Source organism: Pectobacterium brasiliense (assembly GCF_013449685.1).
GTDB classification, from domain to species: Bacteria; Pseudomonadota; Gammaproteobacteria; order Enterobacterales; family Enterobacteriaceae; genus Pectobacterium; species Pectobacterium brasiliense_A.
Map to the genome: position 1 here is coordinate 1 of NZ_JACDSF010000017.1, position 57,671 is coordinate 57,671.

The 57,671-nt window shown below is 51.2% G+C and carries 48 protein-coding genes and 4 pseudogenes (1 of these 52 running past the window's edge); 31 read left to right on the plus strand and 21 right to left on the minus strand.

Going from position 1 to position 57,671, the window contains the following annotated elements; translation table 11 throughout:
- Positions 1–383: 383 nt before the first annotated feature.
- The 4 genes and pseudogenes from H0248_RS07795 to H0248_RS07810 all read left to right on the plus strand — a co-directional run bounded on the left by H0248_RS07795 (position 384) and on the right by H0248_RS07810 (position 3,573).
- Positions 384–536 (plus strand): hypothetical protein, encoded by a 153-nt coding sequence (locus tag H0248_RS07795; RefSeq protein ID WP_180785406.1) that lies wholly within the window; start codon positions 384–386, stop codon positions 534–536.
- A gap of 13 nt (positions 537–549) precedes the next feature.
- Positions 550–2,422: pseudogene (locus tag H0248_RS07800) on the plus strand (type IV secretory system conjugative DNA transfer family protein).
- A 10-nt stretch (positions 2,423–2,432) separates the two neighbouring features.
- The gene (mobC, locus tag H0248_RS07805) at positions 2,433–3,179 is read left to right on the plus strand and encodes a MobC family replication-relaxation protein (protein WP_180785407.1); all 747 of its coding nucleotides are present in this window, start codon (positions 2,433–2,435) and stop codon (positions 3,177–3,179) included.
- Between the two features lie 106 nt (positions 3,180–3,285).
- Positions 3,286–3,573: a hypothetical protein gene (locus H0248_RS07810; protein ID WP_180785408.1), complete on the plus strand. Its 288-nt coding sequence runs from the start codon at positions 3,286–3,288 to the stop codon at positions 3,571–3,573.
- 162 nt (positions 3,574–3,735) lie between these two features.
- Here the strand turns inward: H0248_RS07810 and H0248_RS07815 are convergent, their stop codons facing one another.
- Complete coding sequence (locus H0248_RS07815) at positions 3,736–4,680, minus strand: ArdC family protein (protein ID WP_180785409.1); 945 nt, start codon at positions 4,678–4,680, stop codon at positions 3,736–3,738.
- Positions 4,681–5,070: 390 nt separating this feature from the next.
- Between H0248_RS07815 and H0248_RS07820 the strand changes: the two genes are divergently transcribed.
- The 3 genes from H0248_RS07820 to H0248_RS07830 are packed head-to-tail and all read left to right on the plus strand — an operon-like array spanning position 5,071 to position 8,758.
- On the plus strand, positions 5,071–6,279 hold the full coding sequence (locus H0248_RS07820) for an ABC-three component system protein (protein ID WP_180785410.1): 1,209 nt from the start codon (positions 5,071–5,073) through the stop codon (positions 6,277–6,279).
- Entirely contained in the window at positions 6,276–6,782 is a 507-nt protein-coding gene (locus H0248_RS07825) for an ABC-three component system middle component 4 (RefSeq protein ID WP_180785411.1), read from the plus strand. The genes H0248_RS07820 and H0248_RS07825 overlap by 4 nt, the downstream gene beginning before the upstream one ends.
- The gene (locus H0248_RS07830) at positions 6,779–8,758 is read left to right on the plus strand and encodes an AAA family ATPase (protein WP_180785412.1); all 1,980 of its coding nucleotides are present in this window, start codon (positions 6,779–6,781) and stop codon (positions 8,756–8,758) included. The genes H0248_RS07825 and H0248_RS07830 overlap by 4 nt, the downstream gene beginning before the upstream one ends.
- An 816-nt stretch (positions 8,759–9,574) precedes the next feature.
- On the opposite strand, the gene H0248_RS07835 is transcribed toward H0248_RS07830, so the two are convergent.
- Positions 9,575–10,996 (minus strand): hypothetical protein, encoded by a 1,422-nt coding sequence (locus H0248_RS07835; protein ID WP_180785413.1) that lies wholly within the window; start codon positions 10,994–10,996, stop codon positions 9,575–9,577.
- 49 nt (positions 10,997–11,045) lie between these two features.
- Positions 11,046–12,710, minus strand: coding sequence for a hypothetical protein (locus H0248_RS07840; protein ID WP_257981542.1), 1,665 nt, complete (start codon positions 12,708–12,710; stop codon positions 11,046–11,048).
- A gap of 322 nt (positions 12,711–13,032) precedes the next feature.
- Between H0248_RS07840 and H0248_RS07845 the strand changes: the two genes are divergently transcribed.
- The 3 genes and pseudogenes from H0248_RS07845 to H0248_RS07855 all read left to right on the plus strand — a co-directional run.
- Positions 13,033–15,054: an ATP-dependent nuclease gene (locus H0248_RS07845; protein WP_180785415.1), complete on the plus strand. Its 2,022-nt coding sequence runs from the start codon at positions 13,033–13,035 to the stop codon at positions 15,052–15,054.
- Positions 15,055–15,059: 5 nt separating this feature from the next.
- Entirely contained in the window at positions 15,060–17,054 is a 1,995-nt protein-coding gene (locus H0248_RS07850; protein WP_180785416.1) for a UvrD-helicase domain-containing protein, read from the plus strand.
- 427 nt (positions 17,055–17,481) lie between these two features.
- A pseudogene (locus H0248_RS07855) lies at positions 17,482–17,682 on the plus strand (Arm DNA-binding domain-containing protein); the annotation flags it as partial.
- A 401-nt stretch (positions 17,683–18,083) separates the two neighbouring features.
- On the opposite strand, the gene H0248_RS07860 reads toward H0248_RS07855, so the two are convergent.
- The 6 genes and pseudogenes from H0248_RS07860 to H0248_RS07880 all read right to left on the minus strand — a co-directional run bounded on the left by H0248_RS07860 (position 18,084) and on the right by H0248_RS07880 (position 25,783).
- Positions 18,084–18,653 carry a phosphoglycerate mutase family protein gene (locus tag H0248_RS07860; RefSeq protein WP_180785417.1) on the minus strand — a complete coding sequence of 190 codons (570 nt, stop codon included), beginning with the start codon at positions 18,651–18,653 and terminating at the stop codon, positions 18,084–18,086.
- Positions 18,654–19,115: 462 nt separating this feature from the next.
- Positions 19,116–19,366 (minus strand): annotated as a pseudogene (locus H0248_RS22100) (hypothetical protein); the annotation flags it as partial.
- A 197-nt stretch (positions 19,367–19,563) separates the two neighbouring features.
- Entirely contained in the window at positions 19,564–20,781 is a 1,218-nt protein-coding gene (locus H0248_RS07865) for a multidrug effflux MFS transporter (RefSeq protein ID WP_180785418.1), read from the minus strand.
- Positions 20,782–20,896: 115 nt separating this feature from the next.
- Entirely contained in the window at positions 20,897–23,986 is a 3,090-nt protein-coding gene (locus H0248_RS07870) for an efflux RND transporter permease subunit (RefSeq protein ID WP_180785419.1), read from the minus strand.
- Positions 23,983–25,092 (minus strand): efflux RND transporter periplasmic adaptor subunit, encoded by a 1,110-nt coding sequence (locus tag H0248_RS07875; protein WP_180785420.1) that lies wholly within the window; start codon positions 25,090–25,092, stop codon positions 23,983–23,985. Before H0248_RS07875 ends, H0248_RS07870 begins: the two co-directional genes overlap by 4 nt.
- A gap of 76 nt (positions 25,093–25,168) precedes the next feature.
- Positions 25,169–25,783, minus strand: a complete 615-nt coding sequence (locus H0248_RS07880; RefSeq protein ID WP_180785421.1) for a TetR/AcrR family transcriptional regulator — start codon at positions 25,781–25,783, stop codon at positions 25,169–25,171.
- Between the two features lie 87 nt (positions 25,784–25,870).
- Here H0248_RS07880 and H0248_RS07885 point away from each other — a divergent pair, with 87 nt between their 5' ends.
- From H0248_RS07885 to H0248_RS07900, 4 genes are all read left to right on the plus strand, one after another.
- Positions 25,871–27,340: an efflux transporter outer membrane subunit gene (locus tag H0248_RS07885; RefSeq protein WP_180785422.1), complete on the plus strand. Its 1,470-nt coding sequence runs from the start codon at positions 25,871–25,873 to the stop codon at positions 27,338–27,340.
- A gap of 68 nt (positions 27,341–27,408) precedes the next feature.
- Entirely contained in the window at positions 27,409–28,194 is a 786-nt protein-coding gene (locus tag H0248_RS07890) for an SDR family NAD(P)-dependent oxidoreductase (RefSeq protein WP_180785423.1), read from the plus strand.
- Positions 28,195–28,466: 272 nt separating this feature from the next.
- A complete protein-coding gene (locus tag H0248_RS07895) occupies positions 28,467–29,966 on the plus strand; it encodes a SulP family inorganic anion transporter (RefSeq protein ID WP_180785424.1) in 1,500 nt (499 codons plus the stop codon).
- A gap of 461 nt (positions 29,967–30,427) precedes the next feature.
- Positions 30,428–31,261, plus strand: a complete 834-nt coding sequence (locus H0248_RS07900) for a transporter substrate-binding domain-containing protein (protein WP_180785425.1) — start codon at positions 30,428–30,430, stop codon at positions 31,259–31,261.
- Between the two features lie 234 nt (positions 31,262–31,495).
- Here H0248_RS07900 and H0248_RS07905 read toward each other — a convergent pair whose 3' ends face one another.
- Positions 31,496–31,684 carry an MmgE/PrpD family protein gene (locus H0248_RS07905; RefSeq protein WP_240345942.1) on the minus strand — a complete coding sequence of 63 codons (189 nt, stop codon included), beginning with the start codon at positions 31,682–31,684 and terminating at the stop codon, positions 31,496–31,498.
- 238 nt (positions 31,685–31,922) lie between these two features.
- Between H0248_RS07905 and H0248_RS07910 the strand changes: the two genes are divergently transcribed.
- The 4 genes from H0248_RS07910 to H0248_RS07925 are packed head-to-tail and all read left to right on the plus strand — an operon-like array spanning position 31,923 to position 35,065.
- Positions 31,923–32,600 carry an amino acid ABC transporter permease gene (locus H0248_RS07910; RefSeq protein ID WP_039360114.1) on the plus strand — a complete coding sequence of 226 codons (678 nt, stop codon included), beginning with the start codon at positions 31,923–31,925 and terminating at the stop codon, positions 32,598–32,600.
- Between the two features lie 8 nt (positions 32,601–32,608).
- Positions 32,609–33,274, plus strand: coding sequence for an amino acid ABC transporter permease (locus H0248_RS07915; RefSeq protein WP_180785426.1), 666 nt, complete (start codon positions 32,609–32,611; stop codon positions 33,272–33,274).
- A gap of 35 nt (positions 33,275–33,309) precedes the next feature.
- Positions 33,310–34,128, plus strand: a complete 819-nt coding sequence (locus H0248_RS07920; RefSeq protein ID WP_180785749.1) for an amino acid ABC transporter ATP-binding protein — start codon at positions 33,310–33,312, stop codon at positions 34,126–34,128.
- Between the two features lie 22 nt (positions 34,129–34,150).
- Complete coding sequence (locus tag H0248_RS07925) at positions 34,151–35,065, plus strand: aminotransferase class IV (protein ID WP_180785427.1); 915 nt, start codon at positions 34,151–34,153, stop codon at positions 35,063–35,065.
- Between the two features lie 211 nt (positions 35,066–35,276).
- Here the strand turns inward: H0248_RS07925 and H0248_RS07930 are convergent, their stop codons facing one another.
- The 3 genes from H0248_RS07930 to H0248_RS07940 form a co-directional block, all read right to left on the minus strand.
- Positions 35,277–36,278, minus strand: coding sequence for an NADP-dependent oxidoreductase (locus H0248_RS07930; RefSeq protein WP_180785429.1), 1,002 nt, complete (start codon positions 36,276–36,278; stop codon positions 35,277–35,279).
- A 186-nt stretch (positions 36,279–36,464) separates the two neighbouring features.
- Positions 36,465–37,457 (minus strand): acrylyl-CoA reductase (NADPH), encoded by a 993-nt coding sequence (acuI, locus tag H0248_RS07935; RefSeq protein ID WP_180785431.1) that lies wholly within the window; start codon positions 37,455–37,457, stop codon positions 36,465–36,467.
- A gap of 165 nt (positions 37,458–37,622) precedes the next feature.
- Positions 37,623–38,435 carry an oxidoreductase gene (locus tag H0248_RS07940; protein WP_180785434.1) on the minus strand — a complete coding sequence of 271 codons (813 nt, stop codon included), beginning with the start codon at positions 38,433–38,435 and terminating at the stop codon, positions 37,623–37,625.
- Between the two features lie 419 nt (positions 38,436–38,854).
- On the opposite strand from H0248_RS07940, the gene H0248_RS07945 reads away from it, so the two are divergent.
- The 4 genes and pseudogenes from H0248_RS07945 to H0248_RS22105 form a co-directional block, all read left to right on the plus strand.
- Positions 38,855–39,463 (plus strand): TetR/AcrR family transcriptional regulator, encoded by a 609-nt coding sequence (locus H0248_RS07945; RefSeq protein ID WP_180785435.1) that lies wholly within the window; start codon positions 38,855–38,857, stop codon positions 39,461–39,463.
- A 58-nt stretch (positions 39,464–39,521) separates the two neighbouring features.
- Positions 39,522–40,526: an aldo/keto reductase gene (locus H0248_RS07950; RefSeq protein WP_180785437.1), complete on the plus strand. Its 1,005-nt coding sequence runs from the start codon at positions 39,522–39,524 to the stop codon at positions 40,524–40,526.
- 164 nt (positions 40,527–40,690) lie between these two features.
- Complete coding sequence (locus H0248_RS07955; RefSeq protein ID WP_180785440.1) at positions 40,691–41,962, plus strand: MFS transporter; 1,272 nt, start codon at positions 40,691–40,693, stop codon at positions 41,960–41,962.
- Between the two features lie 2 nt (positions 41,963–41,964).
- Positions 41,965–42,123, plus strand: a pseudogene (locus H0248_RS22105) (amidohydrolase family protein); the annotation flags it as partial.
- A gap of 342 nt (positions 42,124–42,465) precedes the next feature.
- Here H0248_RS22105 and H0248_RS07960 read toward each other — a convergent pair.
- Positions 42,466–43,854 carry a sensor histidine kinase gene (locus H0248_RS07960; RefSeq protein WP_180785442.1) on the minus strand — a complete coding sequence of 463 codons (1,389 nt, stop codon included), beginning with the start codon at positions 43,852–43,854 and terminating at the stop codon, positions 42,466–42,468.
- On the minus strand, positions 43,854–44,531 hold the full coding sequence (locus H0248_RS07965; RefSeq protein ID WP_180785444.1) for a response regulator: 678 nt from the start codon (positions 44,529–44,531) through the stop codon (positions 43,854–43,856). Before H0248_RS07965 ends, H0248_RS07960 begins: the two co-directional genes overlap by 1 nt.
- A 203-nt stretch (positions 44,532–44,734) precedes the next feature.
- On the opposite strand from H0248_RS07965, the gene H0248_RS07970 reads away from it, so the two are divergent.
- Positions 44,735–45,571: a MipA/OmpV family protein gene (locus H0248_RS07970; protein ID WP_180785447.1), complete on the plus strand. Its 837-nt coding sequence runs from the start codon at positions 44,735–44,737 to the stop codon at positions 45,569–45,571.
- Between the two features lie 495 nt (positions 45,572–46,066).
- Here the strand turns inward: H0248_RS07970 and H0248_RS07975 are convergent, their stop codons facing one another.
- Genes H0248_RS07975 through H0248_RS07995 form a run of 5 tightly spaced genes read right to left on the minus strand, consistent with a single transcriptional unit; the run spans position 46,067 to position 49,855 of the window.
- Positions 46,067–47,272 (minus strand): MFS transporter, encoded by a 1,206-nt coding sequence (locus H0248_RS07975; protein WP_180785449.1) that lies wholly within the window; start codon positions 47,270–47,272, stop codon positions 46,067–46,069.
- Between the two features lie 4 nt (positions 47,273–47,276).
- Complete coding sequence (locus tag H0248_RS07980) at positions 47,277–48,305, minus strand: alcohol dehydrogenase catalytic domain-containing protein (protein ID WP_180785451.1); 1,029 nt, start codon at positions 48,303–48,305, stop codon at positions 47,277–47,279.
- Positions 48,306–48,332: 27 nt separating this feature from the next.
- On the minus strand, positions 48,333–48,518 hold the full coding sequence (locus tag H0248_RS07985; RefSeq protein WP_240345943.1) for a hypothetical protein: 186 nt from the start codon (positions 48,516–48,518) through the stop codon (positions 48,333–48,335).
- Positions 48,519–48,550: 32 nt separating this feature from the next.
- Positions 48,551–49,033: an OsmC family protein gene (locus tag H0248_RS07990; protein ID WP_180785453.1), complete on the minus strand. Its 483-nt coding sequence runs from the start codon at positions 49,031–49,033 to the stop codon at positions 48,551–48,553.
- A gap of 45 nt (positions 49,034–49,078) precedes the next feature.
- Positions 49,079–49,855: an SDR family NAD(P)-dependent oxidoreductase gene (locus H0248_RS07995; protein WP_180785454.1), complete on the minus strand. Its 777-nt coding sequence runs from the start codon at positions 49,853–49,855 to the stop codon at positions 49,079–49,081.
- A gap of 176 nt (positions 49,856–50,031) precedes the next feature.
- Between H0248_RS07995 and H0248_RS08000 the strand changes: the two genes are divergently transcribed.
- The 5 genes from H0248_RS08000 (at position 50,032) to H0248_RS08020 (ending at position 53,641) form a co-directional block, all read left to right on the plus strand.
- Positions 50,032–50,946, plus strand: coding sequence for a LysR substrate-binding domain-containing protein (locus H0248_RS08000; protein WP_180785456.1), 915 nt, complete (start codon positions 50,032–50,034; stop codon positions 50,944–50,946).
- Between the two features lie 216 nt (positions 50,947–51,162).
- A complete protein-coding gene (locus tag H0248_RS08005; RefSeq protein ID WP_180785458.1) occupies positions 51,163–51,444 on the plus strand; it encodes a hypothetical protein in 282 nt (93 codons plus the stop codon).
- A gap of 36 nt (positions 51,445–51,480) precedes the next feature.
- Positions 51,481–51,825, plus strand: a complete 345-nt coding sequence (locus H0248_RS08010; protein WP_180785460.1) for a carboxymuconolactone decarboxylase family protein — start codon at positions 51,481–51,483, stop codon at positions 51,823–51,825.
- Positions 51,826–51,860: 35 nt separating this feature from the next.
- The gene (locus H0248_RS08015; RefSeq protein WP_240345944.1) at positions 51,861–52,550 is read left to right on the plus strand and encodes a cupin domain-containing protein; all 690 of its coding nucleotides are present in this window, start codon (positions 51,861–51,863) and stop codon (positions 52,548–52,550) included.
- Positions 52,547–53,641, plus strand: coding sequence for a flavin monoamine oxidase family protein (locus H0248_RS08020; RefSeq protein WP_180785462.1), 1,095 nt, complete (start codon positions 52,547–52,549; stop codon positions 53,639–53,641). The genes H0248_RS08015 and H0248_RS08020 overlap by 4 nt, the downstream gene beginning before the upstream one ends.
- Before the next feature lie 205 nt (positions 53,642–53,846).
- On the opposite strand, the gene H0248_RS08025 is transcribed toward H0248_RS08020, so the two are convergent.
- On the minus strand, positions 53,847–54,935 hold the full coding sequence (locus tag H0248_RS08025; protein ID WP_180785464.1) for an NADH:flavin oxidoreductase/NADH oxidase: 1,089 nt from the start codon (positions 54,933–54,935) through the stop codon (positions 53,847–53,849).
- A gap of 87 nt (positions 54,936–55,022) precedes the next feature.
- Here H0248_RS08025 and H0248_RS08030 point away from each other — a divergent pair, with 87 nt between their 5' ends.
- From H0248_RS08030 to H0248_RS08040, 3 genes are all read left to right on the plus strand, one after another.
- A complete protein-coding gene (locus H0248_RS08030) occupies positions 55,023–55,328 on the plus strand; it encodes an ArsR/SmtB family transcription factor (RefSeq protein ID WP_010278714.1) in 306 nt (101 codons plus the stop codon).
- Positions 55,329–55,496: 168 nt separating this feature from the next.
- A complete protein-coding gene (locus tag H0248_RS08035; RefSeq protein WP_180785466.1) occupies positions 55,497–57,044 on the plus strand; it encodes an FGGY-family carbohydrate kinase in 1,548 nt (515 codons plus the stop codon).
- Positions 57,041–57,671, plus strand: partial view of a 2-hydroxyacid dehydrogenase gene (locus H0248_RS08040; RefSeq protein ID WP_180785468.1) — the 5' portion only. Its footprint extends 398 nt past the window's final position; 631 of the gene's 1,029 nt are visible here — the first part of the coding sequence; the start codon lies at positions 57,041–57,043; its stop codon lies beyond the right edge, outside the window. Before H0248_RS08035 ends, H0248_RS08040 begins: the two co-directional genes overlap by 4 nt.

A 57,671-nucleotide genomic window follows, 5' to 3' on the forward strand; every position in this document is an offset into this window, starting at 1 on the left:
CCGCGCCTCACCGGCAAACAGCCGCGCCCACGCGGATTTTGCCGGCCGGGGGGAGCCGAATAAATTTCGCCGCCCCAGCGAGCGAAAAGCTGTCGCCCACGACAGCGGTTTATTTGGGGGGCATAGCCCCGCACACCGTCGCGGCTAAGTCTCCGGCCAAAAGCCGGTAGCGTGGCGCGACCACCCTCTTTAAAGGTCAGCTTCCCTTTTATTCCCGCTGCGAGGAACGAGCAAAGGGAAGAAAAAGGCGAAAGTGACCGTCTTAAAGGGGGTGGTCGCGCGTAGCGGGCGACGGTGTGCCGCCGTTGACGTTGGGGGTTTTGGCACGGCGTCCAGCCGCGACATTACCCCCATGTGACATTACATAAGGGCGTCCAGCCCGCATGAACTGGCGCACGCCGTTTGGTGCAGGCAAGCATGCTTTCCTGCACATGGTCGCACAGCGGCCACCTTCTTCGTCCCTGATGGTCGCCCCGCCTTTTCGCCCGACACCGTGGGGCGAATTGATGGGGCGATGTCATGGGGCGAACTGCTGACAAAGGAGGCATCGTGATTTTGAATAAGCTGGCCGTTTCACTGTCGCCGATAGTGAATGGCGCGCTGAGCTTAATTGCTTTTATGCAACAGCATCAGCTGATGCTGGCGCTGTTATCGGGGCTGACGATGCCGTTTTTCGCGTCGATGAAAAGCGATGAACGGCAAAAAGCCCCGTTGTGGCAAAAGCTGATTATGGCTTTTTCCATACTGTGTTTTCTTTCCGGTACGATGGGGCCGGTACTTATCTGGATTTTCCGGTGGATTTATAAAGGCCGTGTAGTCACCAGCATTCCCGTTCTGGCATGGCCGGTGCTGATTGCCTTTACCGTAACGGGTTTTATTTTGCATATTCTGCTGCGCAGAGTATTAACCCCTGAATTAGACAAAATAAAGAAACGCCTCGTCAGGAAAACCACGCTTGAACGGGAATTACGCACCGATGTCCGTACGGTGAAATCACTGCTGCCGGAAACACTGCATTATGACCCGCTGGATTATATCGACCTGAACAAAGGGTTATTTATCGGCATTGACCGCGATATTCAGCCGATGTACCTGCCGTTAAAAGACTGGCAAAAACAACACGCGGATATTATCGGCACCACCGGTGCTGGTAAGGGCGTTGCCACCGGCATATTACTATATCAAAGTGTTCTGGCCGGCGAAGGCGTATTTGTGATGGACCCCAAGGATGATGAATGGGCCCCCCACCTTTACCGCAAAGCCTGTGAAGATGCCGGGAAAACCCTTTGCCTTAATTGACCTGCGAAAACAGCAATACCAGTTAAACCTGATTGAAAATATTACTGCCGATGAACTGGAAGAATTGTTTGTTGCCGGTTTCAGCCTGGCGGAAAAAGGGCAGGAATCGGACTTCTATCGCATTGACGACCGGAAAGCCGCCCGGATAGCCGCGCAGTTTGTCACCCGTAATACTGCCTCAACCATTCGAGATGTGTATAACGGTGACTACGTTCAGGGTATTGCAGATAAGATAAAAGCCTTTTTCGGAAAGATTGAAGAACTGGCCTTACTCAATGCCATTAATGCCCCCACCGGATTTTCGCTTAATACAATATTTGGGGAAGGCGGTTGCTGTTATGTGATTGGCTCAATGCGCAACAGCAAAATCATTACCGCTCAGCGCATGCTGCTGGTTCGCCTGTACCAGTTGGCAGAAAGGCGCGAGCGAGTGAAAGACGTGCCCCGCCCCATTGCTATTTATCTTTCCGAACTGAAATACCATTTATCCAGGCCCGCGCTGGAAGGTTTAGGCGCAGCGCGGGATAAAGGTGTTCACATTATTATGGACCACCAATCTATTGCCGATTTAAAAGACTGCCCGGCAGATTTGAAAGGTGACGCAGTTGTCGGCGCTGTCGTTGAGAACGCCAAATTCAAACTGGTTTATCGTGTCATGGACCCGGATACCGCTGAATGGGTGGCGAGGATGTCAGGCACTATATTAGTCGATGATGAGGTCCGCAAAGCAAAAACCGATGCCGTGCTGACAGAGACTATCGACAGTGAACGCACCATCAGGCAGGCCGAGCGTTTCTTTACTGACAGCAATATGATCCTGAATCTACCCGATTTTGTCAGCTTCATTTTTACGACAAAAACACTCCCCTCTGCTTCGCTGATTTCGCCCATCAGGGTGAAGAAACGCGAACTTGTGATCTGCGCCGTGTCCCCCGCGATTGCCGCCACCGCCGCAACAGTAAACATCACCCTAGATTTTAGCGAGGAGGAAACTTCCCCTGGACCCGCATCAACATCGGATATCACAGCAACTCGATCCGATCTTTTTTTTGATACGGACGAAAAAGACACGACAACACCGAATACCAACAAAGAAGAAAATCCGTCATTGCTGGATTTTTAAAGGAGGAATGATGCTGATCACCACATATAGCGAACGCCAGACACGGCATCGCGAAAAAATACAACGACTGCTGAATTTCCTGAAAGAAGAAACGTACAGTGATTTTAAAACGCTGATGCTACTGTTTGGCTTCAGGGATCATAAATCGCTGTATTCCCTTCTTTCAAAAGTCGAGAGAATGGACTTAATAAAAAAGTATGTCCTGGTATCCCGGACGATGAAAATTTCATTGTGGGGCATAACCAGTGACGGACTGGCCGTTGTGTTAACCCCCGCCGATGCGCTTTTCCCGGCACGGTTTGAGCCGTCAAAAATCACCGGCTGGACGCTGGAGCATCACCTTGATAATCAGGCAGCCCGCATCATCCTTGAGCAAAAAGGCGCGTCAGGGTGGATAAACGGCGATCGCACAACTTTCCTCAGCCGGAATCAGGTCAGTCACCGCCCGGACGGGTTGATCACCCTGCCCGGCGGCACCGTGATCGCCATTGAGACCGAGCGCCGTCTGAAAACCAGAGCCCGTTACCAGTCGATCATCGCCAGTCATTTGCTTGCCCGAACCCGCAAAGACTGGATTTACGTTTTTTATATCGTGCCGGATCAGCAGAAAAAGCGCGGTCTTGAACGGCTGTTTGACGGCATCCGGCACGTTATCGTTAACCATCAGCACATCCCGCTGGAAACCCGCCACCGGAATGTCTTCCGCATCTACACGCTCGACGAGATGCAACAACTCGATTTAGACCGCTGCATATAGTTCTTCTGTATCACTTACAGTCCAAACCCGCCCACCAGCACCGCAATGACCTGAAATAATGCTCCTCGACATAACCACTCAACATCAGAATAGACAGGACTCCAAAATGAACATAGAAACTGACCGACTTGCTGACGTACTCACTGAAATGAGCGCAAAAGCGCTGGTGACATGGATGACGCATTCGGCATTGCACAACATACCGCGCGAAGCATTACTGGCTCGCGGCAGCGATTTTGTGTATGCCTTACAAGCAAATTTTGTGCTGCTGCGTGATGTGCTGTCAGAAACGCTGGAAGATATTGAGCAGCAGAGCCATGACCTCGAAGAAAGACTTAATAATCTGGAACAGCGGCTACTTGCGCTTCAGGCAGTTGCTGATAACCGGGAATAGCTGCCCATTCAGCCCTGTCCGCGTGATTTGCTTTATTCCACTGTAGAGACATGACTGTTCGGTGCTCGCCAGGCTGCGCTCCGCCTCACTCGTGTCTCTACAGCGTTACTGTTTTAAGCGGCCCTACACGCAAAGCCGCATTCCGTTGTGACTTCTTCCTGCTCAGATTTTATCCATCAAATAACGATGCGCTTTGGATGCCGCGCTGGCGGCCTTGAAAATATAGCGTTTGTCGTTCTTCAGTGCTTTCAGCCAGGAAGCAATATAACTTTCATGCTGAACCTCTCCGACAATCCCCAGGTCCGCCATCAGGAACGCGCTTCCAAGCTCGGCGATCAACTCCTCAAAAGCATAATCCTCACTGCCAAACTTCCCTTTCATTTCACGATTCAGCCGACTTTTGGCTCCACTCCAGTGAACCAGTTCATGCAGGCCCGTAGCGTAGAAATTGGCAGCATCGCTAAAAAGACGACGTTCCGGTAAATGGATTTCGTCGGTTGATGGTGCGAAAAAAGCGTTCTGCCCCTTCTCAATGATGGTTGCACTACTGTTACGGAAAAGCGCTTCCGCCTGCGGTAACGGCTCAAAGGTCTCTGCCGGGAAAACGGCTTCATCACTCAGAGGCAAACCGTCAATTTGCTCAACATTAAACACGGTGAAAGTCTTAAGCATCGGAATATAGTCAGTTTCTCCTTTGTCATTTTCCCTTTCCAGCATGGTATAGAAAATGGCTGTTGTGCCGTGTTCTCCCTTACGTACCTGCCCGCCTTCCGCTTTTGCCTGTTTGTAGGTCATCCAGCGTGAATCATTGAATCCCTGTTCTGACGCACTGCACCACAGCAACATGATATTCATCCCGCTGTAAGATACGCCGGTGGCGTAATTGGATGGCAAACCAGACATGCCGGATACACGCTGCCACGGGCAGGACCACGGTTTTACACCGGCTTCAAGCGCTATGATGATGCTCTCGGTAACTGTCTGATAAATATCCGTCCTGGTTTTAGAAAATTTCGTTTTTGAGGAGCCTGACTGCTCCAGCGGGGATACGCTGGTCGCCGCTGCGGTGTTAGGGGCGCTAGTCTGGGTATGCAGGGAAATAGTCATGATTTTTTCTCCGTCAGTGGTGTGATTTTCGTCTTCGTATCGCCTGACGGTTCGCTTTCCCGGCATCGTTCTGTCCTGCAAGGGCGCAGCATGCGTGCCATTTACCCTTGCGGGACGGGTTGTGTTGGGAAACGATTAACCGGAAGCCGATACGGGAACGGAAAGCACACGGGAGAAAAAACTGACCCTGCATAGCCCGGCGTAGCGCCCCTTGGGACGCAGCGGTGAAAGCCGCAAGTGTTGATATTAGGAATGCAAGCAATCAACAAACAGAGACTAACCAATTGATTAATATGCATTAAATAACCAGAAAAACTTTTAATTGATTAGATAATCAATTGGTTAGAAAATGTAAACATACGCAGAATAACCTTGTTTAAAGAGATAATAATGAGCATGCTAATTTGGAATAAGAGAAACAACTCTAAAAATATAATATTATTTATTCACGGATTAAAAGGTGGGTCTTCTACATGGTCTTTTAATGAGGGTGTATCTTTCCCCCAATTGATATCTGAAGATGATGATTTTGATGATTGTTTCGATATAGCCTGCTTTGAATACTTTACTAATTTCACAAATAGTTATGGCAAAGCCAAAAATTTATTTGCGAGATTATTTACCTCGATCACAAAAAGAGAAGTTAACCTTCCAATTGATGAACTTTCTGAACTATTGGTTGGAGAGTGCCAAATAAATCTTTCTAATTATAACAATATAATTTTTGTCGCTCATAGCATGGGTGGATTAATAGCAAAATCTTGCATAATAAAAATGAGCGAAAGAAATATTTCGCATAACATTTCTGGTTTCATTTCGCTCGCAGTCCCCCACTCGGGTTCAGAAACCGCATCATGGGGCAGTATGGTTTCCTCAAATGTTCAATTGGGCGACTTAAGTGTATTTAGCAAAGAAACTGATAATTTAAACCGCAAATGGATAAACTTGCCTAGACTTCCAGAGTTAAAATTTTTATATGGCAGCTATGATAATTTTGTTGTTAAACAAAGTGCAATTCCTATTCAAGTCCCAGCAAAGGAATCAATTGCAGTTCAAGAAGACCATATAACCATTTGCAAACCTAAAGACAGAGAGTCTAATGTATATTTAACAGTTAAAAAATTTGCATTGGAATTAAATAAAAAGATGATTCTTATTTCATCCCCAGTAGATTTTAAAGATGATAGCCAATACGACAAAGAATTTTTCTTTTTGAAAATGATAATAGCAGATGTCCATAGTGACATAGCAAAACATGCTAAAGAGTATTACTACAATGCAGAATTAGCCAGAAACGTTTTCACCAGCGATCATGATAGAGAAATATTGGGCAGCTTATATAGGAAAATCAGAGAGATATATCAAACTCAATATCACGACTCTATAGCAAATCACAATACATCAAATCAACTTTTAGCCTCAATACACAAAAAGATAGAGGATGAAGATAAGGTAAAACTTCTATCTCTTCTTAATTCTCTTGATAGCGTACATAAAAAAGGAATGCTACATCAGTTAGCTAATAAATTAGATAGAGACGTAATATGGTCTCCTGAAACATCTCTTGCCTCTTTACATGATTTAAGAGGTCAGAAATGAACACTTTGCCCTATATACCACTCGATGAAGAATTAAATTTAAACATTTGCTTGCTTGTTATTTTAATACACAGTTTAAGTAAGAATAAGAATGACACTTGGATATTAAACAAGAATAAAGCTCAAATATTTATGTATTTAATTAAGAACCCATCCAGACTTGAAGATGTCATGACTCTTACAGGCAAAAAAAATGTTTCTATCGACATGTCAGAAACTTACACAATAAAGAGCCTTTCATTAAATGTTGATATTTTATTTGAAACAGCCAAGATAAACACACTCCTAAAAAAAATAGCTTTAATGGGCGGACTCAGTGTAAAAAAAAATGATGATACAACTTATTTCAGCCTTACTGAACAGGGTGAAAAAATTTACAACGAACTTGATAGTGAATATTTTCGCTCTATAAAGAACTACACTAAATCTCTAGAAAAGATCAAGTCATTATCTTCAAGCAAACTAAACTCTATACTCAATGAAGTATTTAAGGTCTCAAAATGAAATCTTACCTTAGAATTGAACGATTAATACTTGTAGGTATTCGTAAAAACTACATTGTTAGATTTGAAGAAGGGTTAAATATTATACATGGTGATTCGGATACAGGGAAATCTAGTATTCTTGAATTCATAAATTATTTGCTAGGGGCGAGCAAAATTGAATTAGCGGATGAAATAATCACCTCGATTAGTTATGCCGCCTTAGAAATAATAATTAATGACACACCTTATACTATAGTTAGAGATATTTACAAACCGCACGATTTTATTGAGGTTTATCTGTGTTCTTTCGAAAAAAGAGAAGGTTTCATCTCCAGAAAATACGCCCCAAACTTCTCGAAAAATAATGCTCCAGATGGATTTTACTCTGATTTCTTAATGGATGCATTAAACTTTCCAAAACTTAAATTAAAAGTATCTCCGACACAATCGACCAGTCAGTTCAAAAGATTAAGTTTTAGAAATATTATTAAGTATGTTTATGTAAATCAAGATGATATGGGTAGTAAGTCTCTTTTAGGACTCACAGACTGGGCAAAATACACCTACACTAAAGAGGTATTCAAATATATATATAATGTTCTTGATACTGATATTTTAGATATGGAACAACAAATATCTGACAAACGCACTGAACTAAATAACCTGAGAAAGAAATACGAACATGTATCTGAATTCCTTAGAGAAACTGGATATGAAAGCATACCATCAATTGATGATGCTATAGAGGAATGTGAAGTAGTTTATGAATCAATCAGTGACGAACTCACAACGCTAAATGCCAATATGATGGCAAATTCAGAAAATTATAATCAACTTAAAACTTATCACGCTGAATTTAATCTTAAAATAAAAATAATCACTAAAAATGTTGATGAAATCACATCTAAGAAAGAACAGTATATTCGGCTTAAAAATGATTATGCAAATGACATAAAGAAAATAAAAGCAATACACTTGGCAAACAAAAAAATTGGTGTAGTCCAAGATATGAAATATAATTGTCCTATTTGTGATAATATTATTATTATCGAGAATGGGGATGGCGGTTTTATTAAATCCAAATCGGAATCTTTGGATGAAGAATTATTCTCTTTACTCAAAAGAGAAAAATCCATTGAAGAACTTATAATTACTCTGACCAATGAACAAAAAATTCTCTTGAGTAGTAAGATTCAACTTGAGGGCGATTTAAACAAAGTTTGTGAAATGATAGACACCGAAGCAAAGCAATTTATCACACCATTTCTAACTCAACGTGATGCCCTATTGAAGGAAATGACGTCTGCAGGCAAAAAGAGAGAAAGCCTCATTTCAAGCTTACGAGTAAGAAATCATCAAGACGAGCTTTTAACTAAGCAAAAAACCATTTCCGATAATATCGAAACTTTAATTGAAAAACTTGATGACTTGAAAGTTAAAGCTCCAGATATTGCAGGGGTACTATCGTCATTGGGTGATGATTTACTGGCTTTCTTGACTGGAGTAAAAATAAAAAACAGGACAGGAATAAGCATTAATAATAAACACTTTTCCCCAGTCGTAAGAGAAAGAGATTACTTCAACATTACATCAGGGGGATTAAGAACGGTAATCACCATAGGATATATGGCGGCAATCCTAAAAAGCTCAATTGATGCTGACATTAATCACCCGCGTCTTTTATTACTTGACACTATAGGTAAATATCTTGGTAAAAACCTAAAACCTAAGTATGCAGCGCAAACTAATATTAAAGATGATATTGATGAAGGGATTTCAGATCCTGAAAAATATGAAAATATTTACAATGAACTAATCGAAATATGTAATTATGCACAGAGAAAAAAATCGCCGTGCCAAATAATCGTGGTTGATAATGATGTGCCAGATAAGCTCTCAGAAAGACTAAAAGCTATAACAGTCGCACATTTCAGTGCAAATCGAGAAAACGGATTGCCTGTTGGATTGATTGACGACGTAATTTACAAGCATTAACACCCCAGGTTGAGGCTATATTAAAAACCATTTAATATAGCCTCAGTTATTATCAAATTTTTTATACATTCCCGCTCAATAAAAAGCATATGGCCTACTGATAATTTTAATTAACCTACAATATCAGCGAGGAAAACAACAACTTAAAAACATATAAAACGCCATGTAATACACCATCACTTTGGTTTAAACACTAACTATCATTTTAAATAATGAACGCCACACAATAAATGGGTGCATCAGCGTAAACAGAACCGAAAACAATACAAAGGAGGCATCTTCGAATAATTAAAAACCATCTCAATGGGAAGAATATTACATCAATACAAAACATCATATAATGAATATATTTTTCCAATTGACATTAAAATTGTCGGGTTAACTAAAACCCATGCCTTCTCAGCTCAGATAATAGTTTAACAACAGACTTATTATTAGCCTATTTATTATTTAATAGCCCAAGTAACATAGAGGATAATCCCCTTCCCTACCCCGTTGCAGGTTTTCCATCACATAAGCCGTGAAGTTGCTGACCTCCGTCGTGATAGCACTTTTACTCAAGAAGTAATTGGTCCAAAAGCTTTTAAACAGCTTAATATGCGTAAACTTAACGACTAAAACTCCGATGGCGGCAGTCATCGTCAGGCACTTCTTAGTAAAGCGTTCCATGCAGGTTTGACACTTGAACCTGTTCATCCGTGGCGCAATCGGTTGACCAGACCAGATTTGGATCAGCAGGATGGAACTGTGGCAGCTGTGCTTTTGCTAATCGTTTGGGGAGTGTGTGTTTAACGTCCAAGCGACTGCGATGATGAATCAGTTTTCATCCCACGTATCGGCGCTTTCATATGTGTCCTTAAACATCAAACTATCTACCGAGGGGATCGGCATGTATGAGGGTTGAATCAAAGTTTGACTCTTCAGGATGCTATGCCTGAAGTAACGTTTGCAAACAATCCCACCATCGGTCGGAAGCCAATGGGTTGCCTCAGGAAATAGCGAAGGATTGATTGGATGCAACGCGTTTGGATTGTGAAACACCTCGATTTCCGCAGTCCATGGCTCATAACCATACGGCTTCCATAAACTACGATACTCGTCGCTGTTTACGTCCATGCTGAAGGGAATACCACGCAGTGCACCAGGGGTGTCGTCAGCAAACTCACCGACTCTCACATAGCGGTAGTCTTCGCTTTTACCGCCGAAGGAAACAGGCACTCTACTCAATTTGCTCAAAGTAGCTGCGTTCGAAAAAATAATAGCCGATAGGGTTATGTTTTCGAAGGAAGAGAACAAACCGACCCGGATATTGGGATCACCAGGCAGTTTATCGAGAGCTTCGGCTACAGCCACAATTTTTCCCTCCTCCGCTACTTCTCTTACATAAAATCCGTAGAGGTAGGAAATGAGAGCCTCACGGCTCCACATCATTGACCCTGGCAAGTAAAAGTCTGCAATCGCAATGGCAAACGGTCTGCCAACGACATGAGTCATTTCAGAATAGTTCTTGCACAGTTTGTTCCGCAAAGTCCGAGCATAGCGTTCAGTTACAGTTCCGAGCACTCTTTCACGTCGATCTTGAGGAAACGGAGCTGCCACTGCAATAGCGTGGTCGTATCGCTCTGGTGGATTGACTGTCACAGCCTCCACCCAAGCATCTCCGCCCGCTTTATTCGTCACGTGAAAATCCGGAGAGGGATAATCTTGAGTCACTAACAACCCCTGCTCACGAAAGCTAGCAAGAAGCAGAGTCTCCCAGAGCCGAGTGTGAAAATTACCTGTCTGACAGTCTCTTGCCCAGTTTGGGTCTGGATTGGGCATTGCTAGATATAACTGATTGAGCATCCATGCGCCACGCTCTCTACATGATTGTCCTAGCAGCTTAAAGATGCCACTTGGCTCACATCCCTTAGTGTCCCAGAGAGGCGCGCGTCTGCGGGTTCCTGAAGGCACGGGAACACGGCAAGCAGGCTCATCGCACGCCTGACGAATGATTGTAAGGGCCTCTTCTTCGCTATAGAAATCTACTTTCCTATGCAACACTGCCCATACTTCGTCCTCTCGACGCCTCATGATGAGAACACCGTGCCTCCCGCTATGGCAGTTCTTCGTCAATGCACCTACTGTTAGATGATCACTGCCGCTCCATGCGCATAATGGAGGATCATCACCAAATCCCAAGCCTTTCGGCAGCGACAAGGCATAAACATCGAAGATAAAATGTTGAAGTGGGATCATGTTTCACGATGTCCTTCGAAGCTAGGAATTGTGTGGTAGTGAGTATTTTTTAAGCATTACCCTTGTTCTCAAAAAGTAGCTTACCAATCCACCATATGGAGCGCCCAACGTTGTGAATAAGCTGCTCCCCCTGCCGCAAAGGTGTTCGACTCTCATCAATACCAGCTAGTTGCAAGGCTTCACCAATCTTTGATCCCATTGGATGCGCATCACCAAGTCTTAACTCGTAAGCGCCGACAATTGGACCTAGTACCAATCGGGCTTTATCTTCCCCGACGTCATTGGCCAATATATCTTGAAGTAGCTTGTTAGAGCCAAGTTTATCCCTGTCCGCGTGAGTCGAGAGTTTGCGTAACTCACGAACATTTAGACGATCCGAAAACACGCGAATGATCTCCTTCGCGAGGCGCAGCAATGACGCCAAGTCTCTACAAAGGAAGCGAGTGACCTGCTGCATAACCGCTTCGTCATCTATATCGTGATTGAACAAGTTAACGTCAAACCTTTTACGAAAGCCTTGTTCGAGCATCCGCATGCTCACAAAGAGCAGCTCTTCAACAGCATGTGTAGAAGCCACTTGCGCCTTGACTTGTGACGACAGCAGTTCCACAGAAACCTTCCCGTCGGGCGCAACATTGTGAGCAGCCCAAAGGTGCTGTTCCCAAGCGGCAAGACGAGCGATGTCATACGCATAGACTGTAACTAGGTCAGCGGTATTAATACCGAAATGTGTGGCATATCCTGAGGTAGAACGAATACAACCTGTTTCCGCTGTATACCACTTTAAGACGAAACCGCGATGACTTAAAAGTTCAAGCACCACGCTTGAACGAAACCAAAGCCAGCGACCAACATCTTCATTGTTGAGCGTTGAAGATGCAGCTCTTGTTCCATCAGTTTCAACAATGAAATTCGGTAATGTTTGATCGACATCGCCTCGGATACGTATACTTAAACCTTGATGCTCAATCCATTCATTTCTCCAAAACTCCCCTTCAATACGCACCCCATTGGGACCAGTTCGAATACCTTCAGATTGCTCAAACCCTGTATTTTCATCATCTTCGGGGCCAAGAACTGGTGCATCCTCTTCTTCATCAACATCAGTTCTCCAGACGCGGAAAGATGCCCAACTACCTCCGTATACATCACTGAGGCTGCGAATTAGCAATTCGAAGCGCCCTTGCTCGCGCTCACTCTGATGATTCTCTAAGCCTTCGTAATTAGTGCCTTCAAGAGTAGAAACAATCTCTACACGTTGCCGGTAGTAAGAAAGACGCAATATGAGGCCCCTGGCGGCTAGGTAGTCAATAAGAAACGCCCGCTTGATCTCAATCAGTTGGTATTTCCCATTTTCATCAATAATTTCTCGAGCTACGACCACAAAGTCCTCTTCAGGCCTAACCCAGTTGTTCCCCTCCTTAATTAAGCCAAGAGCAACGACTAGGTCAGGGTTTAGTATCCATATAGTTCCGCCGACAACAGGTTGGTCGTGCACGAATACAAGCTCAACTCCAATTGGCTCCTTGTCGTTGTATTCGTACTCATCTATAGGCGAGTAGTGACCATCTTTGTAGGCGTATGGCCTCGCACTGTGAGCAATACCAAGATCACCCCAGCTCAATCGTTCAGCAACTTCTCGTTGCTGTGGTGGGAATGCTACCGATCCGCACCCAAAGAACTCCCCAACGAAACCAATTTCGGTATCCCGCATTATGTCGCGGGCTTGCTCCTGGGATGCCCTCAGCGGAACCCATGTTGCATTCGCGAAAGCTCGACGAGTCTCGCTGGTTTGAAGTATCCAGTCTCTATTCATTAATAGTGTCACTCAAGAGTGTGTACGTGTTAAAAAAGGATGCAAGTCGATGTAGTAGAAGTATTTCATCTTTCTCATTCTCATAAATTGCACTATGTCGCTTCTTCTCAATTGAACATCTTTTATCATAGTGGGCGCTTTGACATTTGCCCTTCCATAGGTCATTTCCGCAGCGTTGGTGACAAGAGATAATAAACAAGGGCAGAAAAGGGAACATTAAATGTACATCTCAGAAATTAGGATTGAGAACTTCCGGCTGTTCGGCTCCACTGAAAAAGCCTTTGTGCTGCCACTAAATCCCGGGCTTACAGCATTGGTTGGCGAGAATGATGCAGGAAAGACGGCTGTGATTGATGCGATCCGGCTGGTACTAGGCACACGTGACCAGGAGTTTCTACGTATTGACCCGGATGATTTTCACCAAGCCACACCGAACTCTGAACGCACGGACCAGGTAGTAATCCGGCTGACATTTAGTGGACTTACCGCGGCAGATCGTGGTGCTTTTTCAGAATTTCTGACCTATGAAATGATTGGCGAAGCAGTCGAAACTGTACTCATCATCACTTGGGTGGCAAAACGCAACACCAAAGAAGGAAGCTCACGCCGGGTGCTTCCCCCTGAATGGCGTACTGGCGCTATGGGGGACGGACCATTGCTTGATCTTGGAGCGAGATCACTATTGACCGCGACTTACCTGCGTCCCCTTCGCGATGCAGAGCGTGCGATGAGCGCAGGCCGGGGATCACGATTATCGCAAATTCTTCAGCACACAAAGGAAATACGTGATACAGGCAGCGCCTTCGACCGATATATAGATCCGCCAGTCGACCCTAAAACGTTGAGTGTTCTCGGGCTCGGAGATTATGCCAGCTATTTATTTGGTGAGAGCGAAGGTATTCAACAAGCACGCAAGCGTCTCAATGAAGAATATCTCGCTCCACTGTCATTCGCCAACGATAAGCTGTCAGCAGAGATAGGCGTCGCCGGTACACTGGAAGACAATTTCAGACTACGCCAACTACTGGAAAAACTTGAGCTTACCTTGACTGGTTCGGCCGAAGCCGATAGCCATATTAGTCGAGGACTTGGTTCAAACAATCTATTATTCATGGCCTGCGAGTTACTACTGCTCGCAGCCGAAAGCGACGGCTTTCCATTATTATTAATTGAAGAGCCTGAGGCTCATCTCCATCCTCAGCGCCAACTTCGCCTCATGTCATTCTTGCAAGAACAAGCAAAAAAAGAACGTGCGGACCATCAATGCATCCAGATCATCCTCACAACACATAGCCCTAACCTCGCCTCTGACCTGCACCTTGACAATATAGCCTTAATTGAAGGTGGCCGAGCCTTTCCTCTATGCAAAGGCAAAACTAAGCTTAGCCCGTCAGACTATCGCTTCCTTGAACGCTTCCTAGACGTGACCAAGGCTAATCTATTATTTGCTCGGGCTGTAATGATTGTTGAGGGCGATGCCGAAAATATTCTATTGCCAGTGTTAGCAAGACTGCTCGACCGCGATTTCCATCATCACGGGGTGTCAGTGGTTAATGTTGGCGGCCTCGGTCTTGGCCGCTATGCGCGAATCTTCATGCGCCAGGATCCCGAGAGGGATGGAGTGATTAACATTCCGGTTGCGTGCATCACTGACATGGACGTAATGCCTGATTTAGCGCCATGGATCGTCGGCAAACTCGAGGCGGGCCAACCAGTGCCGGTTATGCCGCCATCGAAACGACAATGGCGAATCAAGGCAGATTTTCCCGGTAATGCATTAGAGGTGCGCCGCATTAATCGACGAGCTAAAGCTTCGGGTCAAAAGGTCGAGACCTTCGTGGCGGACGAATGGACGCTAGAATATGATCTCGCTTATCACGGCCTCGGAAAGCAAATGTATAGGGCTGCATCGCTTGCACTCGCTGACGACCGGCTCAATGTTGGTACGGCCATCAAAGCCGACATCATCAATGCAGCTGACGCTGCCTATGAGGCTATCGTGGATACTTCGATTGACCAAGAGATGCTCGGATCGCATGTATATGCTTTATTCGAGTCGGATGGAGCATCGAAGGCGATCGCTGCACAGTATCTGGCAGAGCTAATAGAGAAGGATGTCGAGAGCGGTACGCTGGACTCTGACACTCTGCTCAATCAGTTACCCCCCTATATCGTTGCAGCTATCTCACATGTAACTACACCATTCGATATAGCGATCAATGACACTGTGACTGAGGACTGACTTCAATGTTTGATGGCCTTATTCGCGAACAGGATATTGCTTGGGCAGCAGCACTGATGGGACTGGGATCAGATGGATTTGCTCCGGTCGGCGACGACGATAGTCGGCTAAAAGCAATGCTCAATCTCGACACGACCGATTTCGAAGCATGTCCGGGTAGTGGGAAGACAACCTTGCTTGTTGCCAAACTAGCGGTATTGGCGATACGTTGGCCATACCGTAAGCAAGGTATTTGCGTGCTTTCGCACACCAATGCAGCTCGTAACGAAATTAGCGCTAAACTCAGTAACTCAACCGCTGGCATCGCACTCTCACGCTATCCACACTTTGTTGGAACAATCCACTCGTTCGTCAATGAGTTTCTGGCCCTGCCATGGCTACGATCGAAGGGTATAGCGGTGCGCTGTATCGACACGCAAATCGCCCTTATGAAGCGCTGGAATATGCTTCCGAGTAATACGCGTTGGGCGTTACAGCAGAATCGGTTAACGGAAGCATGCCTAATCTATACCCAGTCCGACTACTCAGGTGGCATTACTGGCAGATTCGGGCCGCAGACCCCGACTTATCAGGCGATACTCGAAGCTCGTCGCACTGTTAGCGAGCAAGGTTATTTCTGCTTCGATGAGATGTTTGTGTGGGCTAATGAGTTGCTCGACAAGAACCCTGAGGCAGCAATGGATCTGCGTCGGCGCTTCCCCCTAGTATTCATCGATGAAGCACAGGACAATAGCGAGGAACAATCAGCTCTGTTGCACCGTATCTTCTGCGCTGGCGATTCACCGTCACGGCGGCAAAGATTCGGCGATTCGAATCAAGCAATCTATTCACGGGCCGGACTCGAAGGTGCGAGTACCGATCCGTTCCCCGGTAACGTCGTCCATGTTCTTCCGCGAAGCTATCGCTTTTCCCAAGAAATCGCCAATAAAGTAAAGGGCCTCGGCGTCGCGCCGCAAGCATTAATTGGTGCTGGTCCGCCGCCTCGAATAAATGCCGAACCAAAAGCGCCAACAATCTTTCTATTCGACGATGCATCAGTGCAATTAGTCATTCCCCGTTATGGCGAGTATCTTATTGAATCCTTCGACGCAGCAGCTTTAGAGTGTGGAGTTTTTACCGCAGTCGCAGGAGTCCACGAGCTAAAAGAGGATGGTCACGTACCCCATGCCATGGGGCATTACGTACCCACCTACGATCACTGTTGCGCACGAAAGGAAGCAACTCCGAACAGTTTCGCGCAATATCTGTCGCGCGCATGTATCGAGATTATTGGCAGTAAAAATAGCGAAAAGTTGGTTAATGCAACAGCCTCAGCATTACTGGCCGCAAGTGAGTTGTCAGGTAGCATATACAGCAGGATTTCGCGAAAATCACCGCACCGTCGAGTTGTTGAGCTTTTGGGCGAGACCGAGGTAATTGTAAGCTATATGGCGCTGCAAGAGATGATTCTGACAAGTCGTGGAAAGATTACACAGGACGATTGGAACACAGCAGTACTCCCATTGATTGTGTCGTGCGTTAAGCAGTTGAGCGGCTCTGCAGTACTTGGCGGCAGTGTCACAGCTTTCCTCGCTTGGCCACAGATCAACACGTCGCAAGAAGAGGAGACAATTCTCACACGGAGCACAAATCTCGTATCTTATCCAAACAATTCCCCCCAGGTCCAAATCCGATTAGGGTCAATTCATTCCGTTAAAGGCGAGACGCACACCGCGACACTTGTACTTGATAGCTTCTACTTCAATCATCATCTAAGCGAACTAAAGCCCTGGATACTCGGAACGAAGGCTGGCGGCTCGACAGTTAATCGGAGGGGGAGAACAATATTTGAGGGTTCGCGTATGCTTGGCCGATTGAAGCTCCATTATGTGGCTATGACGCGCCCGACTCACCTCTTATGCCTGGCGATGCGCAAAGACGCATTCGTCGACGAAGAACTTACTGCCCTCGCAGATCGTGGGTGGAAAATTATTGATTGTTGTGCTCCTCATCATCCCTAAAAATTATTGCCACAGCTTATGATGTATTGACTTCAGAGGCTCATAGGCCCTCAATGCTCACTTTAGCAACACTTCCTTTTTAGGGAATATAATAATAACGATCACCAATGCCGCGGAACTTTCATACCAGTTTTATGTAACCTACAACTATTGGTGGTCATTTTGGTGGTCTTGACAGCATCGCAATTCAGGTTTAGCCTATTTATTAGCTAGTTACTGGCAAAGGCGATCCCAGTCAGAGGAGCCAATTTAAGGAAAGCAGACGTTCACTGACGTCTGCTTTTTTGCTTTTTATCAATTGGTTATCCCCTTCTTCAGGTTCGCCCTCGTTCACCCAAAAAACGCTACTGCCCACTACTTTTGTTGGTAGAATCGTTGGTATCTCTGGTTCGATTTTGCTTATACCAACAACTCAAGGGGGCAAATCATGTCACTCACTGATTCCAAAGTAAAAAATGCCAAATCTCTTGAGAAGGAATATAAACTTACTGATGGCTTTGGTATGCACCTGTTAGTGCATCCCAATGGCTCCAAATACTGGCGCTTGTCTTATCGTTTCGAAAAGAAGCAAAGATTACTCGATTTAGGCGTCTACCCGGCTGTTTCTCTGGCGAATGCCCAGGATAGGGACCCACTTTACTTACTGAAATAGCGAACTTATTTCAATTGTATTGATCTAAGTTCTATCTCCCCAACTCAGTAAAGACAATGACTATATTTAATTAGATCAATAACATCCTCGAATTTCGCTGTGATATGAATAAAAAGCATGAATTGATGAGCGTCATTTTCCTTACCTTTGCTGTCGTACTCAGCGGCGCATATGGCGCTGTTCCATCGAGTGGCATTGAGTGTCCTGAAACAGCATGAAGGAAAAAAGAGCGCATAGCGGGCAAACGACAATATGCCGGATGATCAGGAGATTTTCGTAGCGAGGTTATTTTTGGTTAATTTATCGACAAAGTAGAATCCTACGCTGGCTAAGGCAATCGGCGACATTCTTGCCGATAAACCCTGTCGCACCGACGATCAAGATGTTTTCCATTTCTCCCAAACTTCCACGGTAAAGCAACCGTGTTTAAAGGCTGCACACGACTGGAACTGATTTTTCACCAGCCGCTTTTTCAGGTAATGCATCAGATAGCCATGCGAAACAATGGCCACATTTCCTCCCTGTTCAAGTTGAGGGAGCAACCGCTTCGAGCGGCGTTTAGCATGCTTAACTTTCTCCGCCTCACCACTTAGTCGTAATAGCCAAGCAATGCGGGAAAGTAAAAACCATGTTCTGACTTTCAATTTCACTAGCGGTAGAGGAAAAATCTTTAATCCAACCTCGGAAAGATCTGGGTTAATAATGTAATCATCAACATGGCTGAAGAGCAATTGGCAGGTACGCTCAGCCCGAGCCACAGGCGAGCAATACACTACAGGATTGCTTTCCTTAATTTGCTGAAAGAGTTCGGTGATAAGGAATTTAGCTATTTCACTCTCTTCGATATCTTTCGTCTGATTATAATCCTGTAACCGCAATTGTGCTGTCTTATAATCACAGGAGGTATAATCAATTTTTGGTGTTGCATGTCTAATTAAAAAAATCATATTAAATAAGCACAGGTGATAATCAGGTTACCGACAAAAAATAAAAATGGCGTATCCCAAGAATGAAGGGACTTAGCCTCCGTCAGAGTCATGGCGAGAGTAAATAACAATCATCGCTAGGCCCATGCCGTGGAAACTTTGCATAAACAGCAGAGCTAAAATTAACGTGGTAACAAAAAAAACCAGCTTCCTTCATAACTGCGATAAAAGGTTCTCTACTCCAAGTAATTCGAGTTTCAGGAAGGCGGCAAGAGAAGGAACCCCGATGAACTTACTCAGATAAGTGCTCCGGGTGACAAATCTACCGGGAGCAGATTTGAACGCAGCCAACGCACATGCAACTTGAAATATTACGAGCATATCGATAAAAAAACCTTTCGCGGCATATTTCTGTTTGCCAAATCGAATGCCTACTGGCTCAGCAAGGCCATCCCCTAGAGTGGTTTTAAACCCCAATAAGCTTCAATATACAGCTTTTAACACCTGAAAACGATCGTTAATGCTGGACGCCAGTGAGTCCGCTATTTCTGACAGTGTGGTTGCGAAAAAATTGCATATCGCATCCCGAAAATCGCGCGTGTTTTCAAAATAGCGATTATTCCGTGTATCCGCGCTCATCACTTTCCACAAGCGCTCTATCCATCCATAACTGAGCTTTGTCGCCTGCGTCGGATAACGGCATCGATAAACAGAATCGGCTCATCACCCGCCGTTTTCAGGTTTGAGTTTATGGGTATTGACGTAATCGTTGATATGCTCCCCTTTGAGCGATGGCGGGATTCCTTACACAGCAACACTTGCCAGTCGAGGAAGTCATGACATGAGGTTGTCACAAAGTAGATCTGTAATGGTATTCGGAACCCCTTCGAGGGTTCCGCATCGGGTTAATCAAGCAGATACGTTTATAGCACTACGCCTTTGAGCGCGTATTCGTTCTCGTCAGCGGGCCACCGAGAAACAATACCAGTGCTATCAGACAGGCCGTCACCTGTATACCGCCCAGTGTGGTGACAGGAGGAAACGTCAGTACTGAGCCCAGCCAGGTTGTTATCGCCGCCATTCCCATCGTCAAAAACCCCAGCAGCGCGGATGCCAAACCCGCTTCTTTCCCGAAAGGCCCCATCGTAATGGCCGTTCCCAGTGGATTGGCTAAGCCCATTCCCCAGAGGAAGACGATCATCGACAAGGTATACCCACTGAGGCTTGGTGCTTCCGGCCCAAGCAATAGCAAACTCCCACCCACTAATGCAGTAGCGAGCCCCACCGATGCCACACTTCTCGGACCATAGCGACGCGCCAGTCGCGGCGCAGCCATTCCCGCTCCGAAGACAACGAACACGGTTGAGGCGAAATAGAGTCCGGCCTGGAACGACGATAGGCCAATCCCCTCCATCAGAATCGCCGGTGCGGCACCGAAAGAGGCAAATAAGCCGCTCATCAACAGACTCATCGACAGTGCCGGAAGGATAAATTTCCCATCCACAGTCAGCTTGCCGTACGCCACGATGACGCTCGGAATGGAGTACGGTGCGCGACGCTCAGCGGGATGCGTTTCCCCCAGCCCGTGTGCATAGAAGACGGCGATGACAAAGGCGGCCAGCCCCACCAGGATAAAGATCGCGCGCCAGCCCAATGTCGTCGTCAGCACGCTTCCCACCAGCGGTGAAAATCCGGGTGCCGCCGCTGTCGCGATCATCGTCAGCGATAGCGCCCGCGCCAGCGTTTCACCGTCAAACAGATCGCGTGCAATTGCGCGTGCTAATACTGCCGCAGCGCAGATGCCCAGCGCCTGAATGACTCTTCCGACGATCAGCGTTTCAAGTGAACCGGCAAGGCCACCGACAACTGTGCCAACAATGAAGATGAAAAGCCCACCCAGAACGAGCGTCTTGCGTCCATAACGATCCGATAACGGGCCAACAACCAATTGGGCCAGTGCAAACGTGATGAAAAAACTGGATAGCGTCAAACCAAGTTCACGGGGGGATGCCCCAAGCTGCTCTCCGATATCGGGGAAAGCTGGAAGAATAATGTTTGTAGACAAGATGCTAATCGCCGAAAGGCCAGCCAATAACGCGACAATTTTTCCGGTTAATCGCGGGCTTTCGAAGGAATGCGTTTTCGCCATAATGACAGTGCTCGTGGTGATTTTAATGACAATGACGACGTGGAAATATGGCCACGCAGCAGACGGGATAACGCTCGCCACCCTGTGTGACGAGCGTTTTCATATCAATGACGGCTTACACTGCGGCGGGTTTATCGACGTGCTTCTCATTCTCTGGACGTATCTTGAACCAGATAGCGTACATCGCAGGCAGAAACACCAGCGTGATGATGGTGCCGCCAAACGTCCCGCCAATCAGCGTGTATGCCAGCGTGCCCCAGAAAATAGAATGAGTGAGCGGGATGAACGCCAAAATGGCGGCCAATGCGGTCAGCAACACAGGTCGGGCTCGCTGCACCGTCGCCTCCACCACCGCATCGAATGGCGAGAGTCCTTCCTGCTCGTTGTGATGGATCTGCCCGATAAGGATCAAAGTATTACGCATCAGGATACCGGATAGCGCAATCAACCCCACAAGCGCATTGATACCAAACGGCTGGTTGAAGAGCAGCAACGTTGGCACCACGCCAATCAGCCCCAATGGTGAAGTGAGAAACACCATCACCATTGCCGACATTGACCGCACCTGTAGGATGATGATCAGTAGCGTGATAGCAATCATGATAGGAAACAGTGGTGCCATCGCCTGAGTGGCTTTTCCTGACTCTTCAATCGGGCCAGCCTGTTCAATACGGTATCCGGCCGGAAGTGTATCGATGATGGGCTGTAGCTGTTTCAGGATCGCCATAGAGACATCCGGCGGCTGCAGATTTTCGGCGATATCACCCCGTACAGTCATGATTGGTGTGCGATCGCGGCGGCGCAGGATAGGATCTTCCATCTTCACGTCGACCTCCCCTATCTGTGACAGAGGAATACGCTGCCCGGCAGACCCCACGAGCGTGAAGCCCGCTATTTTTGCTGGATCAAGCCGGATATCACCGGCAGCACGTCCCATGACCTGCACCGAACGAATGTCTTCACGCACCGACGTGATCGGAACCCCCGAGAGCAGGAACTGAAGTTGCTGCGCGACCGCATTTGATGTCAATCCCACCGCCTGCAAGCGATCCTGATCGAGCGTAAAATGCAGCGTCGGCACCTGCGGCCCCCAGTCGGTATTGACGGTCCTCATCATGGGATTTGCCAGCATCACCGTTTTCACCTTGTCTGCAATCTCACGCAGCGTGGTCGGATCCGGCCCCATAACACGGTAGGCCACCGGATAAGGTGAATTGGGGCCAAACACCAGTTGAGTCACCCGAACAAGCGCTTCCGGAGCCAGGCCGTTGGCTGCCACTTCACGCAATCGAAACTTGAGCGCCTCACGCGCTTCCTGGCTGTCCGTCAGCACGACAATTTTTGCAAACGACGGATCGGGCAGCTCTGGCGACATAGCCAGAAAAAAGCGTGGTGAACCTTGCCCGATATAAGACGTCACAATTTTTGCCTCTTCCTGCTTCTTCAGCCAGTCCTCTACCTTCGCCGTTGCCGCGCTGGTCTGCTCAATGGAAGTCCCATAGGGCATCTGCACTTCTACCAGCACTTCAGGACGATCGGAGGTCGGGAAGAATTGTTTTTTAACCAGCGCCATACCTAAGATCGCTACGGTAAAGGCAGCCACCACGGTACCTGCCACGATCCATTTCCGCGAGATAACACGCGTCAGTAAACGGCGAAATTGGTTGTAATGGCGGGTGTTGTAGATGGCGGCGTGTCCCCCCTCTACGATTTTGATTTCCGGCAGCATTTTTACGCCCAAATAAGGCGTGAAGACCACCGCAACGACCCAGGAGGCAATCAGGGCAATCCCGACGATCCAGAACATGTTGCTGGTGTACTCACCGGCGGTGGATTGCGCGAACCCGTTAGGCATAAACCCCACAGCGGTGACCAGTGTACCAGCCAGCATCGGGGCAGCCGTATGGCTCCAGGCATAGGCGGAGGCTTTGATACGGCTATAGCCCTCCTCCATTTTCACCACCATCATCTCGATGGCGATAATCGCATCATCGACCAGCAAACCCAGCGCCAGAATGAGAGAACCCAACGTAATTCGGTCAAAATTTTTACCGGACGCTTCCATCACCACAAAGACGATAGCCAGCGTCAACGGTACCGCCGCTGCGACAACAACGCCCACGCGCCAGCCCATGCTGATAAAACAAACAACCAGCACGACAAGCAATGCGACGAAGAATTTGATCATGAATTCATCAACAGACGAGCTGATATTCACCGACTGATCGGTAACTTTCGTCAACGTCATGCCAAGCGGCATGTCTTCATTGATTTTGGTCGTCTCGGCATCCAGTGCCTTCCCTAAATCGAGGCCATTCCATCCTTCACGCATCACAATGCCCAGCAACAGCGCCGGTTCTCCCTGATTGCGAACCAGAAAGGTCGCAGGGTCTTCATAGCCACGTTCAACGGTTGCTACATCTGAAAGCTGTAACGTCCTACCCTGTACAACAATCGGCGTTTTACGGATCTTGTCCAACTTATCAAAAGCGCCATCCAGACGAATAAAGACCTGCGGCCCACTCGTATTAATCGAGCCGGCTGGTGTCAGCACATTCTGGCTGTTCAGCGCGGAGAAAATATCCTGAGGAGCAATACCCAGCGTCGCCAGCCGGTCGTGCGAGAACGACACAAAAATACGTTCAGCCTGTTCCCCGATGATATTGACCTTCTTCACGCCTGGTACATGCAAGAGACGCTGACGCAACGATTCGGCATCACGGACCAGCAAACGCTGCGGCTCACCTTTCGCTTTCAGCGCAAAGAGCGCAAAGGTCACATCAGAGAATTCGTCGTTAACCATCGGTCCAATCACGCCTGCCGGCAGGTTCCTAGCTTCATCACCGAGCTTTTTACGTGCCTGATAGAACTCCTCCTGTACCTGTGAAGGCGGCGTACCATCGAGTAGTGACAGCATGGTAAAAGCGAGTCCAGGACGCGTGTAAGTCTCACTGCGGTCATACCACTTGAGCTCCTGCATGCGCTTTTCCAGCGGTTCGGCCACCTGATCCTGCATTTCCTGAGCAGTCGCCCCTGGCCAGACAGAAACAATGGTCATCTGCTTGACCGTAAACGGTGGATCTTCTGCTCGCCCCAATTCAAAGAACGAGAGGATGCCAGCGACGGTAATCAGAATAATGAGAAACAGTGTGATAGAGCGCTCACGGACAGCAAGCGCCGAAAGATTGAATCTTCCCTCACTCATGGCTGGCTCCCAGCGACACTGGCATCGCGCTGTTCAATCACTCGGACCGCTTCGCCGTCATGCAGCAAATGCGTCCCCAAGGCAACGACCAACTCTCCCGGTTTGAGATCTCCTGTCACCTTTGCCCTATCGTCGCTAAGGCCAGACATCTGAACGGGTTGCCATGATACTTTGGCGGGATCGCCTGAAATACGCCAGACACCTGGCCCTTTCCCTGGGTCATAGATTGCCGCTAAAGGCACCTGTAGCATCTGGCGGGATACGTCATCTTTCGCAATATGGAGCGTAACGGTAGATCCGAGCGGTGCACTCGCCAGCTCACCGTCAAGCACATACCTCGCTTCGAAGGTACGCGTCAACGGATCGGCCGCATCGGAGAGCAACCGCAGTTTCGCTGGGACACGCTGTTCTCCGGCGCCATAGCGCATTGCCTGCGCTTCGCTTCCAACCGCGGGACGTAGCGTTTCAGGCAGTTGTACGATGGCTTCCCGCTGCCCCGCGCGCGCCAGTCGAACAACAGGTTGCCCTGCACTCACCACTTGACCGGGTTCAGCTAGCGTATCCATGACCACGCCGTCGGCATCGGCCAGCAGCACGGCATAGCCTGTCGCGTTTTTCGCTACATCAGCCTGAGCCTGCGCGGCGCTCAGTTCCGCTTTCGCCGTCTCGGCAGCCGCCTTTATTTGATCGTAAGCCGAAGCGGATACCGCACCTGCGGCAACCAGACCACGATAACGAGCTTCGTCATCGGTCGCCTGTTTGGCACGGGCTCGCGCAGCAGTAACAGCCTGCTGCTGGGCTTGTGCTTGTAAGCTGAGATCGAGAGGGTCCAGACGCATCAAAGGCTGGCCACGTTTCACGGTCTGGCCGGTATCAACCAGACGTTCAAGGATTTTGCCTTGCACCCGAAAACCCAAGTCGCTTTGAATTCGTGCGACAACCACACCGGTGAAGGCGCGAGAGGCATCAACGGCGCTCATCACGGTAGCCGCTCTCACCAGCGGTGGCTGATTGCGTGGATCGTCGATGTCGGAAGCGTCACCGCACGCCACCAGGGCGAGAGGCAACAGGCAAACAGCAAGAGTGGTAGAGTTGAACCGGAGCATAGGTTCCCTTATCAAATTAACAGGACAGAAACCTCATTCTCTAACTAGTGACCAATATTGTCAATGGTCACTATTTTTAAGGTGCCAAGCTACGCAATATTAACGATGGGAGTAACACCGCAGCGGACGCTGACGAATCTAGGTTGTATTGCAGTTGAATAGGGCAAGCATAAGGGCGCATGACCAGATAGATGGCATCTGCCGCCTCATCCAACGGCGTCTTGCGCTCAAATTCTCCGGACTGTCGTCCCTCAAGAAGAATGTGCTGCACAAGCTGACGTAGTTTTTCTTCATAAGAAACGGCTGAAGGCCACCGGTCGCGCGAAGATACCGCAGCGATTTCATAAAGCTTGCGATCGTGAAAAAATAAATCGCTACCCGCTTCTATCACGGCTTTATACAAGCGTCTCAGTTTTTCCGAAGCGGTTGGCGCATCGACAACCGACGCGTTAACAACATCCATAATCATTGCCAGTCGGTTAGCACAAATACTCTCCCCGATCGCCTGTTTGGAATCAAAAAATTTGTAGATGTAGGCCTTAGAAAAGCCAATCGCCTTGGCCAGATCGGACACGGTGGTCTTCTCATAGCCAAAGTGTCCGAAGTGCTTAGTTGCCGCTTCCACAATCTGATCTCGAACGCTATGGTCGGACGGCCCGCGCGAGGACTGTGTATTCATATGTTTAGTCATTTCTCCAGCTTAGCTCACCGAGCGTTGATTGACAACATGTGACCAATATGTAATATGGTCACAACTTTTTTGACTCAAGGAATTCCTATGTTATCCCTCCGTACCCTTTCCTTGGTGGTGAGCGCGAGCTTAATGGCAGGTTGCGCCGTTGGGCCGGATTATCAGCATCCGGACACGCTACTCGCGGATCGTTATCAGGCACAATCCGCCATAAAACCGTCTGCAGAACAAGGAAACGCAGCCCAAGCTGCCAACCTTGCCGTCTGGTGGGAAAGCTTTAATGATCCCTTACTGAGTGAGTTAGTTTCAAGAGCACTTGCGCAGAATCTTGATTTGGCCCAAGCATCCGCACGGATGACTCAGGCGCGCGCAGGGCTTGGCGCAGCAACGGCGGCGCTGCTGCCCTCGGGTAACATCAGCGGACAAGGCACTCGTGCCTACCAGTCAATTGAAACGCCACAAGGTCAGCTACTCAACTCGGTTCCTGGCTATAATCGCTACGGCAATGCCTATGAAGCCGATCTCAACGCCAGTTGGGAGCTTGATGTATTCGGTGGCTTGAGACGCGGCCGTCAGGCGGCACTGGCTGACTATGAGGCTTCGGAAGCCGGCGTCGCGGCCACACGTCTGGCCGTCGCCGCTCAGACTGCCGATACCTATATCACCTTGCGCGGGTTACAAACGCGTCTGGCGATCGCCAACAGGCAGGTCAAGACACAGCAAGATCTGCTGGACAAGGTACAGTTGCTCCACGCTAAAGGGCTCGCCGCAGAATATCAGGTTCGTCAGACGGAGGGCGCGCTTTCGCAGGTTCAGGCAACCGTGCCCGCTCTCCAAACTGGGATCGACGCCGCGATGAACGCATTGGACGTTATGCTCGGCACCCCTCCTGGCACGCATCGGGCCCAATTGTCCAGCTTACAGGCTATTCCACAACCTCCAGCGCTCATAGCAACGGGGACACCCGCGGATCTGCTGCGCCGCAGACCCGACATTATCGTGGCCGAACGCCATCTTGCAGCGTCCAACGCACGCATCGGGGTAGCCATCAGCGAGTACTATCCTAAATTCTCGCTCAGCGCCTTGCTCGGTAGCGGAACGTCGGTGTCGAGCGGCAATCTGTTCTCCAGCGGTGCCAACCAATCGGCGGGCGTATTAGGGCTGCGCTGGCGACTCTTCGATTTCGGTCGCATTAACGCCCAGATCGATCAGGCGAAGGGACAGGAAGCCGAAGCGCTGGCGGCTTATCGTCTATCGGTACTCCGTGCGACCGAAGATGTTGAGAACGCCTTCTCGGCCTTGGTCAATCGCGAAACGCAGGCTACAACGTTAACCGCCGGTGAGACCGCGTTAGCCAGCGCGCGGCAATCGTCTTTCATCGCCTACCAGAAGGGAACAAGCAGCCTGATTGACGTTCTTCACACCGATGAAACCCTGCTACAAGCCTCCGATGCCCGGGCTCAGGCTCAAACTGAATCGGCACGCGCAGCTGTCTCCACATTCAAGGCGCTCGGTGGTGGCTGGCAGCCGCCAGAAACCACAGTGAAAACGCAATAAGGTATTCACCCAATACGGCCACAAACTGGCACCTGTACAATTGAAACTACACAACTGGAGTTATTAGCATGACAGTAAAAAACAATACATGGGTGCTTATCACGGGGGCTTCAAGCGGGTTTGGCGAGGAATTCGCGAGGCAATATGCGGCACAAGGAAAGTCGCTCATCCTAGTGGCGCGTCGGCTCAATAAGCTTGAAATACTCGCGGCGGAATTACGCAAAGATTTCAACGTCAGTGTAATAGTCGAACAAGTGGATCTTTCCGTGATTACCGCAATCAGCGATCTACACAGCCGACTAAAAGAACAAAATATTGTAGTTGATATATTAATTAATAACGCTGGCCACGGTTTGCAGGGCAGCTTTTTAGATCAATCACTGAGTGAGTCGCTGGATATGATCGATCTGGATATCACCAGTTTGACAGCGATAACTCGGCTCTTTGCAGAAGATATGCGCGTCAGGCGCAAAGGACATATTTTGATGGTCGCCAGCCTGCTGTCTTATCAAGGCGTAAAGAATTTTGCCGTTTACTCAGCAGCTAAAGCGTATGTGCTCCGGTTTTCCGATGCTTTGCATCGTGAGCTTAAAAGCGATGGAATCACTGTCACTGCACTTTGCCCTGGCATGTCTGACACTGGCTTTGTTACGAGAGCCAAACAAAAACTCACCCCTGCATTACAAGGTGTGATGATGCAGCCTAAACCTGTTGTTCAGGCTGGTATCCGGGCTCTTCAGGCTGGGCGAATGAGCGTTGTTCCAGGGTTGGGAAATAAGGCGATTACATTGCTGACTTGGGCTACTCCACGCTGGTTACATCAGGCCATCATGGCTCGCGTAATGGGCGTATAAAGCGCTGTCTAAGAGATATTGTCGATAGAGAGTACAGACATAGCCTCGTAGAATTTATAGAACATCGCCTACCGTGACATTCGCGAACAGTGACTGAATACGATGGAGATAGAACGGACGGATAAGGCGAAAACCGTATCCGCCCCTTCGTTTCCCTGTTGGCTTTTCCTTGCCTGCCGATGACGGACAGTATCTTTTATACTGCTGATAATTTATCCTCTCCCGCCTTTCGTCATCGACCGATAAATAAGAAAAAGTAAGAGCCTGCACCTATGATCTCATCACCCGACGCAACGCCGACGTCAGCGCCCTCTGCCACGTCAACGCTTGCTGTATTACGTTCGCCCTCGCTGCTGATGCGCGAGGTTTTGGCGGGCACCATCACCGCACTGGCACTTATCCCAGAGGTGATTTCCTTTTCCATCATTGCGGGGGTTGATCCCAAAGTCAGCCTGTTCGCCTCCATCGTGTTGTGTTTCACCATGTCTTTTCTCGGTGGCAGACCGGCGATGGTGACGGCAGCGGCGGGTGCCGTGGCGCTGGTTATTGGCCCGATGGTACACGCACACGGCGTGGCCTATATTCTGCCTGCGGTGATCATGGCAGGGATCGTTCAGATTCTGTTTGGATTGGCAGGGCTGGCGAGAATGATGCGCTATATCCCCCGTTCGGTAATGATCGGTTTCGTCAATGCGCTGGGCATCCTGATTTTTGCCGCGCAGGTGCCGCATATTTACGGGCAATCCTCGCTCGTCTGGCTGCTGTTTGCGCTGACGCTCGCGATTGTTCTGCTGCTGCCTTATGTGGTGAAAAGCATTCCCGCGCCGCTGGTTGCCATTGTGACGGTGACCGCGATTGCCATGTTTACTGGCATCACGGTGCCTAACGTCGGCGATGCTGGCCCCATGCAGCCCGGATTACTGGGTTTCACCCAGTGGCTAGTACCGTTCAATGCTGAAACGCTGCACATCATCTGGCCGACCGCGCTGAGCATCGCCTTTGTCGGGCTGATGGAATCGCTGTTAACCGCCAAACTGGTCGACGACATCACGGATACCCCGTCCAGCAAGCGTCGTGAATGCTGGGGGCTGGGCATTTCCAATCTCTTCGCTGGGTTTTATGGCGGTATTGCTGGGTGTGCAATGATCGGGCAGACCGTGGTTAACGTGGAGCTAGGTAAAGCGCGCACGCGCATTTCCACCCTCGCCGCCGCGCTGGTGCTGTTGCTGCTGGTGACGGGGCTGAGCGAAATCATGACGAAGATTCCGATGGTGGTGCTGGCGGGCATTATGATGATCGTCGCGCTGAAAACGATGAACTGGCACAGCCTGCACCCGACGACGCTAAAGCGTATGCCGCTGTCGGAAACGCTGGTGGTCATCGTGACGGTTGTCGCGACCGTCTCGACGGGGAACCTCGCTATCGGCGTGGCGGGCGGCGTGATCTTTGCCATCCTGCTGTTTGCGCGCCGCGTGGCGCACGTCATTCACGCAGAGCGTCAGGTCAGCGAAGACGGGCAGTCGGTGCACTACACCGTACGTGGGCCGCTCTTCTTCGGCAGCAGTAACGATCTCTTCGAGCACTTTCTCTATGCGCAGGATCCGCAGAACGTCACCATCGATCTGACGCACGCCCAAATCTGGGATGCCTCCAGCGTGGCAGCACTCGATGCGATAGAAACCCGCTATCATCGCTACAATGCGAAAGTCACGATTATCGGGCTGGATACCCATAGCACCAAAATTCACCAGCGCCTGTCTGGGCATCTCTAAGTCACCTGGCGTTCGAAGACGGCTACCGTCGCGGCCTGAAAACCCGACTGCACATCGACGGTTCCATCGTCGATCAATAACCGTGTGTCGGCAGGTCTATGAACACGGTAATAGCGTTAGATGACGCTGCCACGCAGCGTCTAATACGCCGTATACTGTGAGTTAATTGCCCATTATTAAAAAGCATAGCGAAATTATTGCTATGCCCTGTAGCAGGGGGAAAACACGGAAAATAGCGGCCACATTCATCGGCTACCTGATGAAATAAACAGAACAACCCCAGACGCCGCACCCTACCGCGAGGCAGACCACGCGCCAGCGTGATTTTTCTCTCAATGAATCGTTATATTTATCTGGAATGAGATAAGGCGAAAAGAACTAATTTCGCTATAAGTATTTCGCTACTCTGCATGAGCGAAATATATCGCCTCGATTAAAACTCAATCACCAAGGTAATTATAATGAAACGTTCACTTCACCAGGTATTCATGGCGATCACGCTGATTAGCGCCTCCTTTTTCAGCCAGGCCGCCGACACACAAACCTCGACATGGCAACACATCAAACAGACCGGTGAGTTACGTATCGGCGTGGCACAGGGTGAGCCGTGGTACTTTAAAAATCCGTCGACCGGAGAATGGGACGGCATCGGCTATAACATCGGTAAAGAACTGGCAAACGATCTGGGGGTCAAGTTGGTGACGGTAGAAACCACGTGGGGCAATGCCATCGCCGCCTTACAGACAGGTCAGATCGATACCATGCTGGTGCTCGACCCGACGGAAGAGCGGAAAAAGGCGGTCGATTTTCCTGAGCAGCCTTTCTTTTGGTATGCGCAAGGCGTGTTGATTCGTGATGGCATTACGGTGACCAACTGGGACGACCTCAATCGGGAAGATGTTAAAATCGGCGTCACGCTGGGCTCCAGCCCGGACCTGATGCTGACCAAACGTCTGCCAAAAGCACAGCTGGTGCGTTTCCCGAATATGGATGAAGGCGTGGCCGCGTTCTATGCGGGCAGAGTCGATGCGTTGTCCTATTTCCATCCGGCTCTGGCGCTGCAACAGGCTAAAGTCGGCAAGGGTAATCTGATTCTGCCGAAGCCGATTATTGAGGTCAGCACCAGCGGGGCCATACGTAAAGAAGCCGATCAAACCTTCCATAACTTCCTGAATGACGAGTTTGCCAAGCTGTATCAATCCGGCAAGACGCAACACTATTATGAACAGGCGCTCAAACTGCGCGGCGTTGACGTCAGCAAAGTGCCGTCGGTCATTAAAGAAGACTGGAAATAAGTCGGAAACGGTTAAAGCGACAGCCCTGAACGGAGTCAGGACATCGGCATTAGCGGGGTCAGCAGCGCGGCGACATCCTGGCATTGTTCCAACTCGGATAACGCCGCCGTTGCCTCCGCAACCGTTGTTGGGGCAAGCCGGGGCGAGAGATTCTCCGCAAACGTCGCCATGATGCGGCTTTCCGCTGGGGNNGCTGCGCGCACCCCAGCGGAAACGCAATGCGCTCACCACCGTTCACTGCGTGACGACATCAACCCGCACCACCTGACTACTCGCACCGGCAATGCCGCAGCCCAGACTGTCGATAAAATGCAGCACGATTTTTCGTCTTAAGGCGGCGGGAATGTCCTGAATCGTCAGTCGATGAGCAAAGGTCGCGAGGCGCAACGTCAGAGGAAGTTCAGCAGCGTGAGGCATCGCCATTCCGCCATTCTTTTATAAATAAAAGGAATATTAGTACCACGTTTTATTATTTATTTATCATTTTTTCGACCTGCTAAGATGCATCGGTTCTAACAAAATAAGAAACGTATTTCCTAATTGACCCTAAATAATGCGAGTTTCAGGACAAAACGTTAGCGTTTTGAACAACGCAAAGCGTTGGCCNNACATGCAACTTGAAGTATGACGGGTATACGCACTTTTCAGGGGCTCTGCATCTATGTCTTATCAGTGGGATTTTTCCGCCATCTGGCCTTACCACCAGTTGCTGTTGGAGGGGCTATGGGGAACGATAAAGATCGGAGCTACCAGCATCCTGATCGGGATGGTGGCAGGCATGGTGCTCGCCGCCATGAAAATGTCGCCGCGTCGGCTCTTGCGCCTCCCCGCCGCGATGTTGATTGGCTTCTATCGTAATACGCCCGCGCTGGTGCATTTTTTCTGGATTTACTACGCCCTGCCCGTCATTACGCCGTTAACGTTTTCGCCTTTTACCGCCGCCGTAATCGCGCTGTCCGCACAGTCCGGTGCCTTTTATGCCGAAGTGTACCGTGGCGCGATCTCTTCTATTCACACGGGACAATGGGAAGGGGCAAAAGCGCTGGGCATGTCGAAATCAACGGCACTGCGTCGGGTCATTCTTCCTCAGGCGTTACGCCGCATGATCCCGCCCTTTATTGAGCGCTCGTTTGAACTCATCAAATCCACGTCGTTGGCGTCATCACTGGCCTATAGCGAGTTGCTTTATCAGGCAATGCAGATCAACAGCCAAACCTACCGACCGCTGGAAGTCTACAGTCTGGTAGCCGTGATGTATTTCACCCTACTGCTGCTGATTAGCCTGTTCAGTCAACATATTGAGAAACGGCTGTCGCTGGCAGACCGTCGGCTCGCGTAAGGAACATCATGCACTATCAATGGGATTTCTCGCTGGTCTGGCACAACCTTCCCGTGCTGCTGAAAGGCCTTGGCGTCACGCTCGAACTCTGGCTGCTGGCTGGTGTGCTGGGCACCGCGCTGGGGCTGGTTCTCGGTCTTTTTCGCGTATTTGGCAAACGCTGGCTGTCGCTGCCCGCCAGATGCTTTGTCGAAATCTTCCGTAACACACCGGTTCTGATCCAACTGATCTGGTTTTATTACGCCTTCCCGGTTCTGGTCGGTGTGCAGTTCAGTACCTTTTCCGCCGCCGCGCTGGCTCTGACGCTGTATAGCGCGGCGTACTGTACGGAAATTTTCCGCGCCGGCTTGCAATCCATCGACCACGGACAGTGGGAAGGCGCGAAAGCGCTGGGCATGCGACAGGCGGTGATCCTGCGACGCGTAGTTCTGCCACAGGTGTTACGCAATATGCTGCCCGCTTTGACCAACCGGATGATCGAACTGGCCAAGGTGACCTCACTGGCTTCCATATTGGCCGTCAACGAACTGATGTATCAGGGGAGGCTGCTGAGCAGTACCTATTATCGTCCGCTGGAAATCCTGACGGTGGTGGCACTGCTCTATTTCGTTTTGATCTGGCCGGGCAGCTACCTTGCCGCACGACTTGAACGTCGTTTCCGTTCAACCCCCTAGCCTGACAGCGCCACAGGATTGCTATGCGTGAAACTATGTCTTTGAATGAAACTATTAGTTTGAATAAAAATCATACTTTGAATGACGATATCGTCCTGCGCATTCGCGGGCTCCAGAAACGCTTCGGTGCCGTTGAGGTCTTGAAAGGGATCGATCTGGATGTACGCCGCGGCGAAAAAATTGCCATCATTGGCGGCAGCGGGTCGGGAAAAAGCACCCTGCTGCGCTGCCTGAATTTTATGGAGATCCCCAGCGCCGGCACCATCGAACTAGATGGCATAGTACTGGGAAAAACCAATGCACAAGGCCAGCGTGATTATCCCGAAAAGCAGCTGTGCGCCGTGCGGGAACGCGTAGGCATGGTGTTTCAGCAATTCAATCTGTTTCCCCATCTGACCGTGCTGGAAAACGTGCGTGAAGCGCTGGTGTCGGTGAAGAAAATGCCACGGCATGACGCCGATGTGATCGCCAAAGCCCAGTTGGAAAAGGTCGGGCTGGGCAACAAGCAAGACGCGCGTCCTGCCAATCTCTCCGGCGGTCAGCAGCAGCGGGTGGCGATTGCCCGTGCGCTGGCGATGTCACCGGAAGTCATGCTGTTCGATGAACCGACATCGTCACTGGATCCAGAACTGGTGGGCGAAGTACTGCACACCATCCACGCGCTCGCGGAGGAAGGGCGTACCCTGCTGTTAGTCACCCATGAACTGGGATTCGCCTATCACTTCGCCGACCGCGTTATCTTTATTGAAAATGGCGTGATCCACGAAATGGGCAGCGCCGAGCAGGTGCTCAAAAATCCGCAGCAACCCCGTACCCAAGCCTTCCTTGCTCGTTTTGCCGAGCGAGCATTTTAACTCATCATTCAGGAACAGTACGATGCAATCCACCTTATCCAGCCAAAGCAGTCAGGCCTATTTGCAGGATCCACGTAACAACGACGTACAGGTATATGTAAATGGGGAATTTGTTCATCGCGACAACGCGGTGGTGTCGATCTTTGATTCCGGCTATGTGTGCGGCGACGGCGTATGGGAAGGCTTGCGTTTGGTTAACGGTCGCCTGATCGCGCTGGATGCCCATCTGGATCGCCTATTCGACGGTGCCGCCGCGATCCAACTGGATATCGGCCATAGCCGGGAAGAACTGACCGCTATTCTCTATCGAACGCTCACTATCAACAGCATGACCGATGGCGCGCATATTCGCCTGATGATTACCCGAGGGAAAAAGCATACGCCGAATCAGGATCCCCGCTTTATTATCGGCGGTGCGACGGTGGTGTGCGTGGCGGAGTACAAGGTCGTCGATACCGCAGCGAAAAAACGCGGGCTGACGCTGTTTACCTCCACCTACCGCACCAGTACGCCAGACGTCTTCGATCTGCGGCTGAATTCGCACAGTCGACTTAATCTCATTCAGGCGCTGCTACAGGCGTTGCAGGCCGGTGCCGATGAAGCGCTGATGCTGGATCCGCACGGTTTTGTCGCCAGTTGCAACTCCACCAACTTTTTTATCGTCCGTCGCGGTGAACTGTGGACATCATCAGGCCGCTACTGCTTCAACGGCATTACCCGTCAGACCATTATCGATCTCGCGCAAGCCAACGGGCTCACGGTCAAGGCGCAGGATTTTACACTGGCAGAAGCCCTTACCGCCGATGAAGCCTTTGTCACCGGCACGCTGGCGGGCATTACCCCAGTAAAAGCGCTGGACGGCCGCCCGTTTAACCCCGAACACCGCCCAGTAACCGAGCAGCTCAGCCGCTGGTATGAGGCGTATCTGCACGCGTAGTGATTGAGGTGCATTGTCATGAAACAAGGCATTTCCCTGCCCCCCAGAACCTCACCATACCCATGTTCTGCCAGCTAAATGCCTTTGATGTAAGCGTGGGTAACCACCGCGGCGGTTTAATGCACTACGTTCAACAACGAATTGATTCAACGAAATATTAACCGTTAGAAACAGTTGATTAAACGCTCTTCAACAGCAGTGCGTTAAACGCTTATTTGAGCTGAACGACAACCTTACCCTTGGCACGTCCTTGAGCAAGATATTCAAGCGCTTCCTTGGCTTGGTCGAACGGAAAGACCTTATCAATGACAGGATGAATATGTTCAGACTCAAGTAAGTCGCCAATTTCAGATAATTGACGCCCATCGGAACGCACAAATAGAAATGAGTAGCTGATATCGCGCTTACCCGCAAGACGCATGATCTTGCGGCTCATCAAACCGAAGACAAATTTTAGAACGACGTTCAGTTGGCGAGCGCTGGCGAACGCAGCATCCAGCGGCCCAGTAAGTGAAATGATCTTGCCTCCCGGTTTAAGGATACCGATGGATTTTTTGATCTCATCTCCCCTGAGAGTACCCAGCACCATGTCATAGCCATGCAGCACGTTCTCAAACGCCTGCGTCTTGTAGTCAATTATCTCATCCGCACCCAGATTACGTACCATCTGAACATTGCCCGTGCTGGTCGTCGTTGCGACTTTTGCACCAATGTGTTTTGCCAACTGGATCGCGAACGTGCCAATACCGCCAGCCCCCGCAGGGATAAATACCTTTTGCCCTTTCTGAACATTCGCCCGCTCTTTTAAGGCTTGCCAGGAGGTCAACCCGACCATTGGGATCGAGGCGGCTTGCACGAAGTTCAGATTAGTTGGCTTTGGTGCGGCCACATTCTCTGGCACGACGGCGAATTCGGCGAGTGAGCCTGAGCCGAGATCGAACAGACTGGCGAAAATAGCATCACCGGGTTTGAAACGGGTCACACGACTCCCAACCTCTTTCACCACCCCGGCCAAATCGCTTCCCATCGTGGCTGGCAGTGGGAACTTAAGGATAGGTTTGAACATACCCGTTGGAATCATGTTGTCGATCGGATTCAACCCCGCGGCGTAAACCTCAACGAGCAGTTCGTCAGGCTTTAACGTGGGATAGGGAACCTCGATGAAGCCAATCTCGGGCGATTTACCATAGCGTTTGAATGTGAGTGCTTTCATATGATTTGACTTCCTATTATTGACTAACTGATGTGACATGGCGAAGGTTGGGAATAAATGCCCCCTTGCCCAGTGCTGGAGATACTCAGGATGAGAGAATGACCTTGCGCTTCAAGGCTCATCCGATGGTCGCGTCCCGAACCGACGGCTACCGGACAATCCCTCCTGAATTTTTAGGCTATCCGTTCAAGCATTGACGTCCACGACGGTGCGACCACGTACCTGCCCTTGGAGCATCGGCTCAACAAGACCCACCACATCAGTCAAGCCGATGACCTGCGTGGCGTGTGCAAGTTTACCCAGGTCCAGATCGGTGGCCAGGCGCGCCCATGCCTGCAACCGTACGTCCTGCGGCGTGTTGACTGAGTCGATACCAGCCAGTGTCACGTTGCGCAGAATAAAAGGCAGCACAGAACTAGGCAGATCCGCCCCCTGTGCAAGCCCGAAAGCCGCCACGGCGCCGCGATAACGCGTTTGCGCCAGCACATTGGCCAGAGTGTGGCTACCCACGGAGTCGATCGCTCCGGCCCAACGCTCTTTACCGATTGGGGCATCCGGCTCGGACAGCGTGCGACGGTCAATGACCTCGGCAGCGCCCAATTCGCGTAAGTATCCGGCTTCCTCCAGACGCCCGGTCGAGGCCACAACCCGATAACCCAGTTTAGACAATAGGATGACAGCAACGGAACCCGCGCCACCACCCGCTCCTGTTACCAACACGTCCCCTTTGTCCGGTGTCACGCCCGCATGCTCCAACGCGAGCACAGACAGCATCGCAGTGTACCCAGCCGTGCCAATCGCCATAGCATCACACGTCGAAAAAACATCGGGCAATTTGATCAGCCAGTCGCCCTTGACGCGCACCTTCTGCGCCAAGCCGCCATGATGGGTCTGGCTAAGCCCCCAACCATTGGCGACGACACGGTCACCAACGTTGAACCCAGCGTGCGACGAGGACTCGACAACCCCAGAGAAGTCAATGCCAGGAATCAGCGGAAACTGACGGATGATCGGTGCACGACCACTGATAGCCATCGCATCCTTGTAATTCACTGTTGAATAGTCTATCGCGACACTGACGTCACCTGGCATGAGCTCGGCTTCATCAAAATCAACGAGGGCTGTTGAAATTGCGTCTCCTGTTTTGGTGGTCAGCAACGCATTGAAAGTTCGGTTCATTTTTACTCCGTAATTGCAAATTTCGTAAATGAGTCATCATGTTGAAGGGCAAAAACGTGCTAGAGATGCTCAACGCGTTGTATAGACAAAAGACGCTGACACGGCTCTTAACATTATGCCGTGCCGAGCACATGTACCCGTATCGCGGCCCATTCATGGCATGAGTTACCCCAAACCAAATTGCTTGTGCAGCATCTTGTCGAAGAAACCACGAGGAAGAAACCGCCGAGCAAATGCCCCTTGGCGAGCAACCTTTCCCGAGGGATAGCGGAGATGCGGTGTCTTATCGTTTGCCGCCAGAACGATGGTTTCGGCCACACTATCGGCACTATCCGCTACCGATAAGGCGCTCTCATAGGCAACAAGGTATTTCTGTCGGCTCATATTATAGACAGTCAGAGGCCGATCAGATGCGGTAACACTTGAGTCAAATGACGTCCGTGTGACGCCCGGTTGGATCACCGCAACGCGCACCCCAAACTCGCGTACTTCGTGGTCAAGAGATTCGGAATACCCTTCGATCGCATGCTTAGTCGCCGAGTAATGTGCATTGTAAGGTGCTGGAATAATCCCCAACCCCGAGCCCACATTCAAGATGCGACCACTGCCTTGCTTACGCATGGTGGGTAAAACGGCATTCGTCACCCTGACGACCCCTAGTACGTTCGTTTCAAACAGCGCACGTACCTGTGCAATAGAACTCTCTTCCGCTGCCGCAGGACCAAGGCCGAAGCCTGCATTATTGACCAACAGATCGATGCGTCCTTCCAGATGCAGCAGTTCACCAACGGCGGTGTTAACAGATTCGTCGTCTGTCACATCCATCGCCAGCATAGAAAAGGCGTGCAGACCTTCCTGAGTGCCCCGTCTGCTCGTGCCATAGACCCGATAGCCAGCCGTTGCAAGCTTCTCGGCAGTGGCTCTCCCGATGCCCGATGAAGCCCCAGTAACGAGGGCAACACGCTTATCTTTTTTCATTCCATACTCCTGATCATTTTTGCAAATTGCTGTCCGACATCTGGAGGCAGATTGCGCCGCAAGCCAGATGTGCAACCAATGTGTTCAGATGCGTTTCGTCACCTGCGACAAGTACGAGATCGTGACCACAACGGGCTTCCAGTGGCATAGGTGGCACCAATGCCACTGGAAGCCCCTGTGATGGGGACAGTTGCAGGCTTGGTCATCATGTTATTCCTTTGAATGAGTCATTTGAGTTAACAAGTTCAGCCACTGCACACGCTGAAAAACATTTTCTTGGTCGTGTCATTTCAGCGTCTGGCGTTGTAAGTAGACTCAATGATGACGATCACAATCTAAACTGTCAATATTTTGATTATGGTCATAATCAATGTATAGTGGATTCATTCCTTAAGACATAAACTCATAATGGAACAGATATGAAAGTCACTAAGGCACAGGCGCAGGCAAACCGAGCGCATATTGTTGAAACGGCATCTACCCTGTTTCGTGAACGCGGTTACGATGGGATTGGCATTGCCGACCTCATGGCCGAGGCTGGCTTCACTCACGGCGGCTTCTACAAACATTTCCGCTCTAAGGCCGACCTGATGATGGAATCGGCAGCGTGTGGCCTCGCACAAACAGCAGAACTGTCGGCTAGCTCAGATATATCGGAGCTAGTACAGGGTTATCTCTCACGTGAGCATCGTGATGCCCGTTCAACAGGCTGCACGATAGCGGCGCTAAGTGGGGATGCGGCACGCCAACCAGAAGAGGTTCGAGAGACTTTTGCGGTCGGTATAGAACGTGTGCTGGCCGAACTGAGTAAAGCAAACATGTCACCTGACTCGACAGACGCTAACGCTGAGCGAGCCAAATACCTTGACATACTGGCACATGCACTTGGTGCCATCGTCATGTCGCGCGCCTGCCCAGACGATTCCCCACTGGCCGATGAAATTTTGGCGGTTTGCCGTGACAAAATCCTCGCGTCACTGAACACGCCAGTACCCGAGGGCGCGTGTGTGAACAAACACCGCGTTTGAAGGCTGTTAACGCCGTCGACATCTATCCGACGTACATTTTTTATCAACGGAGCAACACATGAAATATACAACTTTTGGTAAAACCGGCCTTCGAGTCTCTCAGGTCGCTTTGGGTACGGGTAACTTCGGCACCGGCTGGGGCCATGGCGCTGACCCAGAAGTCGCAGAGGCCATCTTCAACGGCTATGCCGAGGCGGGTGGCAACTTTATCGACACGGCGGACATCTATCAGTTCGGCCAGTCTGAAGCGTTTCTCGGCAAGCTCCTGAAAGGACGGCGTGAAGATTTCGTTCTCGCGACCAAGTTCACCGACGGTGCAGCGCCCAACGCTAACCGATTGGTGACAGGCAATAGCCGCAAGGCTCTGGTCGCTTCCGTAGAGGCCAGCCTCAAACGCCTCAACACTGACCGGATCGACATCTACTGGGCACACCGTCCTGATAACGTCACCCCGATCGAAGAACTCGTCCGTGGTTTTGAGGACCTCGCACGCGCAGGAAAAATTCTCTATGCTGGCCTGTCGAATTTTTCTGCCTGGCGTCTTGCCCGTGCAGTCACGCTGGCAGAATTGACCCACGCAGTCCCTATCGCAGCGGCACAGTTTGAACACAGCCTGGTCCACCGTGATCCGGAGGCAGACCTCTTCCCTGCTTCGCTCGCACTAGGTCTTGGCATCGTGACCTGGTCACCGCTGGGGGGGGGCATGTTAACCGGCAAGTACCGACAAGGGGAAAAAGGACGCGCTGAAGGTTTTGGTGGACGCGCATTCCAGTCGGAGAACTCTGCACACCGGACACAGATTCTCGACACGGTATTGGCTATTGCCAATGAGCACAGTGTGAGTGCCAGTCAAGTCGCCATCGCCTGGGCGGGTACGCATGGTGCAGTACCGATCATCGGTCCACGTTCACAGACCCAGCTCAGCGATAACCTTGGGGCGCTGACGCTAACCCTATCAGACGAGCAACTCAATCGCCTCGACACCGTGAGCAACATCACGTCTTCAGCACCGGAGAGATCCCCGATTCCTTGGGCATCAGACCTCACCCGCGTCGTCGCTTAAGCTGAGTAAAGCAGTAGGGAGAAAGCCAGTCGACCTCCCCAGAGATAGCATCAGTGTATGACCACTCGATTTTGTATGGTCATACACGCATGCGGCGTTTTCACGTCACGGTAGCTTCCGTCATGACATTGCCACGGTCGCAAAAGATTATTTAGAAGATACACATGAAAAATAAGCTTCCCTCGTCCGCTCTAACACCAGCACTTTTCAGACCAACCTATTACCCGATCTGGGCGATATTACTGGCTGCAGCCGGTGCGTTTGCATTCACCATGGGGGTGCGCAATACGATGGGTTTATACCTGTCATCATTGAACACGACCACAGGATTAGGGATTACGGACATCAGTCTGGCTTTCGCTTTCGGACAGCTATGGTGGGGAATGACACAACCTTTTGCAGGTGCGATTGCAGACCGCATCGGCGCGGGTCGTGTGATTGTCATTGGCGTGATACTCATTACCATCGGTACGACGGTTACTCCTTTCATGCACTCCACTCTTGGCCTGATTATAAGCCTTGGCGTATTGGCTGCTGGTGGGGCTGGCATGGCGGGTCCTTCCGTTCTGATGGCAGCAAGCGCAAGACTTGTGCCAACGAATAAGCGAGGATTGGCTACAGGCATTGTTAATGCTGGCGGTTCTCTCGGACAATTAGCCATGGCCCCCATCGCAATCGGCTTGACAGCATCCCTGGGTTGGGAGCAATCCATGCAGTGGCTGGGTGTCCTGGTGCTGTTGGCGCTACCCGCCGCATGGGTACTCAAAGGCAACGCCAACACAATAGCAGTCACCTCAACAATCGCATCAGACTCAGCGATGCCTACGGCACGCCATGCTCTGGCCCACGCGCTAGCAACACCGAGTTATTGTTTCCTCGCGGTAGGCTTTCTGGTCTGTGGGTTCCATGTCGCATTTCTTGCTACACATCTACCTGGTATGGTCGAGAGTTGCGGTATGCCTCCGGCGATTGCAGGCTGGTCACTGGCGATGATTGGCCTGTTCAATATCATAGGCAGTCTCACCATGGGCTGGGCAGTGGGACGCTGGCGTATGAAATCGTTACTTTCATTGCTGTATGCGACCAGAGGCCTGGCCGTTCTTGCATTCTTACTTGCCCCCAAAACACCGACCATTATGCTTCTGTTTTCAGCGGTTATGGGTGTGACTTTTCTGTCAACAGTGCCGCCTACCGCTGGGCTCGTCGCAAAAATGTTCGGACCAACCAATATGGCAATGCTCTTCGGCGTTCTGATGCTAGCGCACCAGATCGGCGGTTTCCTCGGCGCTTATCTCGGTGGCCTGGCTTTCCAGGCAACAGGCAGCTATGACTGGGTCTGGTACATTGACATTGCGTTGGCAACAGGCGCGGCGCTCATCCATTTTCCGATTCGCGAGCTACCTCCGTCTACTCATTCGGCTCCAGAGTCGACATAAGCGGCGGACGCATCGTCAAGCAGAACGGCAAAGTCCTGGGCGTGGACAGCACGCGTCTTCGTGCAGCCATTGATGAATCGCGTGAGCATCTGTTTGCCGCCGCCGGATATGAGCCTGACATTTTTGCGGAAACCTTCCTGCCCCTGAAGCAAGCACACTGACAGGTAAACGTATGGGCATGATTTATGACGCCATCGCTTTTGCAGCAGGTCTCGGGCACCCTACAGACCACCCTGAACAGCCAACTGGCACGAGGGCTCGGCGGTTCGTCACTGAACACGCTTTTTTGCACCAGTGCACGTGTTGGACTTACTGAACCAACCGCATATGACGGTGCACTTTTCAGTATCCGGTCACCATTTTTTGCCGGATTGCCAGAAAACCGCTTCGGCTTAATCTCATCCAGGCGTTGCAGGCGGAAGCGGATAAGGCACTGATGCTGGATCCGCAATGCGCGACTGATTTCTCAAGTAATAAGGGAAAGGACAACATTGTGTTTTCTTTCAGACGGAATTGTGGTGTGGGAAGTCAACCGTTACCATGAGCCCGCCTTCTGCAGACGTACTTAGGTATACGTTGCTGTTGTGTTGCTGCGCAACCGCTTTGACTATTGCCAGTCCCAGCCCACTCCCGCTTTGCATCTGATTGGGATCGCGAAAAAATCTATCGAACACGCGCTCCCTCAATTCAACGGGAATACTGAGCCCTGCATCTGAGACACGTAACTGCGTGGATTTATCTAATGATCGTACATCTACCTCAACCCGCCCGCCCTCAGGACTGTACTTCACGGCATTTTCAATGACGTTGTCAATCAGCGACATCAGGCGTTCCCTAACCGCGGTAATCCAGATTTCATCATGGGAGTAAAATTCAAGTTCAATCCTGCGCCCAGCCGCTAGCGGTGCCAACGCTGCCATTCGCTCTTGTATAAGCGTCGTCAGCGGCACAGGCTCCATAACCGTGTCAATGCGCGCTTCGCTGTGCATCAACAGCAGAAGTTGATTGACGAGACGAGCAGCACGGCTATTGCTGCGAATAATCCCTGCAAGCAACGCCTGTTGATTATCACTGCTTATATAGGACTGCAAAGCCTCAACATTGATTCGCATCGCAGCCAGAGGGGTACGCAGCTCATGAGCGGCATCTGCAATGAAAACGCGTTCTCTTTCAGCACTTTCTCGCACCCTGGCAAGAAATATATTAATAGCGTCCACCATTTGGCGAAGCTCCCTGTGCTTTGGGACTTCTTTTAAGGGAGAGAGATCTTCTGGAGTGCGTAAGGCAATTTCATTTACCACCTTGTTCCAGGGTCGCATTGCAATGCGGATTGACAGCCACGCGGGAAAAAGAAGAAAAGGAATGCAGACCAGCAGCGGCAATATGTAGTATCCGCGCGAGTTCAGGTATATAAAGAAGTTCCAGCCTCCGGCTGGGGTGACCAGCGTTACCTCCGCGTCGGAGTTCCCGGACTTTAGCGTACGGCTAGTCCAGGTGCGGCCGTCACTCTGAATACTCTGAATTTTCCCATATCGGGTGTTTGTCACCCCTGCCGGCGCGCCATCAGATGAATAAATTACCTCTTTATTCTTCCGAACGATTAGGCTGATTGACAGCTCGGGATCTTCCCCCCCGCCATAACCTTCCTGCAACGCCTTGCTGAACTTTTCCAGCACATCGGTTAGATCCTGCGGACGATCCCCCATACGATCAACCATTGTAAGAATGGTTTCGTAAGTCTTGTTGCCCAATAGCATAGAGGGGCTACGCAAGTTCTCCCATAAAATGTAGGTCAGAAAAAGACACCAAAGCAGTGTAAGCAATAGCATTTGGGCGATCATAATTCTCCGCACGAGCGTTGGGATTTTTAGGTGGCGCCAAAAATTGCGCATCAACCTGCCCCCTTCTGAATCGGTACGGTATCAATGACATACCCTACGCCCCTCACCGTTCGCACATAGCCCTCGCCGATTTTGCGACGCAAATTACCCATATGCACATCGAGAGGATTGCTCATGTTTTCTTTTGCACCGAATATCTTTTCTTCCAGAAACCGTCGTGTAAGCACGCGGTCAGTGCGCAACATTAACGTTTCAAGCAGCGCGTATTCACTTGCCGTCAAATCAACATTACGCACCCCCACTGTCACGCGTCGCGTCGGCACATGGAGAGATAATCCTCGAATTTCTATCACCTCATTCTGAAAACCGTAACTGCGCCGCGCAAGTGCTCTCACTCTGGCCAACAATTCGGCGAGAACAAAAGGTTTGACGAGATAGTCGTCTGCACCAGCATCCAGCCCAGCCAGACGATCTTGCAGAGTACCTCGAGCAGTCAGGATGATAACGGGGATTCCCTTGAACTGCTGACGCAGGCTCGCCATCAGGCTCATGCCATCACCGTCGGGCAGGCCGAGGTCGAGCAATACAAGTTCTGGCACGCAGAGATCGAGTTGATGCAGCGCATCCACTTTACGGCGCACCCATATAACATCTAATCCTTGATCTTCAAGGGCAATACGCACGCCATTGCCGAGATCGAGGTCGTCTTCAATTAGGAGAATGTTCACAATAGTTACTTTATCAACAGTGCATGAAGAACGTCTGAAGAAAAAACGGTATCAGGAAATCTATCAGATTTGCAGCCCGGCACTGACTTCAGTATTTCTTCATTTTTGGCTCATGAGAACTTCAGGGTGAGCATTCAAACTGGGCGTTCTGGTGTTTAAAACCGCTTGTATCGTAATCAGTTGAATCCACAAGGACTTCTTTAATGAGAAACATCGACCTGCATCATAAGTTCCTCCATTCGCTCTCGGGGCGTGCCCTGAAAAACCTATTGTCGGGCGCTGTCCTGGCATTACTGGCTACCCCAACGCTGGCAGCAGAACAGAAACAGGGCAACGAGTTGACTCTGGGGGGAGGCGTGGATGTTGCACCACGTTATTCGGGTTCGGATGAAAGCCGCGTCACGACTGCCCTGGTGATTGATTACTCTATGGTAAATGGTTTCTTCGTCAGCACCACGCGTGGTATCGGTTACGGTAACAGCATCGGCAAGTTGGATTACAGCGCTGCGCTGAGCTATCGCGCAGGCCGTAAGGATCGTGACGTGGACAGCGACTCGATCAGCTACGGTAGCGACCACTTGCGAGGTATGGGTGACGTCAAAGGATCGGCTGTCGGTGTGCTTGGTCTGGGGTATAGGGTGACGGACTGGCTTAATTTACAAGTGCAGGCTGAGGTGCCGGTTTCTCAACGAAGCAATGGTGAAGCCCTGCATTTTGGCATTATCAGCCCGCTCTATACGTCATCGAAAAATTCCGTCACGCTGGCACTGACCGGCAGTTGGGGGACGAGCGAGTACATGCAGACTTACTATGGGGTAAATGCATCCCAGTCGGCCGCATCGGGGTTTGCCCAACATGATGTCGGATCTGGGATTTATGCCTATTCACTGAATGCTGACTGGACACACAAGTTCAACCAAAGCTGGAGTATGGTTGCCGCAGCAGGCTTTACACAGTTGACTGGTGATGCACGCAATAGCCCAATTGTTCAACGAAAAGCCTCGCCTACCGGAAGTCTTAAGATGACATATAGCTTCTAGACGTGTGCTTCTAGGCAGCTTGTGGCTATACACCGTCAATCAATACACATTCGAACCGCCCCAGTTCAGATGATGGGGCGGTACTCGGCTCACCCACTCGCCCTGCTTATGCCCTGCTTATGCCCTGCTTATGCCCTGTTACTCAGAGCATCTGCCTCATCTCAGGGTTCCCATCAAAATCAGGTTTTCTGAATAGATTCATCTGATGACCTGAAGTCACGCTTTCTGTCGGAAGGGTTAGTCTCACGTCAAACCACCCCATCCGCTTTTGGCAAATCGGATCTTACTCACCGTGATGTTCACAGCATCTGTTTTTGGCGCGAAGTGGCCAGACCGAGGGGCTGTCAGGTCTGCTTTGAGCGAGGAGCGGACATTAATGAGAGCATGGGACCAGTGAGCATCGGCAAGTATGCCCAAAATCATGCTCGTTGATTTTGGGCTTTAGATACTTTTCACATAAACATAACTCGCTTCCAGACCGCAGATAAAACTGCGTCAGAAGCTTAATTTATCCTGCTTTTTCGCACGCAACTCGTTAATAATACCTAAAAATGCAAGCCCGACGGGAACAAGGGATCCCCACAGGACAGCGTTCCAGCCGTAGAGACTGAGCAGAGCACCTGAAGAAAATGATCCTACAATCATCACCCCAAACACCACAAAATCGTTCAGGGACTGGACCTGGGTTTTCTCTTCGGGACGGTGATATTCAATGATTTTTGCCGATGCGCCGGTGAAGCCAAAATTCCAGCCAAGACCCAGCAAAATCAGTGACAGCCAGTAGTGGAAAATATCGGTCCCACTGAGTCCGGCCAGGACAGAACATGCCGTGATAAGCAGACCCGCAGCGGCGATACGCATGGCCCCAAAACGGTTAATTAATTTACCGGTGAAAAAACCCGGACCGTACATGGCAATAACATGCCACTGGATACCGAGATTGGACGCCTGCTGAGAAATGCCGTGCATGTGCATCGAAAGTGGTGCTGCCGTCATCAGGAAGTTCATCACCATATAGGTGACCGCACCGCTGAATACAGTTCGGGCAAACCCTGGCTGACGGACAATTTCGCGTAAAGGCCGCCCACCCGTTTTTACCGCGCCGGCAGGTTCTGTGGTTTTCACGCCTTTGAGTATGAATGCCGAAATGACGGCCACGAGCGCCTGGGCGAGGAACGTGACGGCGAAGGTATGAGGCGGCCAGAGGTGCATCGTTCCGGAAACCAGCATGGGGCCAACCACGCCAGCAATCACTCCGCCCCCCATAACTAGGGATAGAGCCCGGGCCCGGCGTTCGGGCGTGACGCCGTCCGTTGCGGCAAAACGAAAGCTGAGCGCAACGGCCGCATAGGCACCGCCCAGAAATGCAGCAGTGCAGAACAACAGGAATGAGCCAACAACGACGGACAGGGCAGCAGTCAGACCGGTAATAACCCCTGCGCCGGTGCCGACCATAAAGGTGGCTTTCCGGCCTTCTTTTCGCGCCAGTGAACCTAGCGGCAGAATACAGACTGCCATCCCCAGAACAAATATGGTGATGGGCAGCGTGGCCAGCGAACTGGCCGGCGCAATGGCGTTACCCACAATTGCGCCTGTGGCATAAAAAACCACAGAGTTAGCACCGGCGAGAGCCTGTGCGGCCGACAGGCGGATGATATTGTTTTTCTGGTCTGCAACGGGCAGGAAATGTTCTGCGGGCATGTGATTAATTATCCTGATTCATGGTGAGCACTATCCGGTATCGCGCCAGACCCTGCTTAAGTCTGTTGAGCGCCTCATTTGCCCTTTCAAAGGGCAGCAGCTCTGTGACAGGCAACGTCTGAAAGAGGTGGCTGAACTGCAGCGCGTGCTCGGTTTGCGCCGGTGTGCTGACGAAGGATCCTGTCAGGGTGCGTTCAGCGCCGATCATCATACCCGGCGTGACCTGCACCGGCGTTTTTCCGGTACCCAGCAGGATCGCTTTTCCCCGCGGTGCCAGGGCGGGCAGCAAGGCTGCAACCATTTCTGAATCCGGCGCCGTAGCCACAATAAAATCCACACCACCGTCATTTTTCAGGCGTTCTGACGCATTTTCCTCAAGTGTATCGATGTAGTGATGCGCACCCAGCTCAAAGGCCACTCGTTCTTTATCACTCCCACGTGCAACTACCGTAACCTCAAAACCCATTTTACGGGCGTACTGAACGGCCATATGGCCAAGTCCCCCCATCCCGAGAACCGCCACTCGGTCGCCTGCCCTGGCGCCTGAATTACGCAGCGCGTTGAAGGTAGCGGTACCGGCGCAAAGGATCGGTGCGGCATGGGAGGAAGAGAGCGCTGAGGGAATGGCTATCAGCGCGGTATGACGCATGACAACGTACTCTGCGTAGCCGCCATCGCAGTTGAGACCGGGCGTCAGTTGGTTTTCGCAGAGATGAAAAAGCCCGCTCCGGCAGGGTTTGCAGTGCTGACAGTACCCACCCAGTCGCCCGATACCTACCCGCTGACCGGTTTGCCAGATATCGGGAACCCTATTCCCCTTCCGGGTAATAAACCCGACGATTTCATGTCCCGGTATACGGCCAAGCTGGCCCGCCTGCGGTGCTTTTTCCGCGTCCCGGAGATCGGCACCGCATACGCCGCATGCTTCAATTCTGATGAGCACCTCATCCGGGCCGGGAACGGGTATCGGCCGCTCTGTCATTTCCAGCACACCGGGGGCAACGATCTGCATAGCGCGATATTTTTTATTCATAAATTGCACCAGTAAAAATGGGGATTATCAGATTGCAGGAGCGACGATAAAACGAGATACCATATTATAGGCGGTGACGGTTGCAGCGGCTTCCACGGTCTCTTTTCCACCTAACAGACTTTTCAGCGCGTCGCTAACGTTCTTCTCGACCACGACGTTGCGGGTGGACTGGTCCGTAGATGAATCAGCAACGTCTCGGTTTGGGAATGTCATTTCTTCGTATTGAGCAGAATAATCCAGCCGCGTCAGCTCAGTATTAAGTCACCTTCGATCAGCATATTCTGGGCCAGTAACCACCGGTTCATGGAGATGTTAATCACCCGTTGATGGATCCCTTCAAACTGATGCACTGTGCCGTCACCGCTGACGTGGATGATATACTGAAGCCTGCCGGAAGCCTCCTTTGCAGGCCTGTCGCCAGTTGCCGGTATGCCCTTCGGAAGATGCCCGTCAGTGTGTATTTCAAGATGTTTGAGCTCGATACCGCAAGCCCTGGCTTCCTGAATAAAGGCGGCCATCATGCAGGCATTAAACGCAGCGAGCATCAACTCCTGGGGGTCAGGAGCCAGCCCTTCACCACCCAGCGAAACCGGTTCATCGGAATCGATAACATGACTTTGCATGACTGGTGTGACGCTGTCTGCGGAAAAGGACTGGCAGAGCGTCCGGCTGGCCATGATCCCCCGCCACGTAGTGACAAGGTCATAATGCGCGGTCTGGATTTGCATAATCACTCCAGTGCCGCACGCGGGCCAGCACGTGCGGCATAGTCATCAGGCGTTACGGCCGGCCATCACACCGCCATCGATATCCCAGATAGCGCCGGTGACCCAGCCAGTCTTGTCAGAAAGCAGGAAAGCAACGGTTTCTGCGATGTCGACCGGGGTACCCACGCGTCCGATCGGATGGAAACTGTCAAAACTGTTCATTACATCCTTCACGTCGTCTTTCGGAATGAAACCTTCATAAATTGGCGTATGTACGACGGCCGGAGAAACCGCATTCACGCGGATCCCTTTCTCACCCAGTTCAATGGACAGGTTTTTGGTCAGTGCATGCAGACCGGCTTTGGCCATTGAGTAAGCTGAAGACGGTGTGGCACCGATGGCCTGCTGTGCCCACATGGAGCCGATATTCACGATAGAGCCTTTAATACCGCCCTCGACCATATTGCGCACCACGTCACGGGTAATAAAGAACGTGGCGCGGTTAATATTCATATACATGTCATAGTCTGACGTTTCATGTTCGGTGAACAGTTTCGGGAAGAATACGCCAGCCGCATTGACCAGCAGGCTGATATCTTTGTGTTCGGCGTTAATGATATCTACCACGTGCTGCATACCTTCTTCTTTCATCAAGTCGGCAACGATGATGGAAACCTGACTGTCTGCAGCCAGCGCCTGGCGGGCCTGCTCAGCTTTGTCCTGACGATTACCAACAAGCACAACGCTGCCGCCGTTTTTCACGACCAGCTTCGCCGTTTCGAAGCCCATACCGCTTGTACCGCCGACCACTAACAGTTTTTTACCGGCAAAAGATGCGTTCATCGCTACCCTCTTTATATTCATCTGATTGAGATTGATGAAAAGCCGCGCTCCTCATCGTGTGAAGCCAGAATGCCACCCTAAAGGTTGGTTGACGACTGAGAAGAAATTGCGATACAGGAAAGAAAATCTTTCTCGCTAGCGTATACTGAGACAAATAATGGATCAGGACGACGACAATGCGATCGCTAAACCGACTTAAATGGCTACACGCTTTTGAAGCCACCGCCCGCTACGGCAGCTTTACCGGCGCGGCACAGGAGCTGGGCGTTACGCCCGCCGCAGTAGGTCAGTTGGTACGCTCACTGGAAGACTGGGTCGGGCACCCGCTTCTTCATCGCACCCGCTCAGGAAAAGAGCGGCTGACGCTGGTTGATGAAGCGCAGGAGGCGCTGCAGGACATCACGCAGGGTCTAGACAAACTTGAAACCGGATTAAACAAGCTTCGTGGCCGCCGTTCGCGCTCGGTAGTGGTAGTAACGGCGTCGCAGGTACTGATGATGAACTGGCTGATGGATCGCCTGAACCGGTTTTCGGAAACGCACGAAAACATCGATCTGCGGCTTAACGTCACGGAAAAGCTGATGGACGTGTCGCACGGCGAGGCGGATATCGGTATTCGCTGCGGACAGGGCGACTGGCCTGGCGTGAATAAAACCTGGCTGATGGATGAAGAGGCGGTGCTGGTCTGCAGTCCGCGCCTGGTGCCACCAGAGAAAATGGCCTGCAGCGAATGGCTCGCCACGCAAAAACTCATTCACGATGACACGCCGCATCCTGGAGCGGATTTTCCGTCATGGGATGATGTACTGATGGCGGTTGGTGCACCCGAAGCGCTGGAAAGCGGGCTGCATATAAACTCCACCTCAGCAGTGATCCTGTCGGCCCTGAGTGGCAGAGGCGTGGCTATTGTCCGGTACGCTCTGGTGACGAAGCTTATCGAAACCGGGCAGTTGGTCCAACTGCATCCCGACCATCGCTGGCCACTCAAATGGTCCTATTATCTTGTCACCCCACAGCAGAATGTCATGCGTGATGAAGTAAAGGTATTCCACAACTGGCTTCTTCAGGACGTCGTCTCAGACCGTTCATAAACTGTCACCTTAGCTATTACGAAGCCCTGGTAATCGCACCGGGCGCGTAATGCTTTCTCTCCCGTCAAACTGCGACATAGAATTTCTTCTCTGTCTCGCAAGATTATCTGATTTGTTGAATCCCTCTGGCTTTTTCATAATCTTCCTCAACGAAGGGTAATGCAGACCGAATCATTCAACGGCGCGTTGCCTCAACCCTGAGAAAAGGAAAGAAAGATGGCTTATCTGCAAATCACCCTAGATATCAGTAATGAAAACCGTACGGCAGCAGCAGGGGTATACCAGAAATACAAAACCCCGTTTCTGACCACCATCGAGGGTGCCACCTCTAAAGAACTGCTTATCCGTGACGAAGACGTCCAGGTGCTGCACGGTTTTAATACCGTCGCCCAGGCACAGGCATATCTCAACAGCCAACTATTCACACAGGACGTCGTTGCCGGATTAAAACCTTATTTAAACAGCGCGCCTGACGTGCGTATTTTTGACGTCATGTAATGACTTTTCTGAGACAAACACTAACCGGAGTGTTCAATGTTCTTAAACTGGAATGAATACCGCAGTGGTCTGCTCGCCACTGTTAGCAAATTTGCCAAACTGCAGCCTGAATTTATGAAAGGCTTGCAGCAGATGGACAAAGGGGCGTCAGAAAACAAGCATCTCGAGCCCAAAACCCATGAGCTGATTGCACTGGCAGTTGCCGTAACCACCCGCTGCGACGGCTGCCTGGCCGTACATGTAGACGCAGCGGTTAAGCACGGTGCCACGCGTGAAGAGATCGCCGAAGCGCTGGCCGTTGCCATTAACCTGAATACCGGCGCAGCGCTGACGTATACCGCGCGAGCCCTGGATGTGTACGATAATCTGCCGAACAAATAGGCCTGCAGGCGGTTCCCTCTAGGACCGTCTAATCAATGACTATGATGTTACTGAATTCTGATTTTTCGCAGCGTGCAATCATCACCCCGAATGATTATCAGTGGGTACCTTCTCCCCAGCCCGGCGTTGAGCGCATAATGCTTGACCGGATTGGTCACGAGCAGGCCCGCGCAACCAGCCTTGTCAGATATGCGCCCGGATCCGAATTTCCCGCACACAGCCATCCCAGCGGAGAGGAGATTCTGGTGCTCGAGGGGACTTTTACCGAAAACGGTGTCGATCACCCTGCCGGCTGGTACCTGCGCAGCCCGGACGGTTCTTCTCACCAACCCTCAAGTCGCGACGGCACAACCATTTTCGTCAAGCTGCGCCAGATGTCTGCCGATGAACGCCAGCCGGTCAGGATAAATACCCAGGAGGCAGCTAACTGGCACGGTCAGCCGCAAAGACAAGTCTGCCCTTTATTCTCCGGCCCCCTAGAAACCGTTCTGCTTCAGAAGCTTGCTCCGGGCGAGCGGATCTTCTGTGCGCCGCTTGTTGGCGGAGCAGAACTTTTTCTTCTGAAAGGGCAACTCGGGGCGCCCGACGGCTGCTATGAGGCAGGAAGCTGGCTGCGGTTTCCACCGGGAGATATGCCTGCTCTGATGGCCACCGCCTCTGGCGCACTTTTTTATCTGAAAACGGGACATCTCAGCCCAATAACCCTGACCGGAGCGACATTATGAAGCAGCGCGTTGTTATCATTGGTGCGGGCATAAGCGGCCTTTATGACGCCACGCTGCTTGAAAAAGCGGGTGTGGACTATGTGATTCTTGAGGCTCGTGACAGAACAGGCGGGCGCGTGCTGTCAGGCCTGGAATTGGCGGGGACCTCCGCTGGCATTCATGTAGATATGGGGGCCGCGTGGTTCTGGCCTGATATTCAACCAGACTTCGCGCATCTGATCGAGCGGCTGAATCTTCCGGTAATAGCGCATGGCCGTCCGGGTGACATGCTCTACGAACGCCAGCTGAATTCACCCCCCGAACGCTATCCAGCATGGGAGAGCTCCCCGGCGTCTTTCAGGCTGAAGGGAGGAATGCAGGCGCTGACGGCGGTACTTAAAAGTCAGATCCCGGCGGAGAAGATTAAAATCGGCCATCAAGCTGTGGCTGTTTTGCGAGCCGGCAAGGAAATGCAAGTCCATACCCGGTCCGAAGGCAGTAAAAAAGCCGTGTTCTCCGGTGAGCATGTTTTCCTCGCTCTGCCTCCTGCTCTGGCAGCTAAAATAGATTTCAGACCGGCGATGCCGGAACAGGTGCTGTCGAACTGGCGGAAAACCCCGACGTGGATGGCCCCCCATGCAAAATATGTAGCTGTATATAAAACAGACTTACTGCATGCACGTCAGCTTTCCGGGAATGCAGGAAGCCGCGTGGGGCCAATGGTTGAGATCCACGATGTATCCGAGCCAGATTCGGGTAAAACGGCGATCTTTGGTTTTATTGGCGTACCGGCAAAATCAAGATGGACAGTCAGCGAAGCTGTTCTCAAAAATCTTTGCCGGGAGCAGCTCGTACGCTTATTTGGACAGGATGCGGCAGAACCCGAAGCTGAGTATATAAAAGACTGGGCGGCCGATCCGTTTACTGCAACAGAATTTGATCTCCTGCAGGAGGTAGGGCACGCAATGCCTGAACAACTTCCCGCCAGGGGAGTGTGGTCCGGTGAGATAACAGGTATCGCCAGTGAATGGTCGCCGCAGTTCTCGGGCTATCTGGCAGGCGCTATTGACTCTGCATCATCGGGCATTGAACGCTGGCTTCAACAGAAATAACCCCGTGAAAATGGTTTGTAGCCTTTCGAACCGGAGAGGGGTTGTTGAAAAACATGAGTATCCGGTTCGATAATACGTCTGTTATAGACCGCGACATAAGCACGTGCGCAACGTTGGACAAATAAAGGAGGGTAAAGTCGGTTAAGCGAAAGGAGGCATGACGTTGCTACAGGCGGCAAACGCCGCCTGCAATCGTGAGTCGTAATTAATAACGTTCCAGCCAGTGGGCGTAAGGCGTTGGCAGCGTCCACGAGGCGCGATCGATGCCCAGTTCGCGTGCAGCCTGATAGCTCCAGTGCGGGTTCGCCAAATGCGCTTTTCCTACCATCACCAGATCCAACTGACCCGATGCCACAGCCTGCTCGGCCAGCTCCGGCGTGCCGAAGCCCCAGGCAGAAGAGACAGGAAGGTCGGCCTGCTCGCGTACCTGCTGCGCAATCGGTCCCATAAAGGCAGGTGCCCACGGAATGTTCGCCGTCGGCGTAGAGAAACCAATGCTAACACTCAGCATATCCAAACCCGCTTCTTTAAAGCGGCGTGTCAGCTCAATCGATTCCTGCAACGTTTCTTCATCACGACCGTCAAATTCAATCACGCCAAAACGGGCGGTCAGCGGCAGATGCTGTGGCCACACGTCGCGAACGGCAGCCAACGTTTCGAGCAGAAAACGGCTACGGTTGTCGAAGCTACCACCGTACTGATCGTTGCGTTTATTGGAGTGCACGGAGAAGAAACTCTGTGCCAGATAGCCGTGAGCAAAGTGCAGCTCCAGCCATTCAAACCCAGCGTCCAACGCGCGGCGAGCGGCAGCAACAAAATCATCACGCACGCGGGCGATATCTTCCAGCGTCATTTCCTGCGGCTGCTTGGGCAAATTCGCACCGAAAGCTTCTGCGGAAGGGGCAATAGTCTGCCAGCCGCGTGCATCACCCTCTGGAATATGGTCGTCGCCTTCCCAGGGAATGTTGGCGCTGGCTTTACGTCCGGCGTGCGCAATCTGAATGCCCGGCACGGAGCCTGTATCTTTAATGGATTTGGCAACCTTGGCAAACGCCTGCGCCTGTTCATCATTCCAGATTCCGGTACAGTGCGGAGAAATACGGCCCTCGGGGGAAACCGCTGTTGCTTCTACGATAACCAACCCGGCACCACCGCGCGCCAGAGAAGCGTAATGCACCTGATGCCAGTCATTGATCAGGCCATCATTCGCAGAATAGGTACACATCGGTGGAACGGCAATACGGTTGCGTAACGTGATGTCTTTCAGTTTGAAGGGTTGAAACAGTGCGGACATAATATTTTCTGCCTTGTCTGGTTACTTCGATATTTCGATATTATTCGAATAATAGATTTTAGACAACCCTGACGCTATAATTCGCCCATGAGACCTTTTAAGCACCCTACTCCCGAAGAATTTACCCTTGAGCGCGTCCTGTATGCCTTGAGCGATCCGGTACGCTTATCCATTGTGCGTTGTTTATCCGTACAAGAAGAAGCAACGTGTAGCGAACTTGACGGCGGTCGGCCAAAATCCAGCGTATCCCACCATTTTCGCGTGTTGCGCGACTCGGGCCTGCTGCATACCACCAACATCGGCACTACGCACATCAACCGACTGCGCCGCAGTGATATGCAACAGCGTTTCCCCGGCCTGCTCGACGCTATTCTGGCCCAATCCGCCGAGTAAATTTTTAGCATTAATGGCGGTCGTTCCGCCATTACACACGCCCGTTCATTCCCCTTTCCCGCTATTCCAATATTGCTGCTTTGCTTTGCATTTCTATGAATATAGCGGCCACCATTTTTCCATTACTCTGATGCTGATACGGGTTTTACGAGGCAGGGTCAGAACCACATGGATTACTACATTGGCATAGATATCGGGACCTCAAAGGTCAAATCGGTGCTATTCGATGCCGATTTCAACGAAGTGCTGATTGCGTCAGCCAACACCGTGACCTACTCGCCGCAGCCCGGCTACGCTGAGCAAGAAATGTCGCAGGTGTGGGACGCCGTGCTGTCTACCCTGAAAACGCTGGCTACCTCGCCACCGGTACAGCAGGGCCGTGTGTGCGCCATCGGGCTGGCCGGACAGGGTGAAGGCGTCTGGCTGAGCGATCGCCACGGGCAACCGGTACGACAGGCCATTCTCTGGAGCGATACCCGAACAGCGGAACAGGTTCATCAGCTTAAACAGCGCCCAAACCTGGAAGCGACGCTCTTTCCCGAAACGGGTTCTCCCCTGCTCCCTTGTAACAGCGCGCAGCAGTTACGCTGGCTGACACAACATCAGCCAGATGCGCTGAGCGATGCCGATTACTTCTTTTTTGCCAAAGACTGGGCTCGATTTCGACTGACGGGACAGGCTAATCTGGAACTGACGGATGCCGGTACGTCACTGCTGGATCTGCATAGCGAGACGCTGTCAAAAACCGTGCTGGATAAGCTGGACTTACAGGCGATTAGGCCGATTTTTCCGCCGCTGCTTTACCCCGATGATATCGCCGGCACGCTCAGCGATACCGTCGCCGCACAAACGGGTCTGCCAGCAGGCATCCCTATCTGTGCAGGCGCACTGGATGTGTCTGCCGCCGCGCTGGGTATCGGCGCTATTCACGACGGCGACATTTTCACCATTCTCGGCACCACCTGCTGCACTGGCATTGTGTGCCGTGGTTTAACGCAGGTGAGCCTGCAAACCCGGTTTGTCGCACACGCTTGGCCGGGCCACTATCTCAACCTGTTCGCCATGCAGTCCGGCACACCGAATATTGACTGGGCGCTGAGCACGCTGACCGATGATGCCGATTTTCAGACCATCAACGCACGCATTGCCCGCGTGCCGCCTGGCAGCGGTGGCGTTTTCTATCAGCCTTACCTTAATGGCGAGCGCGCGCCGTTTTACAGTACATCAGCACGAGCGGGATTTTTTGGCATCGAGCAGTCCACCACTAACGCGCATTTGCTGCGCGCGGTCTTTGAGGGGCTCGCGTATGCGATTACCGATTCGCTCAGCAGCTACCCTGCCCACGGCGATCTCTACATCGCCGGTGGCGGGGCCGCCTCGGCGATTTGGCTGCAAATCATCGCGGACTGCACCGGACGGCGGGTGATCGCCAGTTCGGTTAAGGAACTGAGCACATGCGGTGCTGCACGCCTTGCTGCCCTATCCATCGGAGAAAGTGCCAACATGGTTCCCGCCGTCAACGCACAGGCGTCAACGTTTTTCCCTGATGCCGACGCCCATCGACAGTATCAGACACTGTTTCCGGTTTTTCGCCAACTGCGCGACCAGCTACAACCGCTCTGGCAGGCACGGGCTCAGGCGCTTAATGCACTCGACAATCACAACGCGGCGCGTTCGCACACGGCGCCTACCTCACAGGAAAGTCTTGTCTCATGAAGATCGTATTTACCGCCGAATACGGCGGCAGCCTTGATGCCTTTCAGGCACTGGGGGAATTGGTGGTAGACGGCTGGGCCATCGGCCAGCCCAAACTGAGCGAAGCGGCGCTGATTCGACTGGCGGAGAACGCCGACGTCATCGTCACCAGCTATGACGATATTACCGCCCGCGTCATTGAGGCGTGCCCCCATCTGCGGCTTATCGCCTGTACCCGCGCCAACCCGGTCAACATCGATATCGAGGCCGCACGCCGCCGGGGTATTCCGGTGCTTTACACGCCCGGACGCAATGCCGATGCCGCCGCAGAATTAACGCTGGCGCTGATGCTGAATGCCACCCGCCACATCCCTCAGGCCCATAGTGCGTTGAAGCGCGGCGAATTCACGCGTGAAACCGACACCGCGTTACAAACGCAGGATGGGCTACGGCAGGATGTAGTGTGGGACGTAGACAAACACAGCCCGTATGAGGTTTTCAAAGGCGGCGAACTGCGTAATAAGACGCTCGGCATCATCGGCTATGGCAGCATTGGTCATCGGGTCGGGAAGCTGGCGCGTGCCTTCGGTATGCAATTGCTGATTGCGGATCCGTATGTCGCCGCCGAAGAGATCGACGAGCCGGGCA

Coding starts and splice junctions, on each gene's coding strand:
- H0248_RS08030 (WP_010278714.1), top strand. CDS start 55,023: ATGAGACCTTTTAAGCACCCTACTCCCGAAGAATTTACCCTTGAGCGC.
- H0248_RS08020 (WP_180785462.1), top strand. CDS start 52,547: ATGAAGCAGCGCGTTGTTATCATTGGTGCGGGCATAAGCGGCCTTTAT.
- H0248_RS07865 (WP_180785418.1), bottom strand. CDS start 20,781: ATGGCGAAAACGCATTCCTTCGAAAGCCCGCGATTAACCGGAAAAATT.
- H0248_RS07890 (WP_180785423.1), top strand. CDS start 27,409: ATGACAGTAAAAAACAATACATGGGTGCTTATCACGGGGGCTTCAAGC.
- H0248_RS07960 (WP_180785442.1), bottom strand. CDS start 43,854: ATGCGCAATTTTTGGCGCCACCTAAAAATCCCAACGCTCGTGCGGAGA.
- H0248_RS07870 (WP_180785419.1), bottom strand. CDS start 23,986: ATGAGTGAGGGAAGATTCAATCTTTCGGCGCTTGCTGTCCGTGAGCGC.
- H0248_RS07860 (WP_180785417.1), bottom strand. CDS start 18,653: ATGATTTTTTTAATTAGACATGCAACACCAAAAATTGATTATACCTCC.
- H0248_RS07810 (WP_180785408.1), top strand. CDS start 3,286: ATGAACATAGAAACTGACCGACTTGCTGACGTACTCACTGAAATGAGC.
- H0248_RS07945 (WP_180785435.1), top strand. CDS start 38,855: ATGAAAGTCACTAAGGCACAGGCGCAGGCAAACCGAGCGCATATTGTT.
- H0248_RS08035 (WP_180785466.1), top strand. CDS start 55,497: ATGGATTACTACATTGGCATAGATATCGGGACCTCAAAGGTCAAATCG.
- H0248_RS07880 (WP_180785421.1), bottom strand. CDS start 25,783: ATGACTAAACATATGAATACACAGTCCTCGCGCGGGCCGTCCGACCAT.
- H0248_RS07980 (WP_180785451.1), bottom strand. CDS start 48,305: ATGAATAAAAAATATCGCGCTATGCAGATCGTTGCCCCCGGTGTGCTG.
- H0248_RS07910 (WP_039360114.1), top strand. CDS start 31,923: ATGTCTTATCAGTGGGATTTTTCCGCCATCTGGCCTTACCACCAGTTG.
- H0248_RS07995 (WP_180785454.1), bottom strand. CDS start 49,855: ATGAACGCATCTTTTGCCGGTAAAAAACTGTTAGTGGTCGGCGGTACA.
- H0248_RS07975 (WP_180785449.1), bottom strand. CDS start 47,272: ATGCCCGCAGAACATTTCCTGCCCGTTGCAGACCAGAAAAACAATATC.
- H0248_RS07955 (WP_180785440.1), top strand. CDS start 40,691: ATGAAAAATAAGCTTCCCTCGTCCGCTCTAACACCAGCACTTTTCAGA.
- H0248_RS07845 (WP_180785415.1), top strand. CDS start 13,033: ATGTACATCTCAGAAATTAGGATTGAGAACTTCCGGCTGTTCGGCTCC.
- H0248_RS07850 (WP_180785416.1), top strand. CDS start 15,060: ATGTTTGATGGCCTTATTCGCGAACAGGATATTGCTTGGGCAGCAGCA.
- H0248_RS07920 (WP_180785749.1), top strand. CDS start 33,310: ATGTCTTTGAATGAAACTATTAGTTTGAATAAAAATCATACTTTGAAT.
- H0248_RS07990 (WP_180785453.1), bottom strand. CDS start 49,033: ATGCAAATCCAGACCGCGCATTATGACCTTGTCACTACGTGGCGGGGG.
- H0248_RS07900 (WP_180785425.1), top strand. CDS start 30,428: ATGAAACGTTCACTTCACCAGGTATTCATGGCGATCACGCTGATTAGC.
- H0248_RS07830 (WP_180785412.1), top strand. CDS start 6,779: ATGAAATCTTACCTTAGAATTGAACGATTAATACTTGTAGGTATTCGT.
- H0248_RS07895 (WP_180785424.1), top strand. CDS start 28,467: ATGATCTCATCACCCGACGCAACGCCGACGTCAGCGCCCTCTGCCACG.
- H0248_RS07950 (WP_180785437.1), top strand. CDS start 39,522: ATGAAATATACAACTTTTGGTAAAACCGGCCTTCGAGTCTCTCAGGTC.
- H0248_RS07820 (WP_180785410.1), top strand. CDS start 5,071: ATGAGCATGCTAATTTGGAATAAGAGAAACAACTCTAAAAATATAATA.
- H0248_RS07875 (WP_180785420.1), bottom strand. CDS start 25,092: ATGCTCCGGTTCAACTCTACCACTCTTGCTGTTTGCCTGTTGCCTCTC.
- H0248_RS07930 (WP_180785429.1), bottom strand. CDS start 36,278: ATGAAAGCACTCACATTCAAACGCTATGGTAAATCGCCCGAGATTGGC.
- H0248_RS07925 (WP_180785427.1), top strand. CDS start 34,151: ATGCAATCCACCTTATCCAGCCAAAGCAGTCAGGCCTATTTGCAGGAT.
- H0248_RS08000 (WP_180785456.1), top strand. CDS start 50,032: ATGCGATCGCTAAACCGACTTAAATGGCTACACGCTTTTGAAGCCACC.
- mobC (WP_180785407.1), top strand. CDS start 2,433: ATGCTGATCACCACATATAGCGAACGCCAGACACGGCATCGCGAAAAA.
- H0248_RS07795 (WP_180785406.1), top strand. CDS start 384: ATGAACTGGCGCACGCCGTTTGGTGCAGGCAAGCATGCTTTCCTGCAC.
- H0248_RS08015 (WP_240345944.1), top strand. CDS start 51,861: ATGACTATGATGTTACTGAATTCTGATTTTTCGCAGCGTGCAATCATC.
- H0248_RS07940 (WP_180785434.1), bottom strand. CDS start 38,435: ATGAAAAAAGATAAGCGTGTTGCCCTCGTTACTGGGGCTTCATCGGGC.
- H0248_RS07840 (WP_257981542.1), bottom strand. CDS start 12,710: ATGCGGGATACCGAAATTGGTTTCGTTGGGGAGTTCTTTGGGTGCGGA.
- H0248_RS07835 (WP_180785413.1), bottom strand. CDS start 10,996: ATGATCCCACTTCAACATTTTATCTTCGATGTTTATGCCTTGTCGCTG.
- H0248_RS08010 (WP_180785460.1), top strand. CDS start 51,481: ATGTTCTTAAACTGGAATGAATACCGCAGTGGTCTGCTCGCCACTGTT.
- H0248_RS07985 (WP_240345943.1), bottom strand. CDS start 48,518: ATGACATTCCCAAACCGAGACGTTGCTGATTCATCTACGGACCAGTCC.
- acuI (WP_180785431.1), bottom strand. CDS start 37,457: ATGAACCGAACTTTCAATGCGTTGCTGACCACCAAAACAGGAGACGCA.
- H0248_RS07905 (WP_240345942.1), bottom strand. CDS start 31,684: ATGGCGATGCCTCACGCTGCTGAACTTCCTCTGACGTTGCGCCTCGCG.
- H0248_RS07885 (WP_180785422.1), top strand. CDS start 25,871: ATGTTATCCCTCCGTACCCTTTCCTTGGTGGTGAGCGCGAGCTTAATG.
- H0248_RS07815 (WP_180785409.1), bottom strand. CDS start 4,680: ATGACTATTTCCCTGCATACCCAGACTAGCGCCCCTAACACCGCAGCG.
- H0248_RS07825 (WP_180785411.1), top strand. CDS start 6,276: ATGAACACTTTGCCCTATATACCACTCGATGAAGAATTAAATTTAAAC.
- H0248_RS08005 (WP_180785458.1), top strand. CDS start 51,163: ATGGCTTATCTGCAAATCACCCTAGATATCAGTAATGAAAACCGTACG.
- H0248_RS07970 (WP_180785447.1), top strand. CDS start 44,735: ATGAGAAACATCGACCTGCATCATAAGTTCCTCCATTCGCTCTCGGGG.
- H0248_RS08025 (WP_180785464.1), bottom strand. CDS start 54,935: ATGTCCGCACTGTTTCAACCCTTCAAACTGAAAGACATCACGTTACGC.
- H0248_RS07915 (WP_180785426.1), top strand. CDS start 32,609: ATGCACTATCAATGGGATTTCTCGCTGGTCTGGCACAACCTTCCCGTG.